Annotated in this window: 54 protein-coding genes, 4 tRNA genes and 1 pseudogene (2 of these 59 only partly in view); 30 read left to right on the forward strand and 29 right to left on the reverse strand. The window is 52.5% G+C overall.

Annotated elements, in window-relative coordinates; genetic code table 11:
• Positions 1 to 22, forward strand: the 3' end of a protein-coding gene (locus C2U54_RS06595; RefSeq protein ID WP_103177925.1) for a hypothetical protein. Its footprint begins 386 nt before the window's first position; 22 of the gene's 408 nt are visible here — the last part of the coding sequence; its start codon lies beyond the left edge, outside the window; it ends in the stop codon at positions 20 to 22.
• Positions 23 to 62: 40 nt separating this feature from the next.
• Here the strand turns inward: C2U54_RS06595 and galE are convergent, their stop codons facing one another.
• Together galE and C2U54_RS06605 are read right to left on the reverse strand one after the other, a co-directional pair.
• Positions 63 to 1,079: a UDP-glucose 4-epimerase GalE gene (gene galE / locus C2U54_RS06600; protein WP_103177926.1), complete on the reverse strand. Its 1,017-nt coding sequence runs from the start codon at positions 1,077 to 1,079 to the stop codon at positions 63 to 65.
• A 120-nt stretch (positions 1,080 to 1,199) separates the two neighbouring features.
• Positions 1,200 to 2,126 carry a glucosamine inositolphosphorylceramide transferase family protein gene (locus tag C2U54_RS06605; protein WP_103177927.1) on the reverse strand — a complete coding sequence of 309 codons (927 nt, stop codon included), beginning with the start codon at positions 2,124 to 2,126 and terminating at the stop codon, positions 1,200 to 1,202.
• A 230-nt stretch (positions 2,127 to 2,356) separates the two neighbouring features.
• Here C2U54_RS06605 and C2U54_RS06610 point away from each other — a divergent pair, with 230 nt between their 5' ends.
• Positions 2,357 to 3,781, forward strand: a complete 1,425-nt coding sequence (locus C2U54_RS06610) for a DUF4832 domain-containing protein (RefSeq protein WP_103177928.1) — start codon at positions 2,357 to 2,359, stop codon at positions 3,779 to 3,781.
• Between the two features lie 394 nt (positions 3,782 to 4,175).
• On the opposite strand, the gene C2U54_RS06615 is transcribed toward C2U54_RS06610, so the two are convergent.
• Positions 4,176 to 4,251: transfer RNA gene (locus tag C2U54_RS06615), tRNA-Phe, on the reverse strand.
• A gap of 172 nt (positions 4,252 to 4,423) precedes the next feature.
• Between C2U54_RS06615 and C2U54_RS06620 the strand changes: the two genes are divergently transcribed.
• Both C2U54_RS06620 and C2U54_RS06625 read left to right on the forward strand, forming a co-directional pair.
• Entirely contained in the window at positions 4,424 to 5,266 is an 843-nt protein-coding gene (locus C2U54_RS06620; protein ID WP_103177929.1) for an AraC family transcriptional regulator, read from the forward strand.
• Between the two features lie 36 nt (positions 5,267 to 5,302).
• Positions 5,303 to 5,893: a LysE family translocator gene (locus C2U54_RS06625; RefSeq protein ID WP_103177930.1), complete on the forward strand. Its 591-nt coding sequence runs from the start codon at positions 5,303 to 5,305 to the stop codon at positions 5,891 to 5,893.
• On the opposite strand, the gene C2U54_RS06630 is transcribed toward C2U54_RS06625, so the two are convergent.
• From C2U54_RS06630 to aspA, 5 genes and pseudogenes are all read right to left on the reverse strand, one after another.
• A complete protein-coding gene (locus C2U54_RS06630; RefSeq protein WP_103177931.1) occupies positions 5,890 to 6,465 on the reverse strand; it encodes a transcriptional regulator in 576 nt (191 codons plus the stop codon). The genes C2U54_RS06625 and C2U54_RS06630 overlap by 4 nt on opposite strands.
• 47 nt (positions 6,466 to 6,512) lie before the next feature.
• Positions 6,513 to 8,216 (reverse strand): protein-disulfide reductase DsbD, encoded by a 1,704-nt coding sequence (locus C2U54_RS06635; RefSeq protein WP_103177932.1) that lies wholly within the window; start codon positions 8,214 to 8,216, stop codon positions 6,513 to 6,515.
• Positions 8,192 to 8,515 carry a divalent cation tolerance protein CutA gene (gene cutA / locus C2U54_RS06640; RefSeq protein ID WP_103177933.1) on the reverse strand — a complete coding sequence of 108 codons (324 nt, stop codon included), beginning with the start codon at positions 8,513 to 8,515 and terminating at the stop codon, positions 8,192 to 8,194. Before cutA ends, C2U54_RS06635 begins: the two co-directional genes overlap by 25 nt.
• Before the next feature lie 112 nt (positions 8,516 to 8,627).
• Positions 8,628 to 9,928: pseudogene (locus tag C2U54_RS06645) on the reverse strand (anaerobic C4-dicarboxylate transporter).
• Positions 9,929 to 10,042: 114 nt separating this feature from the next.
• Complete coding sequence (gene aspA / locus C2U54_RS06650) at positions 10,043 to 11,479, reverse strand: aspartate ammonia-lyase (RefSeq protein WP_103177934.1); 1,437 nt, start codon at positions 11,477 to 11,479, stop codon at positions 10,043 to 10,045.
• A gap of 335 nt (positions 11,480 to 11,814) precedes the next feature.
• Between aspA and C2U54_RS06660 the strand changes: the two genes are divergently transcribed.
• Positions 11,815 to 12,285, forward strand: a complete 471-nt coding sequence (locus C2U54_RS06660; RefSeq protein ID WP_103177935.1) for an FxsA family protein — start codon at positions 11,815 to 11,817, stop codon at positions 12,283 to 12,285.
• 89 nt (positions 12,286 to 12,374) lie between these two features.
• Here the strand turns inward: C2U54_RS06660 and yjeH are convergent, their stop codons facing one another.
• Positions 12,375 to 13,613, reverse strand: coding sequence for an L-methionine/branched-chain amino acid transporter (yjeH, locus tag C2U54_RS06665; RefSeq protein WP_103177936.1), 1,239 nt, complete (start codon positions 13,611 to 13,613; stop codon positions 12,375 to 12,377).
• A 177-nt stretch (positions 13,614 to 13,790) separates the two neighbouring features.
• Between yjeH and C2U54_RS06670 the strand changes: the two genes are divergently transcribed.
• From C2U54_RS06670 to C2U54_RS06680, 3 genes are all read left to right on the forward strand, one after another.
• Complete coding sequence (locus C2U54_RS06670) at positions 13,791 to 14,084, forward strand: co-chaperone GroES (protein WP_032616151.1); 294 nt, start codon at positions 13,791 to 13,793, stop codon at positions 14,082 to 14,084.
• Positions 14,085 to 14,128: 44 nt separating this feature from the next.
• Positions 14,129 to 15,775 (forward strand): chaperonin GroEL, encoded by a 1,647-nt coding sequence (gene groL, locus C2U54_RS06675; protein WP_103177937.1) that lies wholly within the window; start codon positions 14,129 to 14,131, stop codon positions 15,773 to 15,775.
• A 137-nt stretch (positions 15,776 to 15,912) separates the two neighbouring features.
• The gene (locus C2U54_RS06680; protein WP_103177938.1) at positions 15,913 to 16,266 is read left to right on the forward strand and encodes a DUF4156 domain-containing protein; all 354 of its coding nucleotides are present in this window, start codon (positions 15,913 to 15,915) and stop codon (positions 16,264 to 16,266) included.
• Positions 16,267 to 16,317: 51 nt separating this feature from the next.
• On the opposite strand, the gene yjeJ is transcribed toward C2U54_RS06680, so the two are convergent.
• From yjeJ to C2U54_RS06720, 8 genes are all read right to left on the reverse strand, one after another.
• Positions 16,318 to 17,181 (reverse strand): YjeJ family protein, encoded by an 864-nt coding sequence (gene yjeJ / locus C2U54_RS06685; protein ID WP_103177939.1) that lies wholly within the window; start codon positions 17,179 to 17,181, stop codon positions 16,318 to 16,320.
• 20 nt (positions 17,182 to 17,201) lie between these two features.
• Positions 17,202 to 19,325, reverse strand: a complete 2,124-nt coding sequence (locus C2U54_RS06690) for a peptidase domain-containing ABC transporter (RefSeq protein ID WP_103177940.1) — start codon at positions 19,323 to 19,325, stop codon at positions 17,202 to 17,204.
• Positions 19,318 to 20,604, reverse strand: a complete 1,287-nt coding sequence (locus C2U54_RS06695; RefSeq protein WP_103177941.1) for an HlyD family secretion protein — start codon at positions 20,602 to 20,604, stop codon at positions 19,318 to 19,320. The genes C2U54_RS06690 and C2U54_RS06695 overlap by 8 nt, the downstream gene beginning before the upstream one ends.
• Before the next feature lie 105 nt (positions 20,605 to 20,709).
• A complete protein-coding gene (locus tag C2U54_RS06700; protein WP_103177942.1) occupies positions 20,710 to 21,075 on the reverse strand; it encodes a hypothetical protein in 366 nt (121 codons plus the stop codon).
• 190 nt (positions 21,076 to 21,265) lie between these two features.
• Positions 21,266 to 22,282 carry a fimbrial protein gene (locus C2U54_RS06705; RefSeq protein WP_103181015.1) on the reverse strand — a complete coding sequence of 339 codons (1,017 nt, stop codon included), beginning with the start codon at positions 22,280 to 22,282 and terminating at the stop codon, positions 21,266 to 21,268.
• 23 nt (positions 22,283 to 22,305) lie between these two features.
• Complete coding sequence (locus C2U54_RS06710; RefSeq protein WP_103177943.1) at positions 22,306 to 24,855, reverse strand: fimbria/pilus outer membrane usher protein; 2,550 nt, start codon at positions 24,853 to 24,855, stop codon at positions 22,306 to 22,308.
• A gap of 30 nt (positions 24,856 to 24,885) precedes the next feature.
• Positions 24,886 to 25,572, reverse strand: a complete 687-nt coding sequence (locus C2U54_RS06715; protein WP_103177944.1) for a fimbrial biogenesis chaperone — start codon at positions 25,570 to 25,572, stop codon at positions 24,886 to 24,888.
• A gap of 56 nt (positions 25,573 to 25,628) precedes the next feature.
• The gene (locus C2U54_RS06720; protein ID WP_103177945.1) at positions 25,629 to 26,198 is read right to left on the reverse strand and encodes a fimbrial protein; all 570 of its coding nucleotides are present in this window, start codon (positions 26,196 to 26,198) and stop codon (positions 25,629 to 25,631) included.
• A 485-nt stretch (positions 26,199 to 26,683) separates the two neighbouring features.
• On the opposite strand from C2U54_RS06720, the gene C2U54_RS06725 reads away from it, so the two are divergent.
• The gene (locus C2U54_RS06725) at positions 26,684 to 27,247 is read left to right on the forward strand and encodes a winged helix-turn-helix domain-containing protein (protein WP_103177946.1); all 564 of its coding nucleotides are present in this window, start codon (positions 26,684 to 26,686) and stop codon (positions 27,245 to 27,247) included.
• 362 nt (positions 27,248 to 27,609) lie between these two features.
• Here C2U54_RS06725 and epmB read toward each other — a convergent pair whose 3' ends face one another.
• Positions 27,610 to 28,641 (reverse strand): EF-P beta-lysylation protein EpmB, encoded by a 1,032-nt coding sequence (gene epmB / locus C2U54_RS06730; protein ID WP_103177947.1) that lies wholly within the window; start codon positions 28,639 to 28,641, stop codon positions 27,610 to 27,612.
• Positions 28,642 to 28,681: 40 nt separating this feature from the next.
• Here epmB and efp point away from each other — a divergent pair, with 40 nt between their 5' ends.
• From efp to ecnB, 3 genes are all read left to right on the forward strand, one after another.
• Positions 28,682 to 29,248, forward strand: a complete 567-nt coding sequence (gene efp, locus C2U54_RS06735) for an elongation factor P (protein ID WP_103177948.1) — start codon at positions 28,682 to 28,684, stop codon at positions 29,246 to 29,248.
• Between the two features lie 93 nt (positions 29,249 to 29,341).
• Positions 29,342 to 29,446 carry an entericidin A/B family lipoprotein gene (locus C2U54_RS06740; protein WP_371816544.1) on the forward strand — a complete coding sequence of 35 codons (105 nt, stop codon included), beginning with the start codon at positions 29,342 to 29,344 and terminating at the stop codon, positions 29,444 to 29,446.
• Positions 29,447 to 29,552: 106 nt separating this feature from the next.
• A complete protein-coding gene (ecnB, locus tag C2U54_RS06745) occupies positions 29,553 to 29,699 on the forward strand; it encodes a lipoprotein toxin entericidin B (RefSeq protein ID WP_103177950.1) in 147 nt (48 codons plus the stop codon).
• A 65-nt stretch (positions 29,700 to 29,764) separates the two neighbouring features.
• On the opposite strand, the gene C2U54_RS06750 is transcribed toward ecnB, so the two are convergent.
• Positions 29,765 to 30,352, reverse strand: a complete 588-nt coding sequence (locus tag C2U54_RS06750) for a helix-turn-helix transcriptional regulator (RefSeq protein WP_103177951.1) — start codon at positions 30,350 to 30,352, stop codon at positions 29,765 to 29,767.
• Positions 30,353 to 30,623: 271 nt separating this feature from the next.
• Here C2U54_RS06750 and sugE point away from each other — a divergent pair, with 271 nt between their 5' ends.
• Complete coding sequence (sugE, locus tag C2U54_RS06755) at positions 30,624 to 30,941, forward strand: quaternary ammonium compound efflux SMR transporter SugE (RefSeq protein WP_014882209.1); 318 nt, start codon at positions 30,624 to 30,626, stop codon at positions 30,939 to 30,941.
• Here the strand turns inward: sugE and C2U54_RS06760 are convergent.
• The 5 genes from C2U54_RS06760 to frdA form a co-directional block, all read right to left on the reverse strand.
• Positions 30,938 to 31,468, reverse strand: coding sequence for a lipocalin family protein (locus tag C2U54_RS06760; protein WP_103177952.1), 531 nt, complete (start codon positions 31,466 to 31,468; stop codon positions 30,938 to 30,940). The two genes, sugE and C2U54_RS06760, sit on opposite strands and share 4 nt — an antisense overlap.
• An 87-nt stretch (positions 31,469 to 31,555) precedes the next feature.
• Positions 31,556 to 31,915 (reverse strand): fumarate reductase subunit FrdD, encoded by a 360-nt coding sequence (gene frdD, locus C2U54_RS06765; protein ID WP_103177953.1) that lies wholly within the window; start codon positions 31,913 to 31,915, stop codon positions 31,556 to 31,558.
• Between the two features lie 10 nt (positions 31,916 to 31,925).
• A complete protein-coding gene (frdC, locus tag C2U54_RS06770; RefSeq protein ID WP_103177954.1) occupies positions 31,926 to 32,321 on the reverse strand; it encodes a fumarate reductase subunit FrdC in 396 nt (131 codons plus the stop codon).
• 10 nt (positions 32,322 to 32,331) lie between these two features.
• Entirely contained in the window at positions 32,332 to 33,066 is a 735-nt protein-coding gene (locus C2U54_RS06775) for a succinate dehydrogenase/fumarate reductase iron-sulfur subunit (RefSeq protein ID WP_103177955.1), read from the reverse strand.
• Positions 33,059 to 34,849, reverse strand: a complete 1,791-nt coding sequence (gene frdA, locus C2U54_RS06780) for a fumarate reductase (quinol) flavoprotein subunit (RefSeq protein WP_103177956.1) — start codon at positions 34,847 to 34,849, stop codon at positions 33,059 to 33,061. The genes C2U54_RS06775 and frdA overlap by 8 nt, the downstream gene beginning before the upstream one ends.
• 309 nt (positions 34,850 to 35,158) lie before the next feature.
• Between frdA and epmA the strand changes: the two genes are divergently transcribed.
• A complete protein-coding gene (epmA, locus tag C2U54_RS06785; RefSeq protein ID WP_103177957.1) occupies positions 35,159 to 36,136 on the forward strand; it encodes an elongation factor P--(R)-beta-lysine ligase in 978 nt (325 codons plus the stop codon).
• A gap of 85 nt (positions 36,137 to 36,221) precedes the next feature.
• On the opposite strand, the gene mscM is transcribed toward epmA, so the two are convergent.
• From mscM to rsgA, 3 genes are all read right to left on the reverse strand, one after another.
• Entirely contained in the window at positions 36,222 to 39,545 is a 3,324-nt protein-coding gene (mscM, locus tag C2U54_RS06790) for a miniconductance mechanosensitive channel MscM (protein WP_103177958.1), read from the reverse strand.
• A gap of 17 nt (positions 39,546 to 39,562) precedes the next feature.
• Entirely contained in the window at positions 39,563 to 40,531 is a 969-nt protein-coding gene (gene asd / locus C2U54_RS06795) for an archaetidylserine decarboxylase (protein ID WP_103177959.1), read from the reverse strand.
• Positions 40,532 to 40,629: 98 nt separating this feature from the next.
• Positions 40,630 to 41,682 (reverse strand): small ribosomal subunit biogenesis GTPase RsgA, encoded by a 1,053-nt coding sequence (gene rsgA, locus C2U54_RS06800; protein WP_168191995.1) that lies wholly within the window; start codon positions 41,680 to 41,682, stop codon positions 40,630 to 40,632.
• Positions 41,683 to 41,789: 107 nt separating this feature from the next.
• On the opposite strand from rsgA, the gene orn reads away from it, so the two are divergent.
• The 4 genes from orn to C2U54_RS06820 all read left to right on the forward strand — a co-directional run bounded on the left by orn (position 41,790) and on the right by C2U54_RS06820 (position 42,935).
• Positions 41,790 to 42,335 (forward strand): oligoribonuclease, encoded by a 546-nt coding sequence (gene orn / locus C2U54_RS06805; protein WP_039028434.1) that lies wholly within the window; start codon positions 41,790 to 41,792, stop codon positions 42,333 to 42,335.
• Between the two features lie 189 nt (positions 42,336 to 42,524).
• A tRNA-Gly gene (locus C2U54_RS06810) sits at positions 42,525 to 42,600 on the forward strand.
• A 151-nt stretch (positions 42,601 to 42,751) separates the two neighbouring features.
• Positions 42,752 to 42,827, forward strand: a tRNA-Gly gene (locus C2U54_RS06815).
• 32 nt (positions 42,828 to 42,859) lie between these two features.
• Positions 42,860 to 42,935 (forward strand) — tRNA-Gly (locus C2U54_RS06820).
• A 270-nt stretch (positions 42,936 to 43,205) separates the two neighbouring features.
• Here the strand turns inward: C2U54_RS06820 and queG are convergent.
• Positions 43,206 to 44,345, reverse strand: coding sequence for a tRNA epoxyqueuosine(34) reductase QueG (gene queG / locus C2U54_RS06825; protein WP_103177961.1), 1,140 nt, complete (start codon positions 44,343 to 44,345; stop codon positions 43,206 to 43,208).
• Between queG and nnr the strand changes: the two genes are divergently transcribed.
• From nnr to hflC, 9 genes are all read left to right on the forward strand, one after another.
• Positions 44,344 to 45,870 carry a bifunctional ADP-dependent NAD(P)H-hydrate dehydratase/NAD(P)H-hydrate epimerase gene (nnr, locus tag C2U54_RS06830; protein WP_103177962.1) on the forward strand — a complete coding sequence of 509 codons (1,527 nt, stop codon included), beginning with the start codon at positions 44,344 to 44,346 and terminating at the stop codon, positions 45,868 to 45,870. The two genes, queG and nnr, sit on opposite strands and share 2 nt — an antisense overlap.
• Positions 45,863 to 46,324, forward strand: a complete 462-nt coding sequence (gene tsaE, locus C2U54_RS06835; protein ID WP_103177963.1) for a tRNA (adenosine(37)-N6)-threonylcarbamoyltransferase complex ATPase subunit type 1 TsaE — start codon at positions 45,863 to 45,865, stop codon at positions 46,322 to 46,324. Before nnr ends, tsaE begins: the two co-directional genes overlap by 8 nt.
• 16 nt (positions 46,325 to 46,340) lie before the next feature.
• Positions 46,341 to 47,675: an N-acetylmuramoyl-L-alanine amidase AmiB gene (gene amiB, locus C2U54_RS06840; protein ID WP_103177964.1), complete on the forward strand. Its 1,335-nt coding sequence runs from the start codon at positions 46,341 to 46,343 to the stop codon at positions 47,673 to 47,675.
• Between the two features lie 9 nt (positions 47,676 to 47,684).
• Positions 47,685 to 49,532, forward strand: coding sequence for a DNA mismatch repair endonuclease MutL (gene mutL / locus C2U54_RS06845; protein ID WP_103177965.1), 1,848 nt, complete (start codon positions 47,685 to 47,687; stop codon positions 49,530 to 49,532).
• Positions 49,525 to 50,475, forward strand: a complete 951-nt coding sequence (gene miaA / locus C2U54_RS06850) for a tRNA (adenosine(37)-N6)-dimethylallyltransferase MiaA (protein WP_103177966.1) — start codon at positions 49,525 to 49,527, stop codon at positions 50,473 to 50,475. Before mutL ends, miaA begins: the two co-directional genes overlap by 8 nt.
• A gap of 85 nt (positions 50,476 to 50,560) precedes the next feature.
• Complete coding sequence (gene hfq / locus C2U54_RS06855; RefSeq protein ID WP_032616179.1) at positions 50,561 to 50,869, forward strand: RNA chaperone Hfq; 309 nt, start codon at positions 50,561 to 50,563, stop codon at positions 50,867 to 50,869.
• A gap of 77 nt (positions 50,870 to 50,946) precedes the next feature.
• A complete protein-coding gene (hflX, locus tag C2U54_RS06860; RefSeq protein WP_103177967.1) occupies positions 50,947 to 52,227 on the forward strand; it encodes a ribosome rescue GTPase HflX in 1,281 nt (426 codons plus the stop codon).
• 116 nt (positions 52,228 to 52,343) lie between these two features.
• On the forward strand, positions 52,344 to 53,600 hold the full coding sequence (hflK, locus tag C2U54_RS06865) for an FtsH protease activity modulator HflK (protein ID WP_103177968.1): 1,257 nt from the start codon (positions 52,344 to 52,346) through the stop codon (positions 53,598 to 53,600).
• Between the two features lie 2 nt (positions 53,601 to 53,602).
• Entirely contained in the window at positions 53,603 to 54,604 is a 1,002-nt protein-coding gene (hflC, locus tag C2U54_RS06870; protein WP_103177969.1) for a protease modulator HflC, read from the forward strand.
• Between the two features lie 41 nt (positions 54,605 to 54,645).
• Here the strand turns inward: hflC and C2U54_RS06875 are convergent, their stop codons facing one another.
• Complete coding sequence (locus C2U54_RS06875) at positions 54,646 to 54,936, reverse strand: hypothetical protein (protein ID WP_103177970.1); 291 nt, start codon at positions 54,934 to 54,936, stop codon at positions 54,646 to 54,648.
• A gap of 360 nt (positions 54,937 to 55,296) precedes the next feature.
• On the opposite strand from C2U54_RS06875, the gene C2U54_RS06880 reads away from it, so the two are divergent.
• The 3 genes from C2U54_RS06880 to rnr all read left to right on the forward strand — a co-directional run.
• Positions 55,297 to 56,595: an adenylosuccinate synthase gene (locus C2U54_RS06880; protein ID WP_039028486.1), complete on the forward strand. Its 1,299-nt coding sequence runs from the start codon at positions 55,297 to 55,299 to the stop codon at positions 56,593 to 56,595.
• 200 nt (positions 56,596 to 56,795) lie between these two features.
• Positions 56,796 to 57,221, forward strand: a complete 426-nt coding sequence (nsrR, locus tag C2U54_RS06885) for a nitric oxide-sensing transcriptional repressor NsrR (protein WP_032616184.1) — start codon at positions 56,796 to 56,798, stop codon at positions 57,219 to 57,221.
• A 38-nt stretch (positions 57,222 to 57,259) separates the two neighbouring features.
• Positions 57,260 to 57,671, forward strand: the 5' end (the start) of a protein-coding gene (gene rnr / locus C2U54_RS06890) for a ribonuclease R (protein ID WP_103177971.1). 2,030 nt of this gene lie beyond the right edge of the window; 412 of the gene's 2,442 nt are visible here — the first part of the coding sequence; its start codon is at positions 57,260 to 57,262; the stop codon falls past the right edge of the window.

Here is a 57,671-nt window from a genome sequence, read left to right on the forward strand (position 1 = left end):
GCTCAACTTGAAATATCAGTAATTAACAGGAGCCATATGGCCCCTGTTTACCCTGCCGGTAGTCAGGCGTTGTAGCCGTCGGGGTTGTTCTTCTGCCAGTTCCAGGCGTCGCGCATCATTTCATCTAAATTGCGCGTCGCCTGCCATCCGAGAAGCTGGCGCGCCAGCGATGAATCTGACCAGCACTCTGCCACATCGCCGGATCGCCTGCCAACGATGCGGTAATTGATTCTGGTCTGCGCCGCTTTTTCGAATGCTTTGATCAGGTCAATCACCGAATAACCGACGCCGGTACCGAGGTTGATGACCTTGAAAGCGTCCCCTTCGTCTTTATGATCCAACGCCGCCAGGTGGCCGTGGGCCAGGTCCATCACATGAATATAATCACGGATGCCCGTTCCATCAGGCGTGGGATAGTCATCGCCAAAGACGGTCAGACACGGCAGCTTGCCGATAGCGACCTGAGAAATATAGGGTACAAGATTATTGGGGATCCCGTTTGGATCTTCTCCCAGGCGTCCGGAAGGATGCGCCCCCACCGGATTAAAATAGCGCAGGCAAGTGATCCTGAATTGCGGTTGCGCCGCCGCGAAATCTCGCAAAATCTGCTCCACCATCAGCTTGGAAGTGCCGTATGGGTTAGTTGTACCGCCGGTAGGGGACTTTTCGCTTAAGGGAACGGTATCGGGATTGCCATAAACCGTGGCCGAGGAGCTGAAAATAAGGCTGGCGACACCCGCCTGCTGCATTTCCTGTAGAAGCACCATCGTCCCGGCCACATTATTTTCATAATAGGCGAGAGGATGTGCAATAGATTCAGATACCGATTTAAGGCCAGCGAAGTGAATGACGTCGGTGATGCTGTGTTGAGTGAAAAGGCTTTTTAAAGAGTCGCGATCCAGAATGTCAGCAATACAGACTATTGGCCGTTTGCCCGTTAATTCTGCGACCCGGATTAATGACTCCTGCGAGGCATTTGAAAGGTTATCAATGACAACGACCTCTTCTCCCCGCTCGAGTAATGCCAGTACCGTATGTGAACCAATATAGCCTGCACCGCCCGTAACCAGAATCGCCATATTAACGCCCTCAAAAAGCCAGCAGTGGCCCGCGCACTGACGTGGCGGAGCAGGGGAGCTCTTTTACAGTGTTTATCCTGTCACTCTGGTTAGATTAGTTCTGAATACCGCTATTGTCACTTAGCTAAAAAGACGCTTGCGGTGATTCACCATCACTTTATAGGCCAGCTTTTTAAGGGTGGAAAGTAGGCTGAAAGTCAGGTGTTTTGTATCGTAGACAATATAGTTATCGGTAAAGTTTAACGTGTGGATACCGTCACTGTTATTAATCGACGGGCTTATTTTACCGACCAATTTTTCTTCATATTTATGCGGCGTCAGATTGGTCAATTCCTTGATGAATATGGATTTTCCATAAAACCCAGCACTGCACTCCTGGGTAAAGAGGTAGGTTTTATCGTTGATCGAGTAGGGCTTTCCGGCGCCTCTGGCATGCATATTACAGATATCCAGGTCAGGAGAAATTTGCTGCCAGTCACCGAGAATAGCGTCTGAGGTGTGGATCACCAGCTCATTGTCCATGGTGGTGGAGGCCATGAAATTCACGCCATTCAGCTCAAAGATTACGTTATCCGTCACGGCCATATCGGAAACCAGGACTTTCACCTTTTCCCAGCGCGCGGGAAAATCAACCGACTGGAACAAAATGACCTCTTTCCGCTCTGCCGATTCCGGGATCATAAACAGTTTGCCGTCGAGTTCGAACAGGAAGGGAAAGGAGAGATGACATTTTAAGTCGTCAAACCCCTCGAGCTTAACGTCTTCTATCTCCTCCAGGTCTTTATTAAGGACACGGCAGCGCAGTACCCCCTTTGAGGTGAGGAAGGAGAAAGCTTCATAAAAAACATACAGCCGTTCACCTTTATCGATAATAAAAGGATCGGCCTGGAAAATATATTTTTTATCAAGCTGCCGTGCTTTTGCATTACAGAGAATATCCAGCGTGTTTTCCGGGAAAACATGCTGGCCGTGGCTGTTGATGACCATAATGTCCCAGGACTCATGGAAGAACAGCTTCTTGATTATTCTGTTATTTTTATTGAACATTTTACCATGGTACTCATGAGTAAATATGAATAAACTCAGAAATAAGCGGTGTCTTTAGTCCCAGAAGTATGAAAGGTGAATCATAACACTCGCTCTTCCCGCGCAGTAACATATCAACATTAGCCCAGCGTTTACGCATGGAAATAGTAATATTGGGTGAGTCCGGGAATATATCGTGTGAAATAAAATCTTCTCTGTTGGATGTAACACTCTGGGGAAAGGAGTATTTAATGTGCATTTACAAACTGCCACGCCGTAAAAATCGGTTGTTACTTCTGGTCGCCGGAGCACTGCTATTCCTTTCAAATGGCGCCTGGGCGGAGAGCGCAGACAGGTTACAAACGGTGAATCCGGCCGCCCTTAGCGGTCCTCTGGCAAACCCGGGAAACGGTGTTGCCCGTTTTCACGATCAGGACTTAAGCATTGCCGACTATCCGGCGACGGGTCTTGAGTATCGACGCTACTACTGGCGCGAAGTGGAACCGCGAGAAGGAGAGTACAATTTTGCGCTGGTGGATGAGGGGTTTGCTGCTGCGGCCGCGCATCAGCCGGCCATGAATGTCGGTCTGCGGTTTATGATCCTCGATGGGCCGGAGTCTGGCTCAGAGATCCCCCATTGGCTTATCGATAAAGGGATCAAAGGCACCTGGACGCCGGATCACAAAACCTTTGCCCCCGATCTGGACGATCCCTCCTATATGGATTACGCCCGTCGCCTGCTGCAGGCATTTGGCGCGCGCTATAACAATAACCCGGAACTGGCGTTCATTGATATCGGGATGGTCGGCGCATGGGGAGAGTGGCACAACAGCAATTTCCCGAACCTGCCGCCGTTACAGGAGCGCTATCCGCCCGCGCTGCTCAACCAATACGTTGATATGCATTTCAGCGCCTTTCCTGACACACCCAAAATCATGTTGATTAACGGCTATGATTCCGTGGCCTATGCGGCAAAAAAAGGGGCTGGCTGGCGGGCGGACTGCTGGGGAGACTGGCGTAACTTCAGCCCCACATGGAGCCACATGGCCAAAGATTACCCGGAACGTATCGCGGCGACGCAGTCAGCCTGGCCGGGGTTCAACGAGGCATGGAAAAAAGCGCCGGTCAGTCTGGAGATTTGCGGTCATATGGCGGAATGGCTGACCGAGCAGAAGTATACGCGCGAAGAGGTACAGGCCACCTTTGACTGGGCGCTGGCGCAGCATGCCAGCACCCTGAACATTAAATCTACCGAAATACCGAAGGTCTATCGCGATATCGTCGACAAGGCGCTGGCCAAAATAGGCTATCGCTTCCGGGTGGTATCGCTGACCCATCCGGCGAGCGTGCATGCAGGAGAGGCCCTGTCGCTCAATAGCCAATGGTCAAATGAGGGGGTGGCGCCCGTTTATCTGCGTTATACGCTGGCCTGGCGGCTGCAGGACAATCAGGGGAGCACGGTTGCCCAGGGCAGCGCCGGGGATGATATCCGTCAGTGGCTGCCGGGCAGGCACAGTTCGGCTTATCAGCTGGCTACCCCGCGTAACCTTGCGGCAGGACGCTATCAGTTGGATGTGGCATTGGTGGATAAACACAACAAAGCGCGTATTCAGCTGGCTAACGAGGGGAAACGCAATGATGGCTGGTACCGGCTGTCGACGGTGATGATTGAGTGAGGGGCGGTTTGGGTTAGCCAGAACACAGGAAAGCAAAAACCCGCCTTTTGGGCGGGTTCTTTAAAGAGTGGTGCCCGGACTCGGACTAACGCCGGAGGCGTTGAACAGCGCGCTTGTCGCGCTGGCCCCGAAGGGGTGAGCCGCTTGCGGCGAATAATCGAACGTAGTTCGATGAAGAGTCCGGCTCTCCAGAAAGCAAAAACCCGCCTTTTGGGCGGGTTCTTTAAAGAGTGGTGCCCGGACCCGGACTAACGCCGGAGGCGTTGAACAGCGCGCTTGTCGCGCTGGCCCCGAAGGGGTGAGCCGCTTGCGGCGAATAATCGAACGTAGTTCGATGAAGAGTCCAGCTCTCCAGAAAGCAAAAACCCGCCTTTTGGGCGGGTTCTTTAAATAGTGGTGCCCGGACTCGGAATCGAACCAAGGACACGGGGATTTTCAATCCCCTGCTCTACCGACTGAGCTATCCGGGCAACGAGGCGCATTAAACCGTAATCACATACAATCGTCAACCTTATTTCGGGAATTGCTGTTCAACTGCTTAAGTTTGCGGCAATCTGTCGGTTTGCGCGTCGATTTTGCACAAATCTTCCAGACAGAAAAACTATCTCAGGCAATGCTGACAGCGAAAAAGGGGGCGCGACGGTGAAAGACTGGCTTGAGCTGCGACAGCATGCGGATACGGGAATAGAAACGATCAAGGCGCACTTTGAAGGGCATGCCTTTGATCCTCACTGGCACGACAGCTATCTGGTTGGTATCACCCTCAGCGGTACCCAGCAGTTCCATTGCCGTCGTGAACGTCATCGTAGCCATCCGGGTGATGCGTTTCTGCTTGAGCCGGGCGAGATCCACGACGGTGATGCCCCTGTTGCGGGGGGCTTCACCTATCTGACGTTCTATCTCGATGAGCGCTGGTTGACCCAGACCCTGCATGGCCTGTATGACTCGACACCCGGAAGCTATTCGCTGCATTTCACGCAGACCTTGACCCGCGAGCCGCAACTGGTCCGCGCCATTGGCGACACCTTTGCGACGCTGCACACTGACGAGATGAAGATCGTCCAGCAAAGCACGATGGATAATCTGCTCTCTCAACTGACCTCCCATTGCTACTGGCGCAGAAAATTGCCCTCACAGTTGCAGAGCGCGGCGGTGGCGCACCGGGCGCGGGACTATCTCTATGCCCACCTGGGCGACAATATTGGCCTCTCCGATCTGGCACGGGAGACCGGCACCGATCGCTTCACACTCACCCGTTGCTTTAAGCGCGAGTTTCACCTGGCACCCCATGCCTGGCTGATTCAGCTGCGGCTGGCGAAAGCGCGGCAGTTTCTGGCGCGTGGGGATCAGCCCGTCGATGTAGCGGCAGCGCTGGGGTTTGCCGATCAAAGCCATTTAGGGCGCTGGTTCCAGCGCGCCTATCGCATTACGCCTGCCCACTACCGTAGGTTGTGCACAAACCTTCCAGACGTTTCCAGAAAATAACGGCAATGTCAGGGCTCTTATAAAAAGGAGCCACCTGTGAATATGTTGCCGTTTCTGTTGTTTGCTTTTGTCGCCTCGATAACCCCAGGCCCCACCAATATCCTTATTCTGACCAACAGTCAGCACTACGGCGTGAAGGCGACCCTGCCTGCGCTGGTGAGCGCCTGCGCGGCAGCGAGCACCATTGTGCTGATTTCGGGGGCCGGAGCGGGCGAGATACTGAGGCAGTATCCACTGGTGCGCCAGGTGATGAGCTGGGCCGGGGTGTTGTGGTTAAGCTGGATGAGCTGGCAGCTTTTTTGCGCGCCTGCGGCAAATTTATCCGGGCATAATTATACCCGCTTCACCGCGCGTGCCGCGGCGCTATTGCAGGTTATCAATCCCAAAACCTGGATGATGGCGCTGGCGGTAGTCAGCCTGTTTGCGCCAGCGGGAGAGGGGACATTACGGGAGATCGCGCTGATGGCGCTCTGCTTTTTACTGATTTCGGTGGCCTGCCTGCTGTGCTGGGCATGGCTGGGGCAGGCGGTAAACAGGCTGTTTCGCACCCCTGCCGCCATGGTGCGTTTTCAGCGCCTGATGGCGCTCTGTCTCTTCATTTCCGCCTGGGCGGGGATGCTGGCTTAGGTCAGCGCCCCACCTTTGCGACATTGCGCGAAGTGCAGGATATCTTCCGCCAGTCGCTGGGCAGTATCGACATCGGCCTGGCTTCGATTCACCAGCATCCGGCTAAGACAGCCTTCTATGATCAGATCCATCTGCTTTGCCACCATTGCCGGGTCGTCCACTTCGAGGGTGGTCAGCAGCTCATGCGTAAAGTCATGTGAGGCGCGTTTTTGCTGATCGGCCAACTGGTGGATCGGGTGGCCGGGATCCGGGTAAAAGGTGCAGGCGGCAATAAACAGACAGCCCGGATAGCGGTGATTACGCACGCATTCGGTGAGCGCGGAATAGCGCGCCAGGAGCTTTTGCTCCGCCGAGAGCTCCGTGTTAAGCATCAGTTGCCTGCGCCAGGTGTCCACCTGCTGGCTAAGGTAGCGCAGGGCATCGTACAGGAGCGCTTCTTTATCGGGCCAGAAACGACGTAGTTCATCCAGAGGATAATTGACACGTTCAGCAACCATCTCTAGCGAGGTGCTGGCTATCCCTTGTATTTCAAGCAACTGTAGGGTTGCGCCCAGAACATCTTCACGTTGCACGGTTTATTCCTCCGTCTACTTTCGTACTTTCCCGCTTAAAGTGTCGTTTACGGTTGGCGATTGCGCAAATGCGCACTGAACGCGGCGGCATTCATAAAGCCCGTTACCCGTTGAGCAGGCTGCTCTTCACCCTGAGCGTTGAAAAACAGGATGGTGGGCAGACCGAGCACGTTGAGCGCCTTCAGCAGGGCCTTGTCCTCTGGACCGTTCGCCGTGACGTTGGCCTGCAAAAGGACGGTATCGTTCAGGGCGTTTTGCACCTGCGGGTCGCTGAAGGTGTATTTTTCAAACTCCTTGCAGGCGACGCACCAGTCGGCGTAGAGGTCGAGCATCACCGGCTTTCCTTGCGCCTGAGCCAGCGCGCGGTGTAAGTCGTCGACGTTCTTAACCGGCATAAAATTCAGGTGGGCCTGGCTTTGCGCGGCCGGCGCGCCAAATGCCCAGTCCTGTAGCGGACGCACGCTGACCAGCGCGGCGGCCAGCAGCAGAATTTGCACAATGCGGACCCAGGGCTTGCGGGCACTAAGGCTGCTGATAAAGGCCCAGCTAAAGAAGGCCACGCCCAGCATTGCCCACAGGCGCTGACCCCACACATCGCCAATGACGCGCTCGAGCAGGAAGACCGGCAGCGCCAGGATGACAAAGCCAAACGCGGTTTTGACCGTCTCCATCCAGGGGCCGCTTTTCGGCAGCAGACGGTTACCGAATACCGTCACCAGAATCAGCGGCAGACCCATTCCCAGGGCATAGAGATAGAGCGTGCCACCGCCGAGCCACATATTGCCGCTCTGGGCGATGTAGAGCAGGATCGCGCTGAGTGGCGCCGTGGTGCAGGGCGAGCAGATCAGCCCGGCGATGGCGCCCATGGCAAACACGCCCCCCACGGAGCCGCCCTGCTGACGGTTGCTCATCAGCGTTAAGCGGGTTTGTAGAGACGAGGGCAACTGCAGGCTGAAGAGACCAAACATCGACAGCGCCAGCAGGATAAAGACGATCGACAGCCCGATGAGCACCCAAGGATGCTGGAGCGCCGCCTGAAACTGCAGCCCAGCCGCCGCGACGATCAGGCCGAGAGCGGTATAGGTGAGCGCCATCCCCTGCACGTAGATAAACGCCAGCAGCAGCGCGCGGGCAGTAGAGAGGCGCTGCTTACCGCCGAGCACGATGCCGGAGATAAGCGGGTACATAGGCAACACGCAGGGCGTGAAGGCGATGCCAATGCCGATCAGCAAGGCCCAGAAGGCGGAGAAGGGCAGTTCACTGCCGCTATTGTGTGGGGCCGTTTTCCCCTTCTCAGGAGAGACGGGAGCGGATACAGCAGCCGCTTTGACTTCGCTCAGCGGCACCACTTTCGTCTCTGGTGGATAGCATAGCCCGGCGTCGGCACAGCCCTGATAAGTAACCGTCAGGGTGGCGCCTTTGGCGGCCTGATCCACCGTCACGGGAACTGACAGCTGGCCGCGGTAGATTTCGCTTTTGCCGTAGAATTCGTCTTCGTGGGCGACGCCAGCAGGCAACTGGAGTGTGCCGACCTGCGCCTGAGCGGGGGTGATGCTGATCTGCTTGCGATAGAGGTAATATCCCTCCTTCACATTCCAGTTGAGAGTCAGTTCGTGCTGGTTTTGCTGAAAATCGAAGACGAAAGCCCGATCGGCAGGGGTGAAGTTCGAGCGGCCGGGTGCATCAAACAACCCGGCAAAGACTGATGTGCTGCACAGCAGCAGGATTAGCGTAAGGAAGCGTTGAGCCATGAGAGATAGTCGTTATCGCCGTGAAGCACTGGCAGCACCAGCAGCTCCGGAGTCTGGTAAGGGTGATGCGATTTGAGGCAGTCGAGGAGCGCTTGCTGTTTCGCCACGCTCGATTTGAGCAGCATCTGCACTTCATACTCCTGTTCCAGTTTGCCTTCCCAGTAGTAAAGGGAGGTGGCGCCGGGGAGGATGGTCACACAGGCGGCGAGCTTTTCTGCCAGGACTTTGGCCGCCAGATCCTGAGCGGTCGCTTCATCGGGGGCGGTACAGAGTACAACAACAGTGTCAGGCGTGTTCACAGGTCGACCTCGTTATCGCAAAAAAATCACTATACCACGACGGGACGCTGCTCATTAATGAATCGGGCCGCTAAGCGGCCCGACTTTAACTCTTTTTACAACCAAAAAGGATTTACAGCACAATCCCGCCGATGATGAAGCCGAGGATCACGCACAGGGTAATGGCGATCACGCCCGGGATCAGGAAGGCGTGGTTAAAGACATATTTACCGATGCGGGTTGAGCCGGTGTCATCCATCTCGACGGCTGCCAGCAGCGTCGGGTAGGTAGGCAGCACAAACAGCGCGGAGACGGCAGCAAAAGAGGCAATGGCGGTGAGCGGTGAAACGCCCAGCATCAGCGCCGCAGGCATCAGCGCCTTGGTGGTGGCCGCCTGAGAGTAGAGCAGGGTCGCGGCAAAGAAGAGCACCACCGCCAGCAACCACGGATAGTTATGCAGCAGGTCGCCCGCCACGGTCTGGATGTCGGTGATGTGCGCTTTCACGAAGGTATCGCCCAGCCAGGCCACGCCCAGTACACACACGCAGGCGCTCATACCGGATTTAAAGGTGCTGGCGTTGAGCACTTCGCTGGTGTCGATTTTACAGGTGATACTAATGAGCGTGGCGATGGTCAGCATGAACACCACGATCGCTTCGTTACGCGGCAGGACCGGGTTCTTGATCAGCCCAACGGTATCGCTGATGGCGGTGGCGTAGAACATCACCGCGACAATGCCGATCAGGAACAGCAGCACGGAGCGTTTCGCGTGTGGCTTCAGGATAAACGCCTGGCTGCCGCGCAGCTTCACTTCGCCTTTTGCCAGACGCTCCTGATAGACCGGGTCGTCTTTCAGCTCGGCGCCGAGGAAGTTACAGAACACCGCGGTGATCATCACAGCAATCAGGGTCACCGGAATACAGATCGCCAGCAGCGTCAGGTAGCTCACGCCCAGCGGCTCAAGGATACCGGCAAAGAACACCACTGCCGCCGAAATGGGCGAGGCGGTGATGGCAATCTGCGAGGCGACAACGGCAATAGAGAGCGGACGGGAGGGACGGATGCCCTGCTCTTTTGCCACTTCGGTTATCACCGGCAGGGTGGAGAATGCGGTATGGCCAGTACCGGCCAGAATGGTCATAAACCAGGTGACCAGCGGAGCAAGGAAGGTAATGTATTTTGGATGACGGCGCAGCATACGCTCCGCCAGGCTCACCAGGTAGTCCATACCGCCTGCAACCTGCATGGCTGCGATAGCGGCGATAACGGCCATGATGATTTCAATTACATCAAACGGAATAGCGCCGGGTTTAATCTGGAGAAAGAGAGTGAGGACAAGTACGCCGAGACCACCGGCGAAACCGATGCCGATCCCCCGAGTCTTGCGCCTAAGTATATCGCCAACAGGACGATGACGAGTTCTGCTCCGAACATAAGTGCCTACCTTGCTCATTAACAAGTTGATATTAAATTGTTGTGTTTTGGTAACGCCTAAAAACAAAAAAGGCACGTCATCTGACGTGCCTTCATGAAGTTTAACCTGAACTGTTATTGTTCACTTTCATCCGTATATCTTTTTGCTTTATAGGCCGGGTGCATTAAGTTTTGCGCCGAGAAGATATCATCCAGCTCGGCTTCTGTCAGCAAGCCACGTTCAAGTACGACCTCTCGCACGCTCTTACCGGTTTCTGCACAGATCTTACCGACGATGTCGCCGTTGTGGTGACCGATGAACGGGTTGAGGTAAGTGACGATACCGATGGAGTTATAGACGTAGCTTTCACATACCGCTTTGTTGGCGGTGATGCCGTTGATGCATTTTTCCAGCAGGTTGTAGCAGGCGTTGGTCAGGATATGAATGGATTCAAACATCGCCTGGCCAATCACCGGTTCCATAACGTTCAGCTGCAGCTGACCCGCCTCGGAAGCCATGGTAACGGTAATGTCGTTGCCGATGACCTTGAAGCAGACCTGGTTAACCACTTCTGGCACTACCGGGTTCACTTTGGCTGGCATGATGGAGGAGCCCGCCTGCAGTTCCGGCAGGTTGATTTCATTCAGACCGGCACGCGGCCCGGAAGAGAGCAGGCGCAGGTCGTTACAGATCTTGGAGAGTTTCACCGCCAGGCGTTTCAGCGCACTGTGCACCATCACGTAGGCGCCGCAGTCTGATGTGGCTTCAATCAGGTCTTCTGCTGGCACCACCGCCAGGTTAGAGACTTCGGCCAGCTTCTGCACCGCCAGCTGCTGATAGCCGTCCGGGGTATTCAGGCGCGTACCGATGGCCGTTGCGCCCAGGTTCACCTCAAGCAGCAGCTCAGAGGAGCGCATCAGGTTTTTGGTCTCTTCATTGAGCAGCACGTTAAATGCGTGGAACTCCTGACCAAGGGTCATTGGTACCGCGTCCTGCAGCTGGGTACGGCCCATTTTCAGGATGTCCTGGAATTCGACGGCCTTGTTCTGGAAACCTTCGCCCAGCTGGTTAATGGCATCAACCAGCTTCACGATGGAAGCGTATACGGCGATACGGAAACCGGTCGGATAGGCGTCGTTGGTAGACTGGCATTTATTGACGTGATCGTTCGGGTTCAGGTACTGGTACTCACCTTTCTGGTGGCCCATCAGCTCAAGGCCGATGTTTGCCAGTACCTCGTTGGTATTCATATTCACTGACGTACCCGCGCCGCCCTGATAGACGTCCACCGGGAATTGATCCATGCACTTGCCGTTGTTCAGCACTTCATCGCAGGCGGCGATGATGGTATTGGCGATACTTTTCGGAATGGTTTGCAGCTCTTTGTTTGCCATTGCTGCCGCTTTCTTCACCATTACCATGCCACGCACAAACTCAGGGATATCACTGATTTTGCTGTTGCTGATGTAGAAGTTTTCAATCGCTCTCAGAGTGTGAATACCATAGTAGGCATCCGCTGGAACTTCCCTGGTACCCAACAAATCTTCTTCGATACGAATGTTGTTTAACATGTGAACCTTCTTTTCAAGCTGCCGATTGATGTACTAAACGCACAGTACATATGTGGTTATGTCTATTTTCTGACCGACGATTATCCCCTGAATCGACCAGATACCCGGAATGATATGCTGATGATAGCGAATTGCCGTAACCTGGATCACTTATTATGGACCCGGTGACATGATATTTATCAATCTGTGAAATGAATCACCGCTTTAATATTTCCAGAAAAAATATCCGTGCAAACCGATTGAATTTTGACTAAACGCCTCCATTTCTGACAGACGCGAATCGCAAATTGTTACCGACAGGGGCCATAACGGCGTCTGCCACACAGGAGAAGCCAGTGCGCTGGATACCGTTAGCTGCAATCTTTCTTTATGTTTATATAGAGATTTCTATTTTTATTCAGGTCGCCCACGTGTTTGGCGTCCTGCTGACCCTGGTTCTGGTCATTTTTACATCGGTGATTGGCATGTCACTGGTGCGCAACCAGGGTTTCAAAAATTTCCTGTTAATGCAGCAGAAGATGGCCGCCGGGGAGAGTCCGGCAGCGGAGATGGTCAAAAGCGTGTCGCTGATTATCGCCGGCCTGCTGCTGTTGCTTCCGGGTTTCTTTACCGATTTCCTGGGGCTGCTGTTGCTGTTACCGCCGGTGCAGAAACACCTGACCCTGAAGCTACTGCCGCATCTGCGTTTTAACCGGATGCCGGGCGGCGGGTTTAGCGCCGGAACGGGCGGTGGGGAGACCTTTGACGGGGAGTATCAGCGTAAGGATGAGCAGCGCGATCGCCTGGACCATAAAGACGACCGTTGATATCAGTAGCCCGGCGGCGCTGCGCTTGCACGGGCCTACGAAACCGCAGATTCTGTAGGCCCGGTAAGCGAAGCGCCGCCGGGCGTTAATTAAACCGCACCACGCTTCGGCAAGAACCACCACAATCCCGCCAGCATCACAATGGCGTACAGACTCTTCCATCCCACCATCGCCAGCAGCAGTAAACAGAGTACCCCACCAATCATCGCCAGCACTTTATAGCGTCCTTTTAGCAGGCGACATCCCGCCAGCATGCACAGCAGATAGATCATAATGAAGATGCCGTTGGCATAGACGATAAGCGCGTCGAGGTTGATATCCAGCCAGTAGATTGCCAGGGTGCTTATCACACAGCAGCCCAGCACCGCGTTCAGGGCGTTAAGCGGGAGCTGGCGTCTGGACAGGCGGGCGAGAGGGCTTTTGGGTTTGTACAGCGCCTGGGACCACACTAGCCGGGCAAAGCTCTGAATGTAGATATTCAGGCTGGCGAAGCAGGCGAGGTAACCAATCACGCAGGCAACCCACAGCGCTTTCACGCCAAATAGCTGGACCACGATGGCGGGAAGCGAGGCTGCCGCAGCCATATCGGCACCATAGGCAGTGAAATGAAGCACCAGCACCGTACAGGCCCAGTAGACCGTACCTGCCAGCAGCAGCCCTATCATCAGCGCCCGCGGGAAATCACGTTCCGGCTGTTTAAACTCTGAGGCCAGATGCGCAAAGGCTTCAAGACCGACGAAACACCAGAACATGACGGAAAGGGCTGCGAATAGCTGCAAATGATCGAGATCGGTTAAGGCAGGGAAGGGGATCTGTGTCACCTGAAGATCCCCTGCCCACCAGATAGCGGCAATCAGCGCCACAATCAGCACCGCCACCAGGGTTTGCAGGTTGGCGCTGGAACTGGCGCCGCGTGAGCCGACCCACCAGACGATGGCCAATGTACCCAGCTCAGCCAGTAAGAGCTGCGCGTCATGCCAGCCAAACAGCGCCTGGCCAAACCCCGTCGCAATATGCAGGGCGGCAGGTAAGCCCACGGGGATAACAGAAAGGAACAGCCAGCCGGTGACGCGCTCCAGACGCGGGCCAAATGCCATCCCGACAAAGTGAGCCACCCCACCGGCGCTCGGGAAGTGTCGCCCGAGAAGCGCAAAAACAATCGCCACCGGGAAGACCAGCACGATGAGCACCGGCCACGCCCAGAGACTGTTATCACCCGCCACCAGGGCCGCCAGCGCCGGTACGGCAAACACCCCCGTGCCTAATAAAGAGGTTGAAAGTAAGCCAACACCCTGCGCGAGTCCCAGCTCTTGTTTGAGTCCACTCATTCCATTGTCCTGCCGCCATCAAAAGAGAGGCGATGGTAACACTTTCACAAATTTTTTTTCGACTACCCCTTGAAGGGGTAAAACCCCATCCCCATCTCTCAGGGCACTAGCCGGAAAACCGCTTACGGCCCGGCGTCACCCATAACTGATAATGACTTTCTCAAAGGAGAGCTATCAATGAGTATTCGTCCGTTACATGATCGTGTGATCGTCAAACGTAAAGAAGTTGAAACCAAATCTGCGGGCGGTATCGTTCTGACCGGTTCTGCAGCAGCAAAATCAACGCGTGGCGAAATCATCGCTGTCGGTAAAGGTCGCATTCTGGAAAACGGAAATGTGCAGCCGCTGGACGTTAAAGTTGGTGACATCGTCATTTTCAACGATGGCTACGGTGTGAAATCCGAGAAGATCGACAATGAAGAAGTGCTGATCATGTCCGAAAGCGACATTCTGGCAATTGTTGAAGCGTAATCCGCGAACGACACTGAACATACGAATTTAAGGGAAAGATTAAAATGGCAGCTAAAGACGTAAAATTCGGTAACGACGCTCGTGTGAAAATGCTGCGCGGCGTAAACGTACTGGCAGACGCAGTTAAAGTGACCCTGGGCCCGAAAGGCCGTAACGTGGTTCTGGATAAATCCTTCGGCGCACCAACCATCACCAAAGATGGTGTTTCCGTAGCGCGTGAGATCGAGCTGGAAGACAAGTTCGAAAACATGGGTGCCCAGATGGTGAAAGAAGTTGCCTCTAAAGCGAACGACGCTGCAGGCGACGGCACCACCACCGCAACTGTACTGGCGCAGGCTATCATCACTGAAGGTCTGAAAGCCGTTGCTGCGGGTATGAACCCGATGGATCTGAAACGTGGTATCGACAAAGCTGTCGCTTCCGCTGTTGAAGAGCTGAAAGCGCTCTCCGTACCGTGCTCTGACTCTAAAGCTATTGCTCAGGTTGGTACCATCTCCGCTAACTCCGACGAAACCGTAGGTAAACTGATCGCTGAAGCGATGGATAAAGTCGGTAAAGAAGGCGTGATCACCGTTGAAGACGGTACCGGTCTGGAAGACGAACTGGACGTGGTTGAAGGTATGCAGTTTGACCGCGGTTACCTCTCCCCATACTTCATCAACAAGCCAGAAACTGGCGCTGTTGAGCTGGAAAGCCCGTTCATCCTGCTGGCTGATAAGAAAATCTCCAACATCCGTGAAATGCTGCCAGTTCTGGAAGCCGTTGCGAAAGCAGGCAAGCCGCTGGTTATCATCGCTGAAGACGTTGAAGGCGAAGCGCTGGCAACGCTGGTGGTTAACACCATGCGTGGCATCGTGAAAGTGGCTGCGGTTAAAGCACCTGGCTTCGGCGATCGCCGTAAAGCGATGCTGCAGGATATCGCTACCCTGACTGGCGGTACCGTTATCTCTGAAGAGATCGGTATGGAGCTGGAAAAAGCGACGCTGGAAGACCTGGGTCAGGCGAAACGCGTTGTTATCAACAAAGACACCACCACCATCATCGATGGCGTGGGTGAAGAAGATGCCATCCAGGGCCGTGTTACTCAGATCCGTAAGCAGATCGAAGAAGCGACCTCTGACTACGATCGTGAAAAACTGCAGGAGCGCGTTGCTAAACTGGCAGGCGGCGTAGCCGTTATCAAAGTGGGTGCCGCTACCGAAGTTGAGATGAAAGAGAAGAAAGCCCGCGTTGAAGATGCCCTGCACGCGACCCGTGCTGCGGTAGAAGAAGGCGTGGTTGCCGGTGGTGGTGTTGCTCTGGTTCGCGTTGCAGCGAAACTGGCTGGCCTGACCGCTCAGAACGAAGATCAGAACGTGGGTATCAAAGTTGCGCTGCGCGCAATGGAAGCGCCACTGCGTCAGATCGTTTCCAACGCCGGTGAAGAGCCGTCTGTTGTGGCGAACATGGTGAAAGCGGGCGAAGGTAACTACGGTTACAACGCTGCTACCGAAGAGTACGGCAACATGATCGACTTCGGTATCCTGGACCCAACTAAAGTGACCCGTTCTGCGCTGCAGTACGCGGCCTCTGTTGCTGGCCTGATGATCACCACCGAGTGCATGGTCACTGACCTGCCAAAAGGCGATGCCCCTGATTTAGGTGCTGCTGGTGGTATGGGCGGCATGGGTGGTATGGGCGGCATGATGTAATCATGTTGTTCTGCACCTCGCAGAAATGAACAAACCCCCGGTCAGAAATGATCGGGGGTTTTTCTTTTGGTCATCTTTTAGGTATAAGGTTTAGACGCGGGCAGCACGTGCCCAGCTTATTGAAAACGAGGAATAACATGCGCGTTAAAGTGGGTGCAGGGATCGTAGCGGCAGCGTTGCTGCTGGCGGGGTGTAGTTCCGGTAACGAACTCTCTACTGGTGGGCAGAGCGTTCGCTTTGTAGAAGATAAGCCGGGCAGTGAATGTCAGCTGGTCGGTACCGCAACCGGTAAACAAAGTAACTGGCTTTCAGGGCAGCATGGCGAAGAGGGCGGTTCAATGCGCGGTGCGGCAAACGCTCTGCGTAATCATGCAGCGGAGATGGGCGGGAACGTGATTTATGGCGTAAGCAGCCCAACCCAGGGTTTACTGTCGAGTTTTGTCCCGACCGCCAGCGAAATGCAGGGCCAGGTTTATAAGTGCCCGAACTGATTTGATTGGTGCCTTTTTCAGTGATGAGAGGCACCTTTTTTATAAAAGCTATCAGGCGCTAATTTGTGCATTTATTTCTGAATAAAAAGACTTTAGATACTGCATGCACTCCTCCAGCGTCATCATTTTACCCGGCTCAGAAGGGAAGTATTTGCTAAATATCTGGCTGGGCTGGCACTGGGTATGAACTTCTATAAGTTTTGGATTTCTTTCAGCCATGCGCATTATAACGCTGTTTTCATGTTCTGATGGATGTGGGGCGCTGGTTTTAATTAAAGCACCAGAAATAATTTTCTTACCCTCGTCCGTATCGCAACAAAAAAGTATGGCCAAAGAGTGCGTAAAAAGATTAAGTTTCCACTCATCTGGAGAATAATATTGGTAGTCGACACCATGAGCTTTTGTCAAATCTACAGCACAAAGCATCAGAAAATCCATCGTTGAACTCAAATAATGAGTTACATCACTATCATCACAATTTTTTAACGTCTGCTGAATTCCTACTAAAAGCGCCTCTACCTGCATATCATCAATACGCAACGAGACTATCTGTTCATTCTGAAGTACCAGGATCAGCGTTGACCAGCTCTCTCCTGGTTTTAATGTAATCGACATTACGCGTTTTTCCGGGTTTGGTTGCTGTATTTCCGAAAGGTCGATCATTGGGGTATTAGATATTAAGCGCTCATTAAAAGCAGTAAGTTCTGTTTTATAAGCCTCGCCTTCATTATTGAGACGCTGCAGTACTGCTACCATTCTGTTCTGAAGGACTAATAGTAAATCAGCCAGCATCTGAACCTGAAAATAATATGTATGGCAAATTTCATTTTGCAGTTTGGTTTTAAGCATGAGAGCCATAAAACGTCCTTCATATTTAATCCCTGCAGTATTGAAACCAATAAATGAACCTTGCATGCGACTCTCCTTGTGTGCTGTTACGCTGAAATTAGTGTATTGGGTTGCGATAAATCAATAATGCGATCGGCTGAAGCAATAGTGGACGGCCGATGAGCAACAATAATTCGGGTAATACTTAAACCAGATATAGACTGGTTAATAGCAGATTCGTTTTTAAGGTCGAGATGGCTGGTTGCTTCATCCATAAATAAAATGCTGGGCTTACGATAAAGTGCACGTGCTATCAAAATACGTTGCTTTTGGCCGCCAGAAATACCTAAGCCAAGCTCACCCACAATGGTTTCATATCCCATCGGCATTTTCATTATTTCGTCATGGATGTTACAGCGACGTGCGCATTCGATAACAAAATCCATATCTGCGTTATCTTCAAAACCGCTGATATTTTCAATAAGCGATCCTGAGAATAGTCTGTCTTCCTGGAGTACGCAGGCCGTTCCCTGGCGAAAATTATTAAGCCCAATTTTCTGAATATCGAGGTTGTCCGCCAGAACATCACCAGTTGTCGGAGACAGCAGGCCACACATAACTTTTAACAGCGTAGTTTTTCCCACGCCGGAAGGGCCAACCAGAGCCACTGATTCACCGGGTTCGACGATGATATTTAAATTTGAGAAAATTGGCTGTGAGAACGGATCGTACTGATAGCTAAGGTTTTTTACCTCTAACTTAACGCCGGAATTTTCTGTAAAGATACGCCGCGAAGGCAACTCTTTTTCTGGTTCACTAAAAACAATCTCAGAAAGACGCTCATTATGTAATGACAGCATACGCAACTGCATGACCAGATCGACCAAACTGGATGCTCGCTGGGAGAATTGCCCACGATAGGCATTAAATGCCATAAACATACCGAGCGTCATATTATTTTCAATCACCATAATAGCGCCAAGCCAAAGCACTGCAACCTGATCGATAGAGGTAATTAAAGTATTGATACCGCCAAACATCATGTCGAAACGAGTCTGTTTTATACCAGCATTACAAGCATCGATATTAATGTTCAACCAGTGCTGTGAACGACGGTCTTTTAAATTCAATGCCTTGATAGTCGAAATACCATATAGTGACTCCATGAAGTGTGAACTGGAGCGAGCACCCTTTATAACCTGCTCTTCAGAAACTCGACGATAGAAACTATAGGTAGCGAATCGCATAATGGCATAGCACAATGTGAAACCTACAACCACCCAAACCAGCCAGCCGCCATAAAGCGTTAACATCACCAACAGGCCAATGGTCATTATTGTGTCGATAATGCCTGTCACAATACTATTAGTAAAAGTTGCACGAATAGTATCCAGCGATGAGAAACGAGACTGAATGTCACCTAAATGCCGTTTTTCAAAAAAGGATAACGGTAAACTCGCCAGATGATCAAAGAGCGTTGTTTTCCACTGAATATTGGTGAGGGTATTCAGCGTCAATGAAGTCCATGCCCGAAGCATGCTGATAAACATGCGGAATAGAGTAAAGAACACCAGACCAATACAGATAACTGACAGTAAGCTCTGATCGTGCGCCATAATAACATGGTCAGTGACCAGCTGTGTTCCAATCGGTAATAATAAACTGATAGCTTCAACCACTACCGAAAAAGCGAAGATTTTTAGCAGGACGGATTTCAAGCCTACAATATTACGCATAAGATCCAGCAGGCGTAGACGAGACTTAGCATGCTCTTGCTGGAAATTTTTGTCCGGCCAAAGCTCCAACGCAACGCCAGTGAAGTTGTTGGACATCTCCTGAATGCCAATAATTCTTTTGCCCAAAGCAGGATCATGCACTATGAAGCTATTCTTACGCACTTTAGTCAGTACAACGTAATGGTTCATACCCCAGTGGATAATGCAGGGGAGCTTTAGTTGTTTTATTTCATCGAGATCGAGAGAAAGCGCCCGGCTTTTCAGTCCAGTATGCTCAGCTGTTTTACTCAGAGACATTAGTGTTACGCCCTGAGAAGGGCTGCCGTAACGGTGGCGGAAATTAAATAGATCAATATTGAGTCCGTAGAAGCCGCAAATCATAGCCAGGCAGGCAATCCCGCATTCTGATGCCTCTGACTGTAAAATAACGGGTGTTTTATGACGGATTGAAAAGTTAAGTTTATTTATAATCGTTTTAAAAATCTCTTTATTCATCAATCGGCCCGCTCACGCTTTGCATAATTTTATAGAAAGGGGTAAACATCCACATATAAAGAGGACGTTCCTCCAGGAAAACCGCAGCCTGCGCCTTCAAACCATTTGAAAGCGTAAGTACTTTCCCATTATAATTAAATTCTTTATTTTTAATTTTTATAATGGCTTTATAAAGCGCTAAATCTTGCTGGTTAGAACCATTACTTACGTTGGTATATTCAGCCATCTCCTGTCTCGAGGCAGGAACTGATGAAAGCGTAAGAACTTCACCAGGGAACTGACCAAACTTATCCGCCGGGAATGCATCGTAGCGTATATTAATAATATCCCCTTTCTTAATGTAGGGGATTGCGTTATTTGGCAACCAAATTATTAGGTAATATTCAATGTTTCCTGTCGGTTTAATTTGCGCAAGACTGCTGCCATTTTCAACCATCTGGCCTTTAGTAACGGCCAAAGATTCTATTTTACCATCGATTGTTGCTTTGATAATAATATTGCCATTTGCATTTGACTCTACTAATTGGTTTTTAAAATCATTTATTTGATTGTTCTGGCCAGAAATTTGATTGTCAAAGTCGGCCGCTTTAGTAACTTTATCACTGTTCGCTTGTGTAAGCTGAGTTTCAAGCTGCATTTTTTGACTAACAAGAGACTGATAAGCGCTTTGTTGCTGAAAGTATAACGAATGTTGATAGTTATATTGGTCTTTTGTAATCAATCCATCTTTAAGATACTTATCGTAGCTGGCCAGGTTAGTATGCATTTTATTTAACCCTGCCTGAGTGTTTATCAACATGCGGCTAGTTTCTTCCAGTGAATCTTTTATAGTTGCAATTTGTTTTTCGATGGCACGCAATGTTTCTGATTTGTTATGCGAAAGTTTGCTAATTATATTTTCCGCATTCGCTATTTTTTGATCAATAACTTCGATCTGCGCAGTATTTACGTTACCATTAATGGTGCTACGCGAAATGTCCAGTTTATAAAGCGGCTGTCCTTTATTTACAATTTCGCCCACTTTGACATACTGATTAACAACAAAACCTTGCTGAGGAGCAAAGACGTTAACAGAGTGAGGGAGAGTGATAACTTCACCTCGAACATCAATACGTTGGGTAAAGGAGCAAAAAATAAGTGACAAAACAAGTACAGCAATAAAAGTAAAAGCCAGTAGAGTGACTATCCAGGCTGGCATTCCTGCTAATAGTAATGCCTTTCCTTTCCAGTGATTTTTTTTATATTCAATCGCTTCCCTGCGATAAATTTTTCTCAGCATAACTACCACTTATTTCTGCTTTAGTAATAAAGGCCTGAATTATCAGGCCTTATTTAAGTATAAAAGGATTTATACTATTTTTTTATATAACCATTCGGTTATACATTAGCTCCATGGAGCGAAGGTTCCACTAAAGAAACCGTTAGCGCCCGCAGAAGATTGCTCTAAAGCAAAATCCCAACCGCCCATGGCGCCATAAATAGCGCCGCCAATGGCACCGACTACCAGACCCCAAATCATCCCAACACCCTGACCAGCTGCGCCAACGCCAAGCAGACCACCGCCGTTACCGCCCTGGGAGCCGCCAATGATTGAGCCATACATAGCAAATGCTGCTCCAGTAATTAAACCGGAGGCAACCGCTTCAAAACCGTTGCTCACAACACTGGTAATTGCTGAGCCGAGAGAAGAAAAATCCCAGGAATAGCCACCAGAGATAGCTTCCATTTCAAATGTAGTTAAATTTTGCATGTTTAATCCTTTAAGTGGTATGTCAAAATATATTTCTTTTAGGCCATTCACTAATAACTGACCTGCTGAAAATATAACTTTTACTATGAGGTTGAGCAACTAAATTAAATATTAAGATATAATTAAATGGTCGTTTGTTTTCTAAAAAAAAAGAGATTTTCACAATCTCTTTTTTTAATTTTGGATCTGTTTACTCTTCTTGAATGACAACTTCTAGTATAGCTTTTACATTTCCTGTGGTGATTTCGTTGATATTGCTGCTCGATCTATAATAGTCTGCTGTAAAGGCAAAGGATTGAGATGTTGTTACATTATTAATATAGTATTTATCCATATCATAAAAAACGATTGGTTTGTTATCTTTTTTGAAAATAATGCCTACATTACTTGCTGCATTGGCACCAGTTAACATATTATCAATGATGCCATCACCATATGCGCTGGTTCCTGTTATGGGGTTGAACCAATAGGTTACTTTGTTACCCAGCGCGTTTGCTGGACAAAGTATATTCATAGTAATCGTTTTTTGAGCCGGAGTTATTCCTCCTCTTGATACTGATAGAAGTGTATTTTTTTCAATTCTATTTAGTGTTACCTGACTTGAGCCTGCAACTGATATATCACATGAGCTATCTTTAAAAGTGATATTACTGATTTTAACATTTGCGTTGACTAAAGTCCTCTCTGCAGGTTTTGGGTTAGTGACTAAATTGCCAACAGAGAAATTGATTGATGCATCAGCACTTGTTCCAGATATGTCAATAACAGATTTGGTTTTTATCAACCAAATCGTTATAAATTCATAATCATTATTAGACTTTTCGATCGGTACTATCGTTGATCCCACAACTGCAGGTTTTACCGAACCATTTTTGCTGGCTAAAATATCTGAAACCTGAAAACCGATGCCGTCAATACCGGTCGCATATACGGGCTTCCCTTGTAATCCAGTAACGCCCGGCACTTCAGGGGCGGTAGATGAAATTATATACTGATCACCCAAGACCTTACTACACGAGAAAGTTTTATAATGTCCAGTACCAAATTTCTTGCTGAATAATACCGAACCAACCGGAATAGATGGGTCGGTCGCTATTTTAGGCGATATGGAAAGGGTTAATAATTTGCTGCTGCCGTCATAAGTACACTTTGCCATAGCATCGCTATAACAAAATATAATTCCCAAAAAAAATAATACTTTCTTCATAAATTCAACTCCCTTGAAAGTCATTAGCGGCATATGGCATCAATTTGATTAACTCCACTGACACCCTCTTCCCTTGCCGATAAATCAAATGATGCACGGCATTGCTGAGCGGTGCTTTCTCCCCACTTGACATCGAGAATACCGGTTTGCTTAAGGCCAGAAAAGTAAACCATGCCAGCATCACCCACTATGTTAGTTTGCTTGCTAATATCATTTAACAACAATGCAATGGCACCAAAAGGAACGTTTTTACCATCATTTGTTTTAAGATGGATAAAAGCACGCTGCCCAATTTTTCCTGAATAATTTGTGCGCACTATAGCTCCGCGGGTGGGTACCACCGTTTGAGTTGTTTCCGGTAATTCCATATTATCAGCCAACGTTGAGCTATCCAGCGTAATATCAGTCCGGCGGTAAGGCGTTACATATGGAACAATTGCATAGCCGCGATAATCTGTAGAAATGGTGGCATCGTTAGTCAGTTTTACATCATTTAACCCAGGTGCTTTTACCAGAACTGCAGCGTCGGTTATATTCTGACCAAAAGTGAGGCCATCAGCATGGGCAATAACGCTTCCGCTGGCACCATAATCAATACGCTGACTATTACGATTATAGCTATAACCCGCGTTAATACTACCTCGTGAGCCGTTATAGGTTGCGCGCATATCGCCGCTATAGTAATCCTCTCGGTTGCTGTACCCCTGCTGAATACTCCACTCCAGGCTATCATTTTCGAGCCCGATACCACCGATAGCGACAGATTGATCAGTTGAGCCGGGATTACTGTTGGTTAACTGATAGCTGGTATAGGTGCCAGGCAGCCAGTTACTCAGAGGAACAGTTACTGTCAGATTTACCCGCTGGTCGTCCTGAGCATCTTTGCCTGAACTGTTGCCATTCCAGGTATAGCGGTTATAACTGTAACCGAGATAATAAGTAATGCTGTTCCAGCCACCGTTATAGCCGATGCTTATCGATTTGTTGGTGCGCTTATTATCCCAATAATCTTCAATAAGTCCGCTGATTGATAAACTTCCCAGGCCTTTTCCTAAGTTTTGGTTTACTGTCAAATTTGTTCTGTTGCGCAGTGCGCGGCCAGCTGAGTAGCTACCGTCATTAGAATAGGTATCCAGCACATCAGTTAATGTATTGAAACCTTTTGTAGAGTAACGATAACCCGCAATGGTAATGTTAGTCCCTGTTTCAATAATGTTTTTACCGTAGCGTACCCGCCAAGATTGCCCGGATGTTTTTTCCTGGTCGCGTTTTTTTGACCATGCCTGGATAACATCCACAGAGATGGCACCGAGATCGCCAAGATTATAACCAAGGCCTGCTGAAATGGACTGGTAATGTGAAGAGAACTGGGTTCCCCCATAAACTGTTGTACTACTGGTCGCCCCATAGCTGGCCGTGGCTTGGGTAAACGGTGTTTCATCAACACTGTTATCGTAGGGACGGTATTTACCTGAGGTAATTTCATACTCAACTTGTTTTTCACGAAGCATCAGCGGGAGCGTCGCAAATGGCACGACAAAGTTTTGTGTTGTACCATCGGATTCTTCGACAGTGACATAGAGATCGCCGCTACCACCGCTGGGGTACATGTCGGTAATCTCGAAAGCTCCAGGTGCGACGTAAGTCTGATACACCTGGTAGCCGTTCTGTTTAATCACCACACGGGCATTGGTTTTTGCGATACCGCGTACGATCGGCGCATAACCACGCATACTTTCTGGTAGCATGCTGGTATCTGTCGCTAATTGCAGGCCTGTAAAGGGAACGCTATCAAAAATGTTAGACAGTGAAGAGCTTTCCCCGATTACCAGATTACTGTTAAGTGAACGGATACTGCGTTGCATATAAAGATAGGCAGAATCCCAGGCTCCCTCATCACTACGGGTTTTATTCCAGGTACTGAGATTGCGGATACGCCATGCCCCTACATTCAGCCCGGACTGTAGGTTCAGGCTATAATATTCATCCTTGGACTCAAGATCCTCTGAACCGCTGAACTGATAATTCACCAGCAGCGCATTGATGCCGTCATCAAATTGCTCTGGAGGTATATATCCCTGAGCGGTTGTAGACATCGCAGCCTGGGGGATCGAAATATTAAGCCGCTGTGTTGCAAAGTCGAATACGGTTTCAGTATCAGGAATTACATTAAGGTTGGCGCACCCTTGCTTATTTTCCTGTAAAGCGGGAAATGAACTCACTTTGACGCCATACCTGGATAACATCTCCAGGCTTAAACAAGGGGCAAGTTTAAGTTGGTCGTCATTAGCGTTGGCATTGCTGTCAATAACAAAATTAATGCTTTTTGTCTCAAGGTAACGACCATTAAAGATGATATCTACACGGTACTCCCCTGGTGCCTGGGCATGTCTGTTCTGAAAAACTGATAAATCTGGAATATCTAAGGGACTGCCATTATTTGCAGAGTTAATAAATGCGGGATCAAAGAAATCGCGTGCATATGCCTTATTGTTTAATTCGTGGTACAACGCACAAAGCATTGCCAAACACAGAGTTGATAACTTTAATAGCCCTTTATTTTTATTTTTCATAGACACATCCCTTTTTATTGCTAACATCTATCACAAAGGTGAAGAGTATAAAGATCCTGCTCCGCCATAATCATTTACTATCTTCCAGCTAATACTGGATGCATTGATGTCTTTAATATCAATTTTCTTAGTCGAGAATGGCGATATTGTTCTCACATCAAGGTTTATATCTGTATTTCCAAGCTTAACCATATTAAAGTAGTAAAAAAATGGAGTAGGATTCTTAAGCGTTATGGTTTTACCGGACTTACGCCATTCCAGTTTTTTTGCTTCAGTGTTCGGCGATAAACTATTTATTGATTTCGGCCGATAAATGAGGCGCATACGATGACGAACTGCAAGCTGAATGGTGTTATTATTAGCATAGGTATTATCAGAAGGGGGAATCGCCATCACGTTGAAAAAGAATAAAGATTCGCGGTCATCTGGTGCATCAACTTTAGTTGTAGCAAAAAGACGTACCGTATTTTGCTGTTTAGCTTCCAGACGAAACAACGGAGGAGTGGCTAGAAATGAAGGTGATTTCCCTGCCGGAGTCTCAACCCATGATTTAATTAAATAAGGCATGTCATCTTTGTTTTCAATTTGTGCGGTGATTTCACGCGAACCTTCTTTGTAAAGATAGCGAGTTGACTCAATTACAATGCCAGCATGAGCGAGATTACTTACTAATAATGTGCACGCCAGGTTAACGATAAATAGAATAGTTCTGAGCATACGGATTTCTCAAACAGAGAGAGCCTGAGCGCATACGCCCAAGCTCTAAAAGGATATTACTTGGTGGTGTAATCGATAGTAAAGGTTGCTACACCTTTAACCGGACCTTCAGTGACAGAAGTTGTTGAGTTAACTTTTACATAACCGGTGGTATAGTTCAAATAGGTCACTTTACCAGCCGTGTAAGATTCATTCATAACATTACCATCGAAGGATACGCGGGAACCATCGCTAACCTTCTGAATACCAATGCCGATACCAGCAGCGCCGTTTTCTGCAATATTGTCCAGGATGTCAGCGCTTGAACTGGTAGTACCGGTTACGGCAACGGTCAGGCCATTTACGTTGGAAGCATTCGAGCTGCCCAGAGCACAGTCTTTAACTTCAAAACCGAACTTCTGTGCTTTAAACAGAGTATTTGCTGCCTGTCCATTTGCTTCACTTGTGGTGACAGTAGCCAGACGAACAATACCGTTGTTCAGGGTACCAGTCGGAGTCACGACGCAAGAAGTAGAGGAGTCAGAAACTTCACCAAGAACAGTCACTTCTGCATTGTTAATTGCCAGAGCCTGTGCGCTTACAACTGCAGAAGCAGCAACCATTACAGCTACGATTGTTTTTTTCATTTGTTTAATCCATTTAAAAGTACTAGGGTCCTAAATAGTTGCCAGCCTTACGGTTATCGTTATTAAGATAATAACTAATACTAATAACAATTTTTATTAATACTAACGTGGTTGACACTATAGTTACTTGCTTGCCATTCCATAAAGCACAAATCGTGTTCGAAACACGTATACTGTTGCCCGGTGGAAGCTACATAAATTAAAAATGTTCTCTCCAAAAAAAGCATGTGAATGTTTCATCATTTTACTTTCGCAATGGTGATTCATATTGTGTTTAGCCAAGGTGAAGAAGGAGATGGTTAATGTGAAATCAGAATTATCATTTTTATCTGGATGTGATAATCTTCATTCATATAAGCCAAAGCACATGCACCTGGTGTTTAAAGTATCTTTTTTCAAAGAGTTATGCATCTATCATGGTTCATGTTTATGGTTTTTGGTGATGTATTGTTATTTTGCATAAATAAAGGGTAGGGAGATTCTTTATGTTATTCAATTCTTACATGATAAATGATAAAGTTATATTTAATGTGAATAAGAGTGAACTTCAGTCATTAACGGATAATGGTGTTACGGTGACCTTAAATGCGCCTACAGCGCGATGTTTGCAGCTATTACTTGATAGTTCCGGAAAAGTGATTTCGCGTGAGAAATTTTTGGATGAGGTTTGGAATGCGAGAGGAGTGGTGGTTTCAGAAAATACGTTTTACCAAAACATTTCACTCCTCAGGAAATCTTTAATCAGAGCCGGGCTCAATAACGAAATAATTATAACGGTAAGAAGACGTGGTTTTGTTATTTCTGAAGGAACGGTAATCAAAATGCTTCCTCCAGACGAGAAGGCAAGTTCTGGGGATCAAATTCTTCATAAGAGAATTATTCAGGATGTAAATAAAAGTCAGTTGCTAGCAATACAAACGGGATTACCAAAGAAAAAAATGGAGGGTTATTCATATAATATATCAAAGCTTTCAGTAAAACTGTCATTTTTAACACTTGTATTAATGGGGTTTATGACAGTAGCTAATATAATAATATTTTTCATTTAAATGAAGGGGGAATGATTTTATAGAAGCTTGTGAGGATCTTTTTTATTATTTATCCCAAGTGTTAATGTGACTGTTTTAAAAACCCAAAGCATGAGATCCCGCTTTTTAACGGGGTGGAGCGTGCGTCGGATGGTGTTACGTTTGAGGCTGCAGGTTGTGGGAGTGCACTTTCTTACTATTGCCTATTAGTGCAAACCCCAATTCCGAACCTTTCATAAACTTTTTTGCTGAAGTGAAGATAGCATCAACGGATATTGCCCACTGTTTCATATGATGGGTCCTTTTTAATAATATTCAGCCAGCCCCCATACTTCTGAAAGGAGATAGGGGGCTACCGGTATTTGTTACGGCCGAAAGAAGGCTCAGGAACGCTGCTTCAGGCCCAAATCCAGCGGCGTCTTACTGGGCTCCCCCCCAATCTCACGCGCCAGCTTAGGCACCATATAACCGGACACCAGGGTTAACAATTCACGCATTATGGCGCGCGCTTCTTCATCATCGACCATAAAGTGCGCCGCACCCTGCACCTTATCCAGTACATGGATGTAATAGGGCATTACCCCGGCATCAAACAGGGCATTACTCAGGTCGGCCAGCGTTGCCGCACTGTTATTCACACCACGCAGGAGAACGCTTTGATTGAGTAATGTCACGCCAGCACGTCGCAGTTTTGCCATTGCAGCCCGAAACGTATCGTCAATCTCGTTGGCATGGTTGATATGGTTGACCAGCAAGATTTGCAGCGAAGAACGCGCCAGCCGGTGAGTCAGCTCATCGGTAATACGTGCCGGGATCACAATGGGTAAACGGCTGTGAATGCGTAGCCGCTTGATGTGCGGGATCGCTTCCAGCTGCGTAATTAACCACTCCAGCTCATGATCTTTCGCCATCAGTGGGTCACCGCCAGAAAAGATGATCTCATCCAGCTCCGGATGAGCGGCGATGTAATCAAGCGCCGTCTGCCAGTTACGCTTGTTCCCCTGGTTATCGGCATAGGGGAAGTGGCGACGGAAACAGTACCGGCAATTTACCGCGCAGCCGCCCTTAACCAGTAACAGTGCGCGATTACGGTACTTGTGCAGTAAACCGGGCACCACGCTGTTCTGCTCTTCAAGGGGATCGGTGCTGAAGCCGGGGGCGGCGATAAACTCATCCTGCGCGGTCAGCACCTGTTTTAAAAGCGGATCGTCAGGGTTGCCTTTTTCCATTCGCGCAACAAAAGCGCGGGGAACACGCAGCGCAAACAGACGTTTTGCGTCACGCCCGGCAAGGAGTTTTTCGTCAGCGTCTACATTCAAAAGACGGAGTAGTTCATCAGGACTGGTGATTACATCGGCAAGTTGCAATAACCAATCTTCTCTGGATGGGGTGTTTAGGGTTACAATATGCGCCATTTTGTGGCTTAGCTACCAGTTAACAATTTCAGAGGGCCTTATGGCGACTTACTATAGCAACGATTTTCGTGCCGGTCTTAAAATCATGATGGATGGCGAACCGTACGCGGTTGAAGCCAGCGAATTCGTTAAACCAGGTAAAGGTCAGGCATTCGCACGCGTTAAGCTGCGCCGCCTGCTGACCGGTACCCGTATCGAGAAAACCTTCAAGTCTACCGACTCTGCCGAAGGCGCAGACGTTGTCGATATGACCCTCACCTACCTGTACAACGACGGTGAATTCTATCACTTCATGAATAACTCTACTTTCGAACAGCTCTCTGCTGATGAGAAAGCCGTCGGTGACAGCGCTAAATGGCTGCTGGATCAGGCTGAGTGCATCGTGACGCTGTGGAACGGCCAGCCTATCGCTGTGACCCCACCAAACTTCGTTGAGCTGGAAATCGTTGAAACCGATCCAGGTCTGAAGGGTGACACCGCAGGTACTGGCGGCAAGCCAGCTAAACTCTCTACCGGTGCTGTGGTTAAAGTTCCACTGTTCGTCCAGACTGGCGAAGTGATCAAAGTTGACACTCGCTCTGGTGAATACGTTTCTCGCGTGAAGTAATTCATTTCGGGATGTTGGGCGCAGCACTCTGCTGCGCCTTACCATTCTAAAGAAGGGTCATGGAAGATGTCGCGTACACTCAAAATTATCCTGATGACAATGATTGCCAGCGCTCTGCTTTCCGGCTGCAACACCGCCCGTGGTGTTGGGGAAGATATCAAAAGCCTGGGTAACGCTATTTCGCACGCCGCCTCCTGATACTTTCTACTTTTCCTAAAAATTCTTCCTTTTCCGTCACTCGTCGGGATCCTGGCTATGCTTATGTTGCTGTACACAATAACTTTGCCTAAAAAAGGAAGACATTATGCTTAAGAAAACATGTGTAGCGATCTTTTCTGTCCTGGTGCTTTCATCAGTTTTAACCGCCTGTAACACCACTCGCGGTGTCGGTGAGGATATCTCCTCTGGCGGCAGCGCGATTTCTGGCGCAGCAACTAAAGCACAGAACTAAAGCGCAGGCGTAATTTTGGGCGGTACGGTGCTGAATATCGAATCGCCGTACCCTCAGTTTACCGCTCAGGGCAGTGACAGAAACGGCGAGTACCGTGTATCCATGTGCAATTTCATGCGAATATTGCGCTTGTAGGTATAAACCGTTTTTCCATGAATCCTCAGTTTGCTGGCAATGATGTGGTTGCTGGCACCCTCCATCCATAGCATTAACACCTTCTCCTCCTGGCGCGTCAATAATGGCGTCGCAACGGGCCCAGGCTCACTGACTTCTTGGGCGGCCAACGCCTTATTAATCGTCTGTGCCAGTACGTCCAGCGGGGCCGTTTTAGGCAACGATGCCCACAAAGGAAAGGTATCCAAAAAGGCTGACATTTCAGGGTGTTCATCGGAATGAAGCGAAATGAAAGGTATCGTTTCACTGGCGTTCATCACCGAAGAGAGCTGTTGGATATGCTGAATGTCTGACGTAAAGCCTTGAAAATCGGCGATAACCAGCGCCGGTTTCCACTGCAGGATATGCTCTCTGGCAAGATAGAGATTGTTAAGGCCCGTCACCAACACGGGTGAAGGAAACAGCCCTGAATGATTGATCCACATTTCCAGGCCCTTACGGGTGTAATGACACCGGTCAATCAAGAGAATTTTGAACATTTTATATCGCAATCGGCAAAGTATGGTCGCTTCCTGCTATCAGGAAGTGCCCCATCATAAAGAAGTCGGATGAGTAATAAATGACTGAATTTCGCTGCGAATTGCGTCTATTTCCTGGCTTTAATGTCTCAACTATTGAATAAAACAAACGAGTTGAAAAAAGAATTCAAGCTCTTCACAATAGGAAATTCCTATCCCTTACAGGACGACCTGTAAGCGTTTCTTTCATCGGGGACGGCCCCAGACTGTTATTTAAGTTAAGGAGCCTAATATGTCCTGGATCATCCTTTTTATTGCCGGTTTACTCGAAGTCGTATGGGCCATCGGTCTGAAATATACCCACGGCTTTACGCGTCTCACCCCCAGCGTAATTACCGTCTCCGCCATGATTGTGAGTATCGTGTTGCTCTCCTGGGCCATGCGTTCGCTGCCTGTGGGAACGGCTTATGCCGTATGGACGGGGATCGGTGCGGTAGGGGCGGCCATTACCGGGATTTTACTGCTGGGCGAGTCTGCGAGCCTGGCGCGTATCGCCAGTCTCGCATTGATTGTTGCCGGTATTATCGGGCTGAAGCTCAGCACCCATTAATGGGTCTGCTCAACCCAGATAAACTTACTGACATCAAATCCCTGACGCGTTGCGGAATTCAGTAACGCTTGTTTCACCTCATCTGAAATCGTCGGTGTGCGGGAGAGGATCCACAGGTAGTCACGATCTGGCCCGCACACTAGCGCATGCCGGTAATCTTTATCCAGCGCAATCACGTTATAGCCGCCATAAAAGGGGCCTATGAAGGAGACTTTCAGCGCTGCGGTATCAGACGCGCCGGTAAAGTACGCCTTGCCCGTCACCTTCTGCCACATGCCGCGTGCAGGATTGTAGCCCCGGTTGATCACCTGAATTCCCCCGTCTTGCATCAGGCTGTAATTCGCCGTCACTTTTTCCAGTCCACGTTCAAAACGGTGGTCAAAGCGGGCAATTTCATACCAGGTACCAAGGAATCGCTGGACTTCAAAAGGACGAACGACCGTCACGCCCCGGGGTGGGGTAGGGGAGCTACAGGCAACAACCAGAAACGCAACGGTAACTGCGGCGATGACAGGCAGGATGCGCATAGGAATATCCTTACAGGATTTTTGTTAAGTGTAGAACCTGTCAGGAATTTTGCTCTCCCACCGGCAGGCGGGAGAGCGGGGGAGAGATCACATAAAGACGACGGCAACCAGCGTGACGACGCTCAGAATAGCCGCCAGACCGTAGAACACCCATTTACCGTTAGGCACGTGGATCTTCAGGTCATGCATGGCGTGATGGATACGGTGCAAACCGCACCACAGCGGCAGAACAATCATCAGGAAGATGAATACCCGACCAATAAAGCTGTGGGCAAAGGCCAGCACCCGCTCGTAGCTCAGCGCATCGCCAGGATAGAGCCCCAGCGGCAGCATAATGCCTACCAGCAGAATAATGACCGGCGCGATAATGGCGCACCACATGCCGCCTGCGCCAAAAAGCCCCCAGAAGAGGGGTTCATCGGAGCGTTTTGGATTTGGATTAATCACGGTGCTCTCCTTACCAGAACAGGGCTACGCCAAGAATCACCACGGTTACTACCGCAGTCACCACCCAGAGTCCTTTAATGACTGGCTCTGGCCCAAGTTTTTCGTTTTTCACGATAATATTTGCTGCTTTTGGCGCCAGTTCAAACCAGGTTTTGGTATGCAACAGCGCCGCCGCCAGTACGATGATATTGAGGATCACCACAATCGGATTCTGCAGGAATCCGACGAAACCGGCCCAGCTTTCCGGACCGTGTTTAAGGGCAAACAGGCCGTACATCAACTCAATACTGAACCACACCGCCGGTACTGCCGTGCCTTCACGCAGCATATAGAAGCGATAAAACGGCAGATTTTTCCACCAGGTGGACGGCATCGGCCGTACATAGGCTTTGCGTTTAGTCGTCATCATGCACTCCTTAGCGTGGTTTCAGGGTGGCAATAAGAAAGTCTTTCGAACTTTCCACCTTACCCTGTTGGATCGCGGCGGCCGGATCGACATGCTTCGGACAGACTTCCGAGCAGTAGCCGACAAAGGTACAGGTCCATACGCCGTTCTGGCCGTTCAGCTGCGTCATACGTTCCTTCTTGCCGTGATCGCGGCTGTCTTCGTTGTAGCGGTGCGCCAGGGTAATGGCTGCTGGCCCGATAAACTCCGGATTCAGGCCAAACTGCGGGCAGGCGGCATAACACAGACCGCAGTTGATACAGCCGGAGAACTGGTGGTATTTGGCCATCTGCGCCGGGGTCTGTTTGTTCGGCCCTTGGTCTGGCGTGCGCGGGTTACCAATGATGTACGGCTTAATGGCTTCCAGGCTTTCGATAAAGTGGGTCATGTCGACCACCAGATCGCGCTCAATCGGGAAGTTCCCCAGAGCTTCGACTTTCATGCCCTTCGGGTATTCACGCAGGAAGGTTTTACAGGCCAGCTTCGGCACCTTGTTGACCATCATGCCGCAGGAGCCGCAAATGGCCATACGGCAGGACCAGCGATAGCTCAGGTCCGGCGCCAGATTGTCTTTGATGTAGCCCAGCGCATCCAGCAGGGAGGTCTGTTCATCGTAAGGCACTTCATAGAAAGCACTGTGCGGGGCGCTATCCACTTCCGGGTTATAGCGCACCACTTCGACTTTCAGGGTTTGCATCTCAGCCATTCGCCGTCTCCTTCTTATCGGCTGCTTCCGCTTCTGCCCCGTAAACGCGTTTCGCCGGTGGCAGCGTGGTGATTTTCACGTCGCTGTAGTCCAGACGGGTCGTGCCGTCCGCATCGCGATAAGCGAGGGTGTGCTTGAGGAAGTTCACGTCGTCACGCTCGGTGCAGCCTTCGTCCAGACGCTGATGCGCGCCGCGCGACTCTTTACGCGCCATGGCGGAGTGCGCCATACATTCGGCCACATTCAGCCCGTGGCCCAGCTCAATGGTGTAGAGCAGATCGGTGTTGAAGACGCTGGAGGTATCCGTCACCCGCACGCGTTTGAAGCGCTCCTGCAACTCAGCCAGCTTATCGATGGTTTTCTGCATCAGCTCCGGCGTACGGTAAATTCCGCAGCCCTCTTCCATAGAGAGTCCCATCTCATCGCGAATCTTCGCCCAGTTTTCGCTGCCTTCCTGATTCACCAGATTTTTCAGGCGCTGCTCGACATCGGCTGCCTGCGCATCAAGCGCGGCGCCGTTCGCCTCACCAGCAGCAGCGGCGCGCGCAACGGCCTGCTCCCCGGCCAGACGGCCAAACACCACCAGTTCCGCCAGCGAGTTTGAACCCAGGCGGTTAGCCCCGTGCAGGCCAACGGAGGAGCATTCGCCCACTGCAAACAGGCCCTGAATGCGGGTTTCACACTGCTGATCGGTTTCAATACCGCCCATGGTGTAGTGTGCGGTGGGACGCACAGGAATCGGATCTTTAACCGGGTCGACGCCGACATAGGCTTTGGACAGTTCGCAGATGAACGGCAGACGTTCCAGCAGTTTTTTCTCACCCAGGTGGCGCAGATCGAGGTAGACCACATCCCCGCGCGGGGTAGAGATGGTGTTGCCTTTGCGCCACTCATGCCAGAAGGCCTGAGAGACTTTATCGCGCGGGCCAAGCTCCATATATTTGTTCTTCGGCTCGCCAAGCGGGGTTTCCGGGCCCATGCCATAATCCTGCAGATAGCGATAGCCGTTTTTATTGACCAGAATACCGCCTTCACCGCGGCAGCCCTCGGTCATCAGGATCCCGGAACCCGGCAGGCCGGTCGGGTGATACTGTACAAACTCCATGTCGCGCAGCGGAACGCCGTGCTGCAACGCCATGCCCATCCCGTCGCCGGTCACGATGCCACCGTTGGTGTTATAGCGGTAGACACGCCCGGCCCCGCCGGTCGCCATCACCACGGCATTGGCGCGGATCTGGACCAGCGTACCTTCCATCATGTTCATCGCCACCAGGCCGCGAGCCTGGCCGTCATCGACCAGAATATCGAGGACGAAATGTTCGTCGAAGCGCTGGATCTGGGGGTACTGGAGTGACGTCTGGAACAGGGTGTGGAGCATGTGGAAGCCGGTCTTATCGGCGGCAAACCAGGTACGCTCAATTTTCATACCGCCGAAGCGACGCACGTTGACGCTGCCGTCATCCCGGCGGCTCCACGGACAACCCCACTGCTCAAGCTGGGTCATTTCCGTCGGACAATGATGAACGAAATAATCAACGACATCCTGCTCGCATAGCCAGTCGCCGCCGGCCACCGTGTCGTGGAAGTGATAATCAAAGCTGTCATGATCCTGCGCGACGGCGGCGGATCCCCCCTCGGCGGCAACCGTATGGCTGCGCATAGGATATACTTTTGAAATCAGGGCGATTTTAGCGTTCGGATTAGCCTGGGCTGCAGCTATCGCTGCGCGTAATCCTGCTCCGCCAGCGCCTATAATGGCAAGATCGGCTTGAAAGGTATGCACGACATTCCTCCAGATTTTTGATATTCGCATCACGACTACCCTTGGGTAGTGCAGGGCCCAGGAGGGCAAATGCGAAGGCGATTCCACTGCTCCTTTATGGGTAACGCAGTATAGCCGCAGGGAAAGAAGGGAAATTTGACGTGTTCGATTTTTTTGCGGTTATTTCCCTTCATTTATCACTGCAATTGATGAATTGCGTCACGTAATTATTGGAGGTTATGAAAACCCTAAAATTCATTGGGCAAAATTTGTCTCCGCCCTGGGTTGCGAGTAGACTTCGTCCCCTTGTCTGAAATCGGAGAAATTCTCATGAGCGAAACGGCCACCTGGCAGCCGAGCGCATCCATCCCCAATCTGTTAAAACGCGCTGCAATTATGGCGGAGATCCGCCGCTTCTTTGCCGACCGCGGAGTGCTGGAGGTGGAAACGCCCTGCATGAGTCAGGCGACGGTCACGGATATTCATCTGGTGCCGTTTGAAACCCGTTTTGTTGGCCCTGGTCACTCTCAGGGGATGAATCTCTATCTGATGACCAGCCCGGAATACCATATGAAACGCCTGCTGGCAGCCGGGTGTGGCCCGGTGTACCAACTGTGCCGCAGTTTCCGCAACGAAGAGATGGGGCGTCATCACAATCCGGAATTCACCATGCTGGAGTGGTACCGTCCGCACTATGACATGTACCGCCTGATGAACGAGGTGGACGACCTACTGCAACAGGTGCTGGAGTGCCCGGAAGCCGAAACGCTCTCTTATCAGCAGGCTTTCCAGCGTCATCTGGAGATTGATCCGCTCTCGGCTGACAAAACGCAACTGCGTGAAGCGGCAGCGAAACTGGATCTCAGCAATATTGCCGATACCGAAGAAGATCGCGACACGCTGCTGCAGATGCTCTTTACCTTTGGTGTTGAGCCGCAGATTGGCAAAGATCGTCCGACCTTCGTCTATCACTTCCCGGCAAGCCAGGCGTCACTGGCGCAAATCAGCACGGAAGATCACCGCGTGGCGGAGCGCTTCGAGGTTTACTTTAAAGGTATTGAACTGGCGAATGGTTTCCATGAGCTGACCGATGCCCGGGAGCAGCAACAGCGTTTCGAACAGGATAACCGCAAGCGTGCCGCACGCGGCCTGCCGCAACAGCCTATCGACCACAACTTACTGGGTGCGTTAAAAGCGGGCCTGCCGGACTGCTCCGGTGTGGCGCTGGGTGTCGATCGTCTGGTGATGCTGGCGCTGGGCGCCGAGCAACTGGGTGATGTGATTGCGTTTACGGTAGATCGCGCCTGAGATGTTGTTTGCCCGGCGGCGCTGCGCTTGCACGGGCCTACGGATTTTGTAGGCCGGGTAAGCGTAGCGCCACCCGGCATTTGCACTACAAACTCCCCGCCGGGCGCTGCTTCGCCGCCGACGTCAACGTTCTTCCCGTCTTACGTCCATCCAGCGTTTCCAGGCGCATCTGGAACGGTGGGAACGGCATATCGATGCCGTGTTCACGGAAGCCCGCCAGAATCAGCTGGTGGATCTCATGACGCAGCGGCATACGATGGCCCATCTCCGCCGCGTAAATACGCAGTTCGAAAATCTGGATCCCCTGCTGTAAATCCACCAGGAACACTTCCGGCTCCGGGGTGCTGATCACCAGCGAGCAGCGCTCGGCCGCCGTGTAGAGGATCTGCGTTACCTCTTCGCTGTTGGCATCCGACGGTGCCGGCACGGTCAGGACCACACGCGTGACGGAGTCAGACAGCGACCAGTTAATAAACTGCTCGGTGATAAACGCCTTGTTTGGCACGATGATCTCTTTGCGGTCCCAGTCGCTGATGGTGGTAGCGCGGGTGTTGATTTTGGTGATGCTCCCGGTCAAATCGCGGATCGTCACGGTATCGCCAATACGAATCGGCTTTTCAAACAGGATGATCAGGCCGGAGATAAAGTTGGCGAAGATCTCCTGCAAACCAAACCCGAGCCCCACCCCGAGCGCAGCCACCAGCCACTGCAACTTCGACCACTCAATGCCGATCATCGAGAAGCCCACCAGCCCGCCAAAGAGCATCAGCAGGTATTTGGTGATGGTGGTGATGGCGTATCCGGTTCCTGGGGTCAAATCCAGATGCTGCAACAGGGCCAGCTCCAGCAGCGCCGGGAAGTTCCGGATCAGCTGGGTGGTGATGATGAAGACCAGAATGGCAATCAGGACTGCGCCGAGCGTAATCGGCTCCAGACTCTCCACGCCCTGTACCGTCGAGGTTACATCCCAGAGGGTGATGTTCTCCAGGAAGCCAAACGCCGAATGAATTTCCGACCACAGGAAGATAACGGAGAGCAGGGCGATCAGCATCAGGATGGATCGTACCAGCCGCAGTGACTGGGTACTGATGGCATCCAGATCCAGCTCGGTTTCATCTACCTCTACTGCCCCCTCGGTACTGAGCATGTGAGGTGGCTCCTCTTCACCGCGCGCACGCTGGGCGAGGATTTCGGCCCGGCGGTTTTTCGCCCGGTCGAAGGCCAGGCGACGGCGCTGGATCAGCATCCAGCGGCGGATCACGTGGTAGACCACCAGCAGCAGGAACCAGATCGCTACCGACGTCTCAAGACGCGCCAGCAGCGCCTGAGCGGTGGCCAGATAGCCGACGGCCGCCGCGAGGATCGCCGCCAGCGGGGCGCCGAGCAGCAGATTCCACAGCATATGGTTGACCATGTTATCGCCGCTACCCTCTTTGTCGAGATAGAGCGGGATCCCGGCCTTCTTCAGGCTCAGCGTTACCACCGCCAGCGCACCGCAAATCAGCATAAAGCAGAGGCGACCCAGCGAGCCGGAAAACTCCCGATCGTTGAGGTTATCAAACATGATCAGCGCCATAATCAGCGGCACGATAAGCCCAATGCTCATCAGATAGTAGCGCATGGCCCGCGCCACGCGATTACGCGGCCAGCCAAAGTGGGCGACAAACAGCCCATTCGGACGCGCGAAGGTGGCGCAGATCATCACCACCCATAGCAGCGGCACGGTAGCCGTTACCCCGAAACCTATCGCCACCGCCAGCGGGTAAGGCCAGGCTTCGCGCAGGCCATAACCCAGGGTCATCCACAGCACCGGCAGCGGTGAGGCAACCAGAATCGACCAGAAAACCGTGCGCAGCGTGAGCCAGAAATGATCCTGCGTCACCTTGCCTACACGGGCGCTGGAGCGGTCAAGGAAGCGGGTGAAGTGGCGACGCGAATAAATGCTGAATCCGACCAGGATCAGCGCCCCCAGCAGCGGGAAAATCGTCTCCTTGCTGGTGAGCATCATAATGCTGGCTTTGCCAAGCTGGCTGAAGGTATCCAGCGAAATTAAGCGGCGCAGGTCCTGAACAATATCAATCGGCCAGGAGAAGGAGACGGGGCGCACGTCCGAGGTCCAGAACAGATAGCGGTGGGTCGCCTCGTTGACCTCTTTTAACGCATCTTCCAGCTGGCTGTTCGACACTTTCAGTTTGGTCAGTTCAAGCAGCAGCGTATCGCCGCCCTGCAACAGAGAGTTCAGCAGCTCGCGCTGGGTTCTCAGCTGGGCTTCCAGAATCCGGTTTTGTTCGGCGGTCAACGGCTTGCCATCCGGCTGGTGGATCTGGCGCAACTGGGGCTGCTTATTCAGTTGATCCTCAAAGCGCAGTCGCTGTACGCGCAGCTGTGCCATTTCGGTATCCAGCTGCTGCGGTTTTGGCATCTCGGGCAGACGCGCAACCTGAGCGCGCAGCGCCTCGCCCAGCAGATTCGACGAACCCAGCCACTGGGACTGTTCGCGAAGGGTATTCAGCGCCTGGCGCACCTGCAGGGTCTGACTGGTTGCCTGGCGTTGCTGCGAGGCCACCAGATCCATACGCTGCGCCTGCTGGTTAAGCGCGGCCGAAAGCTCCCGGTTGACTTTGAATTGCTCCACGATGCCGGAGGGTAGGTTCTCGCTGTTCTCCGCCAGCATCTCGGTGCTTTCCAGCGCCCGCTCAGCTTCACGCTGGCGCTGGCTGTTCAGCTGATTGCGCAGCGCCTGAAGATAAGCGTCCAGCTGCTCACCCTGCTTTTTCGCCAGCTCAGAGCGCATACGCGCCAGCTCCTGACGGTTGTTAGCCGAGAGTTGCGCCAGCTCCAGTTCATCCACCAGGGCTTTTAATCTGGCGGACTCCGCCTGCATGCCGAGATTCTGTGCCTGGTTAAGGGGGGTATTGCCGGTTTGCGCCCCGGCCCGGCGTTCAACCTCATTGAGCTGGCGGCGGGCGTCGGTTTGCTGCTGTGGCAGCTGATTCAGCGAGTCGGCGATATCCCGGGCACGCTCCTGCTCCTGCTGCGCCTGGCGGGTTTTTTCCAGTAGCTGGCTGCTGACCTGCAGGATCTCCTGGTTGAGCGCGTCAGAGGTTAAGCCCGCGGGCACCTGACGTGGCTCTTCACGGATATCGCTCAGCTGTGCGCGGAGGGTTTGCGAAAGTTTGGGGAAATTATCGATAACCTGCTGATACTGCGTGGCACGCTCAAGGGAGCCTTTACGCTCCTCAAGGGCGTTCAGCGCAGCCTGGAGCACCTCTACGGTTTCTGGCTGGGCGGGTTTTGCCGCCTTTGCCTGCTCCAGTTCTTGCGTGATTTGTTTGGTATCGGGAGCTGTCGCTGCGTAGGCCCCCATACTGAGGCACCAGGCCATCAGAAAAGTGATAATCAGGCGCACGTCAGTTTACCTTTTGCTTAGCTTACGTCTTTTTTATCGTCGACCAGTGGGCTGGCTTCGTGTTCGGCGGCAATCTCTTCTGCTGGCAGCGGCGCAGGCTCTGCATCCGTGGTGACGAAGGGCTCTGTTGATACCGCCAGCGGCTGGCCGAGCTTGGTCACGGACAGGCTTTCAAGCTGCTCTACCAGCTTCACTTTACCCGGCGCAAACAGGTTGATAACGGTGGAGCCGAGCTTGAAGCGGCCCATCTCCTGGCCTTTAAGCAGCGCTACGGAACCTTCGCTTTCGCCCGCAGGCCACGTCCAGCGTTTGATGACCCCTTCACGCGGCGGCGTAATGGTGCCCGCCCAGACCGTTTCGATACTGCCGACAATGGTCGCACCCACCAGAATTTGCGCCATTGGGCCAAACTCGGTGTCGAACAGGCAGATAACGCGCTCGTTACGGGCAAAGAGGTTCGGTACGTTTTGCGCGGTGAGGTGGTTAACCGAGAAGAGATCGCCCGGTACGTAGATCATCTCGCGCAGGATACCGTTGCACGGCATATGCACGCGGTGGTAGTCGCGTGGCGACAGGTAGGTGGTAGCAAAGGTCCCGTTGCGGAACAGATCCGCCATCAGGTAGTTACCGGCCAGCAGGGCTTCCAGGCTGTAGTTGTGGCCTTTAGCCTGCAAAATTTTGTCGTTTTCGATAGCACCCAACTGGCTGATCACGCCGTCGGCAGGCATTACCAGCACGTTCGGGTCAGTGTTCAGGGGGCGTACTTCATCGCGCAGTGGGCGGACGAAGAAATCGTTGAAGGTGCGGTAGCTTGCCGTATCCGGCTTCTGCGCTTCCTGCATATCGACCTTGTAATATTTCACGAACAGATCGATTACCAGCTTAGTCAGCCAGCCCGCTCGTTTGCTTGCGCCCCAGCCCGCCAGGCGAGTGAGCCACAGTTTCGGCAGAATGTATTGAAGCGAAAGTTTAAATGAGTTTAACAAGGTAGCCTCCAGGCCATTGTTTTGTCGTTCCTGAGCCGGCTGTTAAACAGCCGGAACCTGAAAAAAGGGGACGATTTTAGCGACGCTTAGCTTAGTTGTCAGTCATCAGATTCAGAAAAGCTTTTACGTGTTTTTACCTGAGCCATGCTTTCGAGAATGCGGTGGTAGTTTTCAAAACGGGTTTCCGCAATTTCACCGTTTTCGACCGCTTCACGAATGGCGCAGCCCGGGTCGTTGTCATGCTTACAGTCGCGATATTTGCACGCGCCTAAGTAGTCGTGGAATTCGACAAAACCGTTAAAGATTTGTTCCGGTTCAAGATGCCAAAGACCAAATTCACGTACCCCAGGGGAGTCGATCACATCGCCGCCGTGCGGGAAGTGATAGAGGCGTGAAGCGGTAGTCGTGTGCTGGCCAAGACCCGAGGTGTCGGAGACATCGTTAGTCAGGATCTCCTGCGGCAAGCCAAGCAGATTATTCAGCAGGCTGGATTTGCCCACCCCGGACTGGCCCGCAAAAATGCTGATGCGGTCGGTCAACGCCTCTTCAAGCGGCTTCAGGCCATCCTGAGTGCGGCTTGAGACCATCAGTACGCGATAGCCAATCTTGCGATAGATATCCATCTGCTCGTTAACAAATGCGGTGCCTTCGGCGTCGAGCAGATCAATCTTATTCAGGACGATCAGCGGCTCAACCTGCAGGGTTTCACACGCGACGAGATAACGGTCGATAATGTTCAGCGACAGTTCGGGCAGAATGGCCGAGACAATGACAATCTGATCGATATTGGCGGCAATCGGTTTTACGCCGTCATAAAAGTCGGGGCGGGTTAATACCGACGAGCGCTCGTGCACGGCTTCGACGATACCTTTCACCGTCACGCCTTCAGCAGCGGCTTTACCGGGGCGCCATACCACGCGGTCACCGGTTACCAGCGAGCGGATGGTGCGACGAATATTGCAGCGGTGAACGTCGCCGTCGGCAGACTCTACATCAGCATGCATACCGAAGCGGCTAATCACGATGCCTTCCGCGGGCTCGCCAAACAGGTTGTCGTCGTAGTCGACCTTCTCTGAAGTGGTTTTAAGGCGGCGCTGATGGTTGGCTTTAACGCGGCGCTGCTGCCCTTTGGAGAGTTTATTTTTACTCAATCGTGCTGGCTCCTGGTCGCCCATATTGGGCAAAACCTCTATGATACACACTAATTAATAGTAGTTAACCTGCCACGGCCGGTTATGCGAGAAGGGTGGAAAATAACATGAGTGCAGATGAAAACAATCTGATTTGGATCGATCTGGAGATGACCGGGCTCGATCCTGAGCGCGATCGCATTATTGAGATCGCCACGCTGGTCACTGACGCGAACCTGAATATCCTGGCGGAAGGGCCGACCATTGCCGTGCACCAGTCCGACGAACAGCTGGCGCTGATGGATGACTGGAACGTGCGCACCCACACCGGCAGCGGGCTGGTGGATCGTGTGAAAGCCAGCACCCAGGGCGACCGCGAAGCCGAGCTGGCGACAATCGAATTTCTGAAGCAGTGGGTACCGCAGGGAAAATCACCGATTTGTGGCAACAGCATCGGCCAGGATCGCCGCTTCCTGTTTAAGTACATGCCGGAGCTCGAAGCGTATTTCCACTACCGTTACCTGGACGTCAGCACCCTGAAAGAGCTGGCGCGTCGCTGGAAGCCGGAAATTCTCGACGGCTTTAAGAAGCAGGGCACCCACCAGGCCATGGATGATATCCGTGAGTCGGTGGCGGAGCTGGCCTACTACCGCGAACATTTTATTAATTTATAAGCGATCTTTCCGGCAGGCGTGCGCCTGCCGGGGTATAACGCTTTAAATCTGCACAATGTGACGAATATTGCAGCACTTGAACTAAATTTATAAAAAAACGCTTTTTGGGGGGTTGCAGCAGAAAGGATTTCTCGTATAATGCGCCTCCCGTAACGACAGAGAATTCATCGTTACGACAGCACAGATTTTGCGGGAATAGCTCAGTTGGTAGAGCACGACCTTGCCAAGGTCGGGGTCGCGAGTTCGAGTCTCGTTTCCCGCTCCAAATCTGTTTGCTGAGAAGTAAGACCACCAATCGCAGGATTTCAGGTTGCAACAAGGCGGCAACTGAACGAATCCTTAGAAGCTTACTAAAGTAAGTGACTAAGGTGAGTGAAGGCAGCCAACGCAGTGGCGGCTTGAAAGACGAAGATTAAGCGGGAATAGCTCAGTTGGTAGAGCACGACCTTGCCAAGGTCGGGGTCGCGAGTTCGAGTCTCGTTTCCCGCTCCAAAATTTGTTCGCAAAGAAGTAACACCACCCAAGCGGGAATAGCTCAGTTGGTAGAGCACGACCTTGCCAAGGTCGGGGTCGCGAGTTCGAGTCTCGTTTCCCGCTCCAAATTTTTTCTCCTCCTCCAGATATCCACCGCGGAAAGCCCCGCCGGGGACGACTTGTTTCATTTCTGACAAACTCTTCTTAACAGACTTATCCACAGGTTAATCTCTTTTTACCGAATATTCAGAAACTTCGCCTGATGAATAGTAACGTTTTAATGTATTGAAATTTATAAAGAAAATTTCATTTCAAAATGTTAGCTCGAACACTTGACCAATAGCCAGAACCAGACTCTCTCTGCCTTTTAATTTTTATTCACAGGCTGTGGAAACATCATGCATCTCTCGGAAGCCCTTTTTCGACGACCCTTACCAGCCTGAGTTTCTGCGGAGATTGCACCTCAACCACGCAGGCATTTCGTTTGGCGATTTGCTGCGCAACCGCCCACTCTATGTGTTCATCGAGAAGTGGGTGCTCACCTCGGCGACTTTCCAGCGCCCGGAGATTGGCTTCATCCCAGGGGGCATTTCCCAGCGCAACGGCGATATTACGCAACCAGCGCAGGTGACCAATACGGCGAATCGCCGATCCTTCCGTCACTTTCAAGAACCAGGCTTCGCTCCAGGCAAACAGCTCTGTCAGCGGCGGCGCGTGTAACGCCTTGCGCGGGCTGAAGTCGTCCTCTTCCGTTAGCTGTGAATAACGATTCCACGGGCAGATCAGCTGACAATCATCGCAGCCGTAAATGCGATTGCCGATTAACGGCCGAAACTCTTCCGGGATCGCCCCTTCCAGTTCAATGGTCAGGTAGGAGATGCAGCGGCGGGCATCGACGGTATAAGGCTCGACAATGGCACCGGTAGGGCAGATGGTCATACAGGCCACACAGCGGCCACAGCCTTCTTCGACCGGCTTATCCACCGGCAGGGGAAGATCAATCAGCAGTTCTCCGAGGAAGAAGAACGACCCGGCGTCGCGGCTGAGGATAAGTGAGTGCTTACCTGTCCAGCCGAGCCCGGCTTTTTCCGCCAGCGGGCGCTCAAGAACAGGCGCAGAATCGACAAAAGGTCTAAAATTCAGCGTGGCGCACTGCTCCTGAATCATTTCCCCAAGCTTTTTGAGCCGGTTACGCAACAGTTTATGATAGTCACGCCCCAGGGCATAACGGCTGACATACCCCAGAGAGGGGTTCTTCAGCGTACTGGCAAAAGCGGCTCCGGTGGGAAGGTAGTTCATACGCACGCTGATCACGCGCAGGGTTCCCGGCAACAGTTCATGCGGGCGGGCGCGCATCATGCCGTGACGCGCCATCCACTCCATCTCGCCGTGGTATTGATTATCCAGCCATGCCTGCAGTTTGGGCTCGCTGGCAGAGAGATCGGTATCGGTGATACCCACGTGTTGAAAACCAAGCTCAGCGCCCCACTGTTTAATGTTTTGCGCTAACTGATTGAGATCGAGGGGCTGTGACATGACGGACCATACTGTGAAGAAAAACCCCGCAAGTATACCACACTCTGTCTGGCCCGCGGACGACCTGCGGCGCGCCGAAAAAGAGGCGGCAGACAGTCTGGGCATTACCCTTTATGAACTGATGCGGCGTGCGGGTGAGGCAGCGTTCACCGTTGCCCGTACCGCTTACCCGCAATCCCGCCACTGGCTCATCCTGTGCGGTCATGGCAATAACGGCGGTGATGGCTATGTTGTCGCCCGGCTGGCGATTGCCGCAGGCATTACCGTTACGCTGCTGGCGACAGAGAGCGACAAACCGCTTCCGGAAGAGGCCACAGACGCGCGGCAAGCCTGGCTGGATGCGGCAGGGATTATCCACGCTGCGGATACCCCCTGGCCGGAAGGCATCGACCTCATCGTTGACGGCCTTCTGGGAACAGGTTTGCGCAGCGCGCCTCGCGACGAGGTCGCCGGATTGATCGCCCACGCTAACCAGCATGCGGCCCCCATCGTTGCGCTGGATATTCCCTCCGGGCTGGTTGCTCAGACGGGCACCACGCCAGGCGCGGTCATAAATGCCGACCATACGGTGACGTTTATTGCCCTTAAACCGGGCCTGTTGACCGGTAAAGCGCGCGATGTGGTGGGCACGTTGCATCATCACGCGCTTGGGCTGGAGGGCTGGCTCGCCGGGCAGGAGACCGCCATCACCCGCTTTGATGCCTCGCATCTGGCGCAGTGGTTGCCGCCACGCCGTCCAACTTCCCATAAGGGCGATCATGGCCGGCTGGTGATTATCGGCGGCGACCATGGCACAGCGGGCGCTATTCGCATGACCGGCGAAGCGGCACTGCGCACGGGGGCTGGGCTGGTGCGCGTCCTGACCCGCCGCGAAAATATTGCCCCGATCGTTACCGCCCGGCCTGAACTGATGGTGCATGAACTGACGCCGAAGGCGCTGGATGACAGTCTGCAATGGGCCGATGTGGTGGTGATTGGCCCCGGTCTCGGTCAGGAGCCGTGGGGGAAGGAGGCACTACGCAAGGTCGAAAACTTTCGCCATGCGATGCTATGGGACGCTGACGCGCTGAACCTTCTGGCAATCAATCCGGATAAACGTCACAATCGCATCCTGACGCCGCACCCCGGCGAGGCCGCGCGGCTGCTTAACTGTAGCGTTGCAGAAATTGAAAGCGATCGCTTACATTCTGCCCAGCGTCTGGTAAAACGTTACGGTGGTGTTGTGGTGTTGAAAGGCGCCGGTACCGTCGTCGCCAGCGAGAGCGGAGAGACAGGCATCGTGGATGTCGGCAATGCCGGAATGGCGAGCGGCGGCATGGGCGACGTGCTTTCCGGTATTATTGGCGCGTTGCTTGGACAGAAACTGGCGCTTTATGATGCCGCCTGCGCAGGCTGCGTCGCGCATGGTGCAGCTGCCGATCGGCTGGCTGACCACTATGGCACGCGCGGCATGCTGGCAACCGATCTTTTTGACACGCTAAGGCGTGTCGTTAACCCGAAAATAACTGACGTAGAAAATGATTAATCGCGTGATCCCTTTACCCGACGAACAAGCAACTTTAGATCTCGGCCAGCGCGTGGCGCAGGCCTGCGAGGGCGCAACAGTCATCTATCTGTATGGCGACCTTGGCGCGGGTAAGACCACCTTTAGCCGGGGCTTCTTACAGGCGCTGGGACATCAGGGTAATGTGAAAAGCCCGACCTACACGCTGGTCGAGCCCTACACCCTGGAAAACCTGATGGTCTACCACTTCGATCTTTATCGCCTTGCCGATCCTGAAGAGCTGGAATTTATGGGGATCCGTGACTACTTTGCCAACGATGCCATTTGCCTGGTCGAGTGGCCGCAGCAGGGGACCGGTGTTTTACCTGAACCCGATGTTGAAATTCACCTGGAGTATCAGGCGCAAGGGCGTGAAGCCCGCGTGACTGCTCTCTCCGCATCAGGAAATTCGATACTGGCGCGTTTAGCCGGTTAAGTTAAGAGATAACGGGATGATTAATCGCGTTAAAAGTTGGCTGATAGCTGCAACGGTGCTGTTTTGCGCACAGGTCGGGGCGGCAACCTTGTCCGATATTCAGGTTTCCAACGGAGACACTCAGGCCCGGATCACCTTCAGCTTTATGGGCGATCCTGAGTATGCGTTTTCGCAGGACGATAGGCGCAGCGTCGCGCTGGATATTAAACAGACCGGCGTTATCAAGGGGCTGCCGTTACAGTTCAGCGGCAACAACCTGGTGCGCAGCATTCGTTCCGGTACGCCAAAAGATGCGCAGTCCCTGCGTCTGGTGGTGGATTTAACGCAAAACGGCAAGACCCGGGCGGTGAAACAACAAAACGGGGCGAACTATATGGTGGTCTTTACCATCAACGCCGATGCACCACCGCCGCCTCCGCCGCCACCGGTCGTGGTCAAGCGGGTGGAAGAGCCTGTCGTTGCGCCGCGCCCTTCGGAGCCCGCACGAAATCCGTTTAAATCCGGCAGCGATCGTATTACCAGCGTCACCAGCAGCAACACGGTGACCCGCCCCGCGGTGCAGGCGCGCCCGGCAAGCGGCGATAAAGTTATTATCGCCATCGATGCTGGACACGGTGGCGATGACCCTGGCGCCATCGGGCCGGGGGGGACGCGTGAGAAAAACGTGACCATCGCCATTGCCCGTAAGCTGCGGACCTTGCTGAACGACGACCCGATGTTTAAAGGCGTGTTAACCCGTGACGGTGACTATTTTATCTCGGTCATGGGCCGTTCTGACGTGGCGCGTCAGCAGAATGCCAATTTCCTGGTCTCAGTGCATGCCGATGCGGCTCCAAACCGCAACGCGACGGGGGCATCCGTATGGGTACTTTCCAACCGTCGCGCCAACAGCGAAATGGCAAACTGGCTTGAGGAACATGAAAAGCAATCCGAGCTGTTAGGCGGGGCGGGCGACGTGCTGGCGAACAGCCAGTCGGATCCCTACCTGAGCCAGGCGGTACTGGATTTACAGTTCGGCCATTCCCAGCGTGTCGGGTATGATGTAGCGACTAACGTCCTGAATCAGCTGCAAAGTGTCGGTTCCCTGCATAAGCGCCGCCCGGAACATGCCAGCCTCGGCGTGCTGCGTTCGCCGGATATTCCGTCCATTCTCGTGGAGACGGGCTTCATCAGTAATAACGGTGAAGAGCGCCTGCTGGCCAGTGACAGCTACCAGCAGCAGATTGCCGAAGCGATTTATAAAGGCCTGCGTAAGTACTTTGATGCGCATCCGCTCCAGTCTGCCCCACAGGGTGGCGCGGGGCAGACCGCCAGCGCCATGTTACCGGGCGAGTCAACCTCGACCAATTAAGGAGCTATCATGCCGATTCAGGTTCTGCCGCCGCAGCTTGCGAACCAAATCGCCGCCGGTGAGGTGGTAGAACGACCTGCGTCGGTAGTGAAAGAGCTGGTGGAAAACAGCCTTGATGCGGGCGCCACCCGCATTGATATCGATATCGAACGCGGCGGAGCGAAGCTCATTCGGATCCGTGATAACGGCTGCGGCATCAAAAAAGAGGAGCTGGCGCTGGCGCTGGCTCGTCACGCAACCAGCAAAATCGCCTCCCTCGACGATCTCGAAGCCATTATCAGCCTCGGTTTCCGCGGCGAAGCGCTGGCCAGTATCAGCTCCGTCTCCCGCTTAACGCTCACCTCCCGCACGGCGGAACAGCCGGAGGCCTGGCAGGCTTATGCCGAAGGCCGGGATATGGACGTGACGGTCAAACCTGCCGCGCATCCGGTGGGAACGACGCTGGAGGTGCTGGATCTCTTCTACAACACCCCCGCGCGGCGCAAGTTTATGCGCACCGAGAAAACCGAATTTGGCCATATCGACGAGATTATTCGCCGCATCGCCCTGGCGCGCTTCGATGTCACCATCAATCTGAGCCATAACGGCAAGATGATGCGCCAGTATCGCGCCGTGGCGCAGGGCGGGCAGAAAGAGCGCCGGTTGGGTGCCATCTGCGGCACGCCATTTCTTGAAAAGGCGCTGGCCATTGAGTGGCAGCATGGCGATCTGACCCTGCGTGGTTGGGTGGCCGATCCGAAAGCGAGCAGCGCGGCTTTTGCAGAGATCCAGTATTGCTACGTGAACGGACGCATGATGCGTGACCGTCTCATCAACCATGCGATCCGCCAGGCGTGCGAGGATAAACTCGGTGCCGGCGAGCAGCCCGCTTTTGTGCTCTATCTGGAGATCGACCCGCATCAGGTGGATGTCAATGTCCATCCGGCGAAACATGAGGTGCGTTTTCACCAGTCCCGGCTGGTGCATGACTTCATCTACCAGGGGGTGCTGAGCGTATTGCAGCAGCAGGCCGAACCGAGCCTGCCGTTGAGCGAAGAGGTGCCTGCGCCGCGTCAAATCCCGGAGAACCGCATCGCGGCGGGTAGAAACCAGTTCGCTGAGCCCGCTGTGGCGCGGGAACCTGCCGCACCGCGTTTCTCGTCTGGCGGATCAGCTTCCCGGGCGTCCGGGGCGAATTATCCACATGCCCAGCCGGGCTACCAGAAGCAGGCAGGCGCGGTGTATCGCACCTTGCTGGACACCCCGGCTCCGGCACAAAAAACGGCTGAGGCTGCTCCCACAGCACCTGCCCTGATGGGCCATAACCAGAGTTTTGGTCGGGTGCTGACCATCATAGCACCCGATGCCGCGCTGCTTGAGCAGGACGGTCATCTGGCGCTGTTATCCCTGCCGGTCGCCGAACGCTGGCTGAAACAGGCGCAGCTGGCGCCCGGTCCCCATCAGGCCTGCGCCCAGCCGCTGTTGATCCCGGTGCGGATTAAAATCTCGCCGCAGGAGACGCAGGTGGTGCAGCGTCATCAGGCTGCCCTTGCTGAAATGGGTATCGAAATGGTGCTGGAATCGCATCATGTGACGCTTCGTGCCGTGCCTTTACCCTTACGCCAACAAAATTTACAAAACTTGATTCCTGAACTGATAGGCTACCTGGCGCAGCAGACAACGTTTGATGCCGCCAATACTGCACAGTGGATCGCCCGCCAGCTGGCCAGCGATCACCCAGCGTGGAGTATGGCGCAGGCTATCACCGTGCTGGCGGAGGTTGAACGCCTCTGCCCGCAGTTGGTGAAGGCTCCGCCGGGTGGTTTATTACAACCTGTTGATTTACAAACGGCTAAGGCCGCCCTGAAAAATGAGTGATGTAAGCAATACCCGCCTGCCTAAGGCGATATTTTTGATGGGGCCAACGGCCTCGGGTAAAACCGCGTTAGCCATTGAGTTACGTAAAGTTTTGCCAGTAGAGTTGATTAGCGTTGATTCCGCCCTTATTTATCAGGGGATGGATATTGGTACGGCAAAGCCTAACGCAGACGAGTTGCGCGCGGCGCCGCACCGATTGCTGGACATCCTTGACCCGGCGCAGGCTTATTCGGCGGCTGATTTTCGTCGCGATGCGCTGGCGCATATGGCTGAGATCACAGCAGCAGGGCGTATCCCGCTGCTGGTGGGCGGAACAATGCTCTATTTCAAAGCGTTACTGGAAGGGTTGTCGCCGTTACCTTCGGCAGACCCGGCCATTAGAGCAAAGATTGAGCATCAGGCAGCAGAGCAGGGATGGGGCGCACTGCATGCGCAGCTGGCAGAAATTGATCCGGTTGCGGCAGCACGTATTCATCCAAATGATCCGCAAAGGCTTTCCCGGGCACTGGAAGTTTTTTTCATTTCGGGTAAAACTTTAACGGAACTGACGCAAACGTCAGGAGAGGCTCTGCCGTATCAGGTGCATCAGTTCGCCATCGCCCCGGCGAGCCGTGAACTGCTCCATCAGCGAATTGAGCAGCGTTTTCATCAGATGTTGGCTTCAGATTTTGAAGCAGAAGTGCGGGCGCTATTTGCCCGTGGAGATTTGCATACGGATATGCCTTCCATTCGTTGTGTGGGTTATCGCCAGATGTGGTCATACATTGAAGGTGAGATTTCGCATGATGAAATGGTTTATCGAGGTATTTGCGCCACGAGACAGTTAGCGAAGCGCCAGATTACCTGGTTGCGCGGTTGGGAGGGAGTTCACTGGTTAGACAGTGAAAAACCGCAACAGGCGTTACACGATGTATTACAGGTTGTTGGTGATATCGCAGACTGAATGTGTACAATTAAGCCGTATCGTGCGCAATTTTTCAGAATCGCAAGGTTCTAAGTACAAAACAAGCATATAAGGAAAAGATAGAATGGCTAAGGGGCAATCTTTACAAGATCCGTTCTTGAACGCACTGCGTCGGGAACGTGTTCCAGTTTCTATTTATTTGGTGAATGGTATTAAGCTGCAAGGTCAGATTGAATCTTTCGATCAGTTCGTGATCCTGTTGAAAAACACGGTCAGCCAGATGGTTTATAAGCACGCGATTTCTACTGTTGTTCCGTCTCGCCCGGTATCTCATCACAGCAATAACGCTGGCGGCGGTTCCAGTAACTACCATCATGGCAGCAACGCGCAGGGTTCTTCTGCGCCTGCGCAGGACAGCGAAGAGACCGAATAAGGTTACTGGCTGTTATTTCCATATCGGGGAGCCAGGTTTTCTGCGTTCCCCGCTGATCTTTTTTGAGAGGTTTACGCTTGTTTGACCGTTACGATGCCGGTGAGCAGGCGGTGCTGGTACACATCTATTTTTCGCAAGACAAAGATATGGAAGATCTCCAGGAGTTTGAATCTCTGGTCTCTTCCGCCGGTGTCGAAGCAATGCAGGTGATTACCGGTAGCCGTAAAGCGCCGCACCCAAAGTTTTTTGTTGGTGAAGGTAAAGCAGTAGAGATTGCGGATGCCGTAAAAGCGACTGGCGCATCGGTCGTGCTGTTTGATCACGCCCTGACACCGGCCCAGGAACGCAACCTGGAACGTCTGTGCGAATGTCGTGTTATCGATCGGACGGGTTTGATTTTAGACATTTTTGCCCAACGTGCACGTACCCATGAAGGGAAATTGCAGGTTGAGCTGGCGCAGTTGCGCCATCTGGCGACGCGCCTGGTGCGTGGCTGGACACACCTTGAACGACAAAAGGGCGGGATTGGTTTGCGCGGCCCGGGTGAAACCCAGCTCGAAACCGACCGTCGCTTGCTGCGTGGCCGTATTACCCAGATCCTCTCTCGGCTGGAAAAAGTTGAGAAGCAACGTGAGCAGGGGCGCCGCTCCCGACAGAAAGCAGACATCCCGACGGTGTCGCTGGTCGGTTATACCAACGCCGGTAAATCCACCCTGTTTAACCAGATTACTGAGGCCCAGGTTTACGCCGCAGACCAGCTGTTTGCGACCCTGGATCCGACGCTGCGCCGCATTGATGTGACGGATGTCGGAGAAACCGTGCTGGCGGATACCGTTGGGTTTATCCGTCATCTGCCGCACGATCTGGTGGCCGCGTTTAAAGCCACCCTGCAGGAGACCCGTCAGGCGACGTTGCTGTTGCACGTTATCGACGCTGCGGATGTACGCGTTCAGGAAAATATTGATGCAGTGAATATCGTGCTGGAAGAGATTGATGCCCACGAGATCCCGACGCTGCTGGTGATGAACAAGATCGATATGCTGGACAATTTCGAACCGCGTATCGACAGGGATGAAGAGAACATACCGATTCGGGTCTGGCTTTCTGCGCAGACCGGTGTCGGTGTACCACTGCTTTTCCAGGCTTTAACAGAACGTCTTTCCGGTGAAGTGGCTCAGCACACGCTGCGTCTGCCACCCGAGGAAGGCCGACTGCGCAGCCGTTTTTATCAGCTTCAGGCGATAGAAAAAGAGTGGATGGAGGATGACGGCAGCGTGGGGTTGCAGGTGCGTATGCCAATCGTCGACTGGCGTCGCCTCTGTAAACAAGAACCTGCGCTGGTCGACTACGTCGTCTGACCGGAAAGGAGATGCCTGAAGGATTTTGCCCTTTGGGATACCCGAACCGCTGCGAATGCTCCGGCATGCCAGGCGTTTGAGGGTATATCACCGCATAACAAATATGGAGCACATACATGGCGTGGAATCAGCCCGGTAATAACGGACAAGACCGCGACCCGTGGGGGAGCAGCAATAATCAAGGCGGCAACTCCGGGGGAAATGGCAACAAAGGTGGTCGCGAGCAGGGGCCACCCGATCTGGATGATATCTTCCGCAAGCTGAGCAAAAAGCTGGGCGGACTCGGCGGTGGTAAAGGCACTGGCGGCGGTACTGGCCAGGGGCCGCGTCCTCATATGGGCGGTCGTGTGGTGGGCATTGTTGCCGCAGCGGCGGTGATTATCTGGGCTGCCAGCGGGTTCTACACAATCAAAGAAGCCGAGCGCGGTGTTGTCACCCGTTTTGGCAAATTCAGCCATCTGGTTGAGCCGGGCCTGAACTGGAAGCCGACCTTTATCGATGACGTCACGGCGGTGAACGTTGAATCGGTACGCGAACTGGCGGCATCCGGCGTGATGCTGACGTCAGACGAAAACGTGGTTCGCGTTGAGATGAACGTGCAGTATCGTGTGACCGATCCTGAACGTTACCTCTTTAGCGTGACCAGCGCCGATGACAGTCTGCGTCAGGCGACCGACAGCGCCCTGCGTGGCGTGATCGGTAAATACACCATGGACCGCATTCTGACCGAAGGTCGTACCGTTATTCGTAGCGATACCCAGCGTGAGCTGGAAGAGACCATTCGTCCGTATAACATGGGTATCACCCTGCTGGACGTCAACTTCCAGGCTGCTCGTCCGCCGGAAGAGGTCAAAGCGGCGTTTGACGATGCGATTGCTGCCCGTGAAAACGAACAGCAGTACATCCGTGAGGCTGAAGCTTACACCAACGAAGTTCAGCCGCGTGCGAACGGTCAGGCACAGCGTATTCTGGAAGAGGCGCGAGCCTATAAGACCCAGACCGTGCTGGAAGCCCAGGGTGAGGTGGCTCGCTTTGCGAAAATCCTGCCGGAATATAAAGCCGCGCCGGAAATTACCCGTGAGCGTCTCTATATCGAAACCATGGAGAAAGTGCTGAGCCATACCCGTAAGGTGCTGGTCAATGACAGCAAAGGTGGCAACCTGATGGTTCTGCCGCTGGATCAGATGCTGAAAGGCGGTAACGCGCCGGCGACAAAAAATGACAACAGTGGTGCCAACAACCTGCTGCGTCTGCCACCTGCGTCTTCCGGAAACGCCAGCGCAAACACCCGCTCTTCTTCAAGCGATGGTGACATCATGGACCAACGCCGCGCCAACGCGCAGCGTAACGACTACCAGCGTCAGGGGGAATAACGATGCGTAAGTCAGTAATTGCGATCATTATTATCGTGCTGGTTGTGCTTTACACCTCAATTTTTGTGGTTAAAGAGGGCGAGCGTGGGATTAAATTCCAGTTCAGCAGCGTCGTGCGTGACGGCGACAAGCGTCCGGTTATTTATGAGCCAGGCCTGCACTTCAAAGTGCCGTTTATTCAGTCTGTGAAAACGCTTGATGCGCGTATCCAGACGATGGATAACCAGGCCGACCGTTTCGTGACTAAAGAGAAAAAAGACCTGATCGTTGACTCCTATATCAAGTGGCGTATCAGCGACTTCAGCCGTTACTTCCTGGCAACCGGCGGCGGCGACGTCTCTCAGGCCGAAGTGCTGCTGAAACGTAAGTTCTCTGACCGTCTGCGTTCTGAGATTGGTCGTCTGGATGTCCGGGACATCGTAACCGACTCCCGCGGTCGTCTGACCTCTGAAGTACGCGATGCGCTGAACTCCGGTTCTGCCGGCACGGAAGATGAAGTGACAACCCCAGCGGCTGACGATGCCATCGCCAAAGCGGCTGAACGCGTTCAGGCTGAAACCAACGGTAAAGTGGCGGTTATCAACCCGAACAGTATGGCGGCATTGGGTATCGAAGTGGTTGACGTGCGTATCAAGCAGATCAACCTGCCAACGGAAGTCTCTGAGGCGATCTACAACCGTATGCGTGCCGAGCGTGAAGCGGTAGCCCGTCGTCATCGTTCACAGGGTCAGGAAGAGGCTGAAAAGCTGCGTGCAACCGCAGACTATGAAGTGACCAAAACCCTGGCAGAAGCGGAGCGTCAGGGCCGTATTCTGCGTGGTGAAGGCGATGCCGAAGCGGCGAAACTGTTTGCGGATGCCTTCAGCCAGGATCCAGATTTCTATGCCTTTATCCGTAGCCTGCGTGCCTACGAGAGCAGCTTCCAGAGCAATCAGGACGTTATGGTTCTCAGCCCGGATAGCGATTTCTTCCGCTATATGCGCTCGCCTACGACACCACGATAAGCAGCGTTAAAAATGGCGCCATAAGGCGCCATTTTTTTATCTTAATTACCCAGCAGCTTGCTAAACAGCCCGCCGATAACAGGCAGCGATCCCAGCGTAGACTCAATGGTATAGCCGACAGTCGAACCCACCGATTGACCTAATTTTTCGCCCAGAGTGGGAGCAATTTGCCCAAGGTTAATGTTACCGATCAGGGGAACATCTACGCTCAGCAGATCGCCTGCGGTGGTCCAGGCAAAGTTACCGATCTTGCCACCCAGCGAAGCGATGCCATCCTGCAACCAGCCCGCGCCGCTTACAGCTTCAATTTCTAAAAGAGTCAATTCTTTCATTTTCATCATCCTAATTAGTGTAATTACAACAACAACTCATATTTGAGATGCGGGCAAAGGGTGACAATTTTTAAAATAAGCGGCAAGGCCAGAATTTATGAATTTTTAACTTCACATACGGAATCATATAACCGCTCCGCCGGTAACCCGATAAAAGGCCTTTGTTAAAAAACTCACATCAATTTGCCAGGTGCTTCGCCATGATTAGTGATGTGATTCGTCTCGCTCCACAACATATTGAGGTAATCGTTTAACTGCGCATAAAGCAGTCCGTTTCGCCGAAATTTGTATACAAAAAAAGCTGAACATCATCAAAACCGATGGTAGAATCCATTTTTAAGCAATCGGTGATTTTGAAAAATGGGTAACAACGTCGTCGTACTGGGCACCCAATGGGGTGACGAAGGTAAAGGGAAGATCGTCGATCTTCTGACTGAACGTGCTAAGTTTGTTGTACGTTATCAGGGTGGTCACAACGCAGGCCATACTCTCGTAATCAACGGTGAAAAAACCGTCCTCCATCTTATTCCATCAGGCATTCTTCGTGACAATGTGACCAGCATCATCGGTAACGGTGTTGTGCTGTCTCCTGCTGCGCTGATGAAAGAGATGAAAGGTCTGGAAGACCGTGGCATCCCGGTTCGCGAGCGTCTGCTGCTCTCTGAAGCCTGTCCGCTGATCCTCGACTACCACGTTGCGCTGGATCTGGCGCGTGAAAAAGCACGCGGCGCGAAAGCGATCGGTACCACCGGCCGTGGTATCGGCCCGGCTTACGAAGATAAAGTCGCCCGTCGCGGTCTGCGTGTTGGCGATCTGTTCGATAAAGCCACCTTTGCTGAAAAACTGAAAGAGGTGATGGAATATCACAACTTCCAGCTGGTGAACTTCTACAAAGTTGACGCCGTTGACTACCAGAAAGTGCTGGATGACGTCATGGCGATCGCTGACATCCTGACCGGTATGGTTGTTGATGTATCCGATCTGCTGGACCAGGCGCGCAAGCGTGGCGATTTCGTCATGTTCGAAGGTGCGCAGGGTACGCTGCTGGATATCGACCACGGTACCTATCCATACGTAACCTCCTCCAACACCACCGCAGGTGGCGTGGCAACCGGCTCTGGCCTGGGTCCGCGTTATGTGGATTACGTTCTGGGCATCATCAAAGCTTACTCCACTCGCGTGGGTGCGGGTCCGTTCCCGACCGAACTGTTTGATGAAACCGGCGAGTTCCTGTGCAAGCAAGGTAACGAGTTTGGCGCGACCACCGGTCGTCGTCGTCGTACCGGCTGGCTGGATGCGGTTGCTGTGCGCCGTGCGGTGCAGATCAACTCCCTGTCTGGCTTCTGCCTGACCAAGCTGGACGTCCTGGACGGTCTGAAAGAGGTGAAAATCTGTGTTGCCTACCGTATGCCGGATGGCCGTGAAGTGACCACCACTCCACTGGCCGCTGACGACTGGCAGGGCATTGAGCCGATCTACGAAACCATGCCAGGCTGGTCTGAAACCACCTTTGGCGTGAAAGAGCGTAGCGGTCTGCCGCAGGCAGCGCTGGATTACATCCAGCGTATTGAAGAGCTGACCGGCGTGCCGATTGATATCATCTCTACCGGCCCGGATCGTTCTGAAACCATGATCCTGCGCGACCCGTTCGACGCATAATGAGGGTTTCGCCCGGCGGCGCTACGCTTGCCGGGCCAACAACACCCATCACAGGCCGGAAAGCGATGCGCATCCGGCTTTTTCGTTCTCCTTCCCCCTTTCAGTTTAAATAAATTCGCCGTTGACTATCTGGCTGGTTTATCATCATTAATGAATATCTCTGCGGATATACCGCGTTTTACCCTTTTCCTGAGGTTGATGTGCAGTTAACAAGCTTCACCGATTACGGATTGCGTGCGCTGATTTACATGGCGTCGTTACCCGCTGGACAGATGACCAGTATCTCTGAGGTGACAGAGGTCTACGGTGTGTCCCGTAATCATATGGTCAAAATAATCAATCAACTTAGCCGAGCCGGATACGTTGCTGCCGTCCGCGGGAAAAATGGCGGCATCCGCCTCGGTAAACCGGCACAGAGTATTCGTGTTGGTGATGTGGTGCGCGAACTGGAGCCATTGTCTCTGGTGAACTGCAGCAGTGCGTTCTGCCACATTACCCCCGCCTGTCGACTGAAACAGGCGCTTTCAAAGGCTGTGCAAAGTTTTCTCATGGAACTGGATAACTACACGCTGGCCGATTTGGTTGAAGAGAATCAACCGCTATATAAATTATTGCTGGTGGAATGAAGAAAACGTCCACCGGAGATGACAACGGAGGAACCGCTATGTCACAAGATCCTTTCCAGGAACGCGAAGCCGAAAAATACGCGAACCCTATCCCCAGCCGCGAGTTCATCATTGAACACCTCACAAAACGTGAAAAACCTGCCAACCGTGAAGAACTTGCCGCTGAACTGAACATTGAAGGCGAAGAGCAAATTGAAGCCCTTCGCCGCCGCCTTCGCGCAATGGAGCGCGACGGACAACTCGTCTTTACCCGCCGTCAATGCTATGCCCTGCCGGAGCGTCTCGATCTGCTGAAAGGCATGGTAATTGGCCACCGTGATGGTTACGGCTTCCTGCGCGTTGAAGGCCGCAAGGACGACCTCTACCTCTCATCTGAACAGATGAAAATGTGCATTCACGGCGACCAGATCCTGGCCCAGCCGCTGGGTGCAGACCGCAAAGGGCGTCGTG

It is taken from the genome of Leclercia sp. LSNIH1, from assembly GCF_002902985.1.
Taxonomy (GTDB): Bacteria; Pseudomonadota; Gammaproteobacteria; order Enterobacterales; family Enterobacteriaceae; genus Enterobacter.

Excerpts from the sequence above, each read along its gene's own strand:
- galE (WP_103177926.1), bottom strand. The coding sequence starts at position 1,079 with ATGGCGATTCTGGTTACGGGCGGTGCAGGCTATATTGGTTCACATACG.
- C2U54_RS06605 (WP_103177927.1), bottom strand. The coding sequence starts at position 2,126 with ATGTTCAATAAAAATAACAGAATAATCAAGAAGCTGTTCTTCCATGAG.
- C2U54_RS06610 (WP_103177928.1), top strand. The coding sequence starts at position 2,357 with ATGTGCATTTACAAACTGCCACGCCGTAAAAATCGGTTGTTACTTCTG.
- C2U54_RS06635 (WP_103177932.1), bottom strand. The coding sequence starts at position 8,216 with ATGGCTCAACGCTTCCTTACGCTAATCCTGCTGCTGTGCAGCACATCA.
- aspA (WP_103177934.1), bottom strand. The coding sequence starts at position 11,479 with ATGTTAAACAACATTCGTATCGAAGAAGATTTGTTGGGTACCAGGGAA.
- yjeH (WP_103177936.1), bottom strand. The coding sequence starts at position 13,613 with ATGAGTGGACTCAAACAAGAGCTGGGACTCGCGCAGGGTGTTGGCTTA.
- C2U54_RS06670 (WP_032616151.1), top strand. The coding sequence starts at position 13,791 with ATGAGTATTCGTCCGTTACATGATCGTGTGATCGTCAAACGTAAAGAA.
- groL (WP_103177937.1), top strand. The coding sequence starts at position 14,129 with ATGGCAGCTAAAGACGTAAAATTCGGTAACGACGCTCGTGTGAAAATG.
- C2U54_RS06680 (WP_103177938.1), top strand. The coding sequence starts at position 15,913 with ATGCGCGTTAAAGTGGGTGCAGGGATCGTAGCGGCAGCGTTGCTGCTG.
- yjeJ (WP_103177939.1), bottom strand. The coding sequence starts at position 17,181 with ATGCAAGGTTCATTTATTGGTTTCAATACTGCAGGGATTAAATATGAA.
- C2U54_RS06690 (WP_103177940.1), bottom strand. The coding sequence starts at position 19,325 with ATGAATAAAGAGATTTTTAAAACGATTATAAATAAACTTAACTTTTCA.
- C2U54_RS06695 (WP_103177941.1), bottom strand. The coding sequence starts at position 20,604 with ATGCTGAGAAAAATTTATCGCAGGGAAGCGATTGAATATAAAAAAAAT.
- C2U54_RS06700 (WP_103177942.1), bottom strand. The coding sequence starts at position 21,075 with ATGCAAAATTTAACTACATTTGAAATGGAAGCTATCTCTGGTGGCTAT.
- C2U54_RS06705 (WP_103181015.1), bottom strand. The coding sequence starts at position 22,282 with ATGAAGAAAGTATTATTTTTTTTGGGAATTATATTTTGTTATAGCGAT.
- C2U54_RS06710 (WP_103177943.1), bottom strand. The coding sequence starts at position 24,855 with ATGAAAAATAAAAATAAAGGGCTATTAAAGTTATCAACTCTGTGTTTG.
- C2U54_RS06715 (WP_103177944.1), bottom strand. The coding sequence starts at position 25,572 with ATGCTCAGAACTATTCTATTTATCGTTAACCTGGCGTGCACATTATTA.
- C2U54_RS06720 (WP_103177945.1), bottom strand. The coding sequence starts at position 26,198 with ATGAAAAAAACAATCGTAGCTGTAATGGTTGCTGCTTCTGCAGTTGTA.
- C2U54_RS06725 (WP_103177946.1), top strand. The coding sequence starts at position 26,684 with ATGTTATTCAATTCTTACATGATAAATGATAAAGTTATATTTAATGTG.
- epmB (WP_103177947.1), bottom strand. The coding sequence starts at position 28,641 with ATGGCGCATATTGTAACCCTAAACACCCCATCCAGAGAAGATTGGTTA.
- efp (WP_103177948.1), top strand. The coding sequence starts at position 28,682 with ATGGCGACTTACTATAGCAACGATTTTCGTGCCGGTCTTAAAATCATG.
- C2U54_RS06740 (WP_371816544.1), top strand. The coding sequence starts at position 29,342 with ATGACAATGATTGCCAGCGCTCTGCTTTCCGGCTGCAACACCGCCCGT.
- ecnB (WP_103177950.1), top strand. The coding sequence starts at position 29,553 with ATGCTTAAGAAAACATGTGTAGCGATCTTTTCTGTCCTGGTGCTTTCA.
- C2U54_RS06750 (WP_103177951.1), bottom strand. The coding sequence starts at position 30,352 with ATGTTCAAAATTCTCTTGATTGACCGGTGTCATTACACCCGTAAGGGC.
- sugE (WP_014882209.1), top strand. The coding sequence starts at position 30,624 with ATGTCCTGGATCATCCTTTTTATTGCCGGTTTACTCGAAGTCGTATGG.
- C2U54_RS06760 (WP_103177952.1), bottom strand. The coding sequence starts at position 31,468 with ATGCGCATCCTGCCTGTCATCGCCGCAGTTACCGTTGCGTTTCTGGTT.
- frdC (WP_103177954.1), bottom strand. The coding sequence starts at position 32,321 with ATGACGACTAAACGCAAAGCCTATGTACGGCCGATGCCGTCCACCTGG.
- C2U54_RS06775 (WP_103177955.1), bottom strand. The coding sequence starts at position 33,066 with ATGGCTGAGATGCAAACCCTGAAAGTCGAAGTGGTGCGCTATAACCCG.
- epmA (WP_103177957.1), top strand. The coding sequence starts at position 35,159 with ATGAGCGAAACGGCCACCTGGCAGCCGAGCGCATCCATCCCCAATCTG.
- orn (WP_039028434.1), top strand. The coding sequence starts at position 41,790 with ATGAGTGCAGATGAAAACAATCTGATTTGGATCGATCTGGAGATGACC.
- nnr (WP_103177962.1), top strand. The coding sequence starts at position 44,344 with ATGACGGACCATACTGTGAAGAAAAACCCCGCAAGTATACCACACTCT.
- queG (WP_103177961.1), bottom strand. The coding sequence starts at position 44,345 with ATGTCACAGCCCCTCGATCTCAATCAGTTAGCGCAAAACATTAAACAG.
- tsaE (WP_103177963.1), top strand. The coding sequence starts at position 45,863 with ATGATTAATCGCGTGATCCCTTTACCCGACGAACAAGCAACTTTAGAT.
- amiB (WP_103177964.1), top strand. The coding sequence starts at position 46,341 with ATGATTAATCGCGTTAAAAGTTGGCTGATAGCTGCAACGGTGCTGTTT.
- mutL (WP_103177965.1), top strand. The coding sequence starts at position 47,685 with ATGCCGATTCAGGTTCTGCCGCCGCAGCTTGCGAACCAAATCGCCGCC.
- miaA (WP_103177966.1), top strand. The coding sequence starts at position 49,525 with ATGAGTGATGTAAGCAATACCCGCCTGCCTAAGGCGATATTTTTGATG.
- hfq (WP_032616179.1), top strand. The coding sequence starts at position 50,561 with ATGGCTAAGGGGCAATCTTTACAAGATCCGTTCTTGAACGCACTGCGT.
- hflK (WP_103177968.1), top strand. The coding sequence starts at position 52,344 with ATGGCGTGGAATCAGCCCGGTAATAACGGACAAGACCGCGACCCGTGG.
- hflC (WP_103177969.1), top strand. The coding sequence starts at position 53,603 with ATGCGTAAGTCAGTAATTGCGATCATTATTATCGTGCTGGTTGTGCTT.
- C2U54_RS06875 (WP_103177970.1), bottom strand. The coding sequence starts at position 54,936 with ATGAAAGAATTGACTCTTTTAGAAATTGAAGCTGTAAGCGGCGCGGGC.
- C2U54_RS06880 (WP_039028486.1), top strand. The coding sequence starts at position 55,297 with ATGGGTAACAACGTCGTCGTACTGGGCACCCAATGGGGTGACGAAGGT.